The organism is Hydrocarboniphaga daqingensis (assembly GCF_900129825.1).
In the GTDB taxonomy this organism is placed as follows: Bacteria; Pseudomonadota; Gammaproteobacteria; order Nevskiales; family Nevskiaceae; genus Hydrocarboniphaga; species Hydrocarboniphaga daqingensis.
Genome location: NZ_FQWZ01000003.1, coordinates 454,355 through 512,025, shown reverse-complemented (window position 1 = coordinate 512,025; position 57,671 = coordinate 454,355). Strand labels below are relative to the sequence as shown.

General features: G+C 63.7%; 53 protein-coding genes (2 of these 53 running past the window's edge). 17 read left to right on the top strand and 36 right to left on the bottom strand.

Translation table 11 applies throughout. The features are described from left to right. Positions 1-151 carry the start of a PGPGW domain-containing protein gene (locus BUB09_RS08275; protein ID WP_139250195.1) on the bottom strand. Its footprint begins 179 nt before the window's first position, so the window shows 151 of its 330 coding nt (coding positions 1-151); the start codon lies at positions 149-151; the stop codon falls past the left edge of the window. Positions 152-487: 336 nt separating this feature from the next. Between BUB09_RS08275 and exaC the strand changes: the two genes are divergently transcribed. Beyond that, positions 488-2,008 carry an acetaldehyde dehydrogenase ExaC gene (gene exaC / locus BUB09_RS08270; protein WP_072896497.1) on the top strand — a complete coding sequence of 507 codons (1,521 nt, stop codon included), beginning with the start codon at positions 488-490 and terminating at the stop codon, positions 2,006-2,008. Positions 2,009-2,110: 102 nt separating this feature from the next. On the opposite strand, the gene pyk is transcribed toward exaC, so the two are convergent. Both pyk and pgl read right to left on the bottom strand, forming a co-directional pair. Then, positions 2,111-3,538, bottom strand: coding sequence for a pyruvate kinase (gene pyk, locus BUB09_RS08265; protein ID WP_072896495.1), 1,428 nt, complete (start codon positions 3,536-3,538; stop codon positions 2,111-2,113). 44 nt (positions 3,539-3,582) lie between these two features. Continuing rightward, positions 3,583-4,308, bottom strand: coding sequence for a 6-phosphogluconolactonase (gene pgl / locus BUB09_RS08260; RefSeq protein WP_072896697.1), 726 nt, complete (start codon positions 4,306-4,308; stop codon positions 3,583-3,585). A 108-nt stretch (positions 4,309-4,416) separates the two neighbouring features. On the opposite strand from pgl, the gene BUB09_RS08255 reads away from it, so the two are divergent. Next, the gene (locus BUB09_RS08255) at positions 4,417-5,325 is read left to right on the top strand and encodes an isoaspartyl peptidase/L-asparaginase family protein (protein WP_072896493.1); all 909 of its coding nucleotides are present in this window, start codon (positions 4,417-4,419) and stop codon (positions 5,323-5,325) included. A gap of 161 nt (positions 5,326-5,486) precedes the next feature. After that, positions 5,487-6,374, top strand: coding sequence for an RNA polymerase sigma factor RpoH (rpoH, locus tag BUB09_RS08250; protein WP_072896491.1), 888 nt, complete (start codon positions 5,487-5,489; stop codon positions 6,372-6,374). A 111-nt stretch (positions 6,375-6,485) separates the two neighbouring features. On the opposite strand, the gene malQ is transcribed toward rpoH, so the two are convergent. The 6 genes from malQ to BUB09_RS08220 all read right to left on the bottom strand — a co-directional run bounded on the left by malQ (position 6,486) and on the right by BUB09_RS08220 (position 13,046). Further along, positions 6,486-7,961 (bottom strand): 4-alpha-glucanotransferase, encoded by a 1,476-nt coding sequence (gene malQ / locus BUB09_RS08245; RefSeq protein ID WP_072896489.1) that lies wholly within the window; start codon positions 7,959-7,961, stop codon positions 6,486-6,488. Then, positions 7,958-9,637: a glycoside hydrolase family 57 protein gene (locus BUB09_RS08240; protein WP_072896488.1), complete on the bottom strand. Its 1,680-nt coding sequence runs from the start codon at positions 9,635-9,637 to the stop codon at positions 7,958-7,960. Before BUB09_RS08240 ends, malQ begins: the two co-directional genes overlap by 4 nt. 61 nt (positions 9,638-9,698) lie before the next feature. Beyond that, entirely contained in the window at positions 9,699-10,592 is an 894-nt protein-coding gene (gene cyoE, locus BUB09_RS08235; protein WP_072896486.1) for a heme o synthase, read from the bottom strand. Between the two features lie 21 nt (positions 10,593-10,613). Beyond that, positions 10,614-11,600 carry a COX15/CtaA family protein gene (locus BUB09_RS08230; protein WP_072896484.1) on the bottom strand — a complete coding sequence of 329 codons (987 nt, stop codon included), beginning with the start codon at positions 11,598-11,600 and terminating at the stop codon, positions 10,614-10,616. A 109-nt stretch (positions 11,601-11,709) separates the two neighbouring features. Further along, positions 11,710-12,324 carry a redox-active disulfide-containing membrane protein gene (locus BUB09_RS08225; RefSeq protein WP_072896483.1) on the bottom strand — a complete coding sequence of 205 codons (615 nt, stop codon included), beginning with the start codon at positions 12,322-12,324 and terminating at the stop codon, positions 11,710-11,712. Then, on the bottom strand, positions 12,321-13,046 hold the full coding sequence (locus BUB09_RS08220; RefSeq protein WP_072896481.1) for an SURF1 family protein: 726 nt from the start codon (positions 13,044-13,046) through the stop codon (positions 12,321-12,323). Before BUB09_RS08220 ends, BUB09_RS08225 begins: the two co-directional genes overlap by 4 nt. A gap of 48 nt (positions 13,047-13,094) precedes the next feature. Here BUB09_RS08220 and BUB09_RS08215 point away from each other — a divergent pair, with 48 nt between their 5' ends. After that, positions 13,095-13,328 (top strand): twin transmembrane helix small protein, encoded by a 234-nt coding sequence (locus BUB09_RS08215; RefSeq protein WP_245793191.1) that lies wholly within the window; start codon positions 13,095-13,097, stop codon positions 13,326-13,328. A gap of 125 nt (positions 13,329-13,453) precedes the next feature. On the opposite strand, the gene BUB09_RS08210 is transcribed toward BUB09_RS08215, so the two are convergent. The 8 genes from BUB09_RS08210 to bioB all read right to left on the bottom strand — a co-directional run bounded on the left by BUB09_RS08210 (position 13,454) and on the right by bioB (position 21,707). Continuing rightward, complete coding sequence (locus BUB09_RS08210) at positions 13,454-14,356, bottom strand: cytochrome c oxidase subunit 3 (RefSeq protein WP_072896479.1); 903 nt, start codon at positions 14,354-14,356, stop codon at positions 13,454-13,456. Positions 14,357-14,386: 30 nt separating this feature from the next. After that, positions 14,387-14,965 (bottom strand): cytochrome c oxidase assembly protein, encoded by a 579-nt coding sequence (locus tag BUB09_RS08205; RefSeq protein WP_072896477.1) that lies wholly within the window; start codon positions 14,963-14,965, stop codon positions 14,387-14,389. A gap of 129 nt (positions 14,966-15,094) precedes the next feature. Continuing rightward, positions 15,095-16,729, bottom strand: a complete 1,635-nt coding sequence (gene ctaD, locus BUB09_RS08200) for a cytochrome c oxidase subunit I (RefSeq protein WP_072896476.1) — start codon at positions 16,727-16,729, stop codon at positions 15,095-15,097. A gap of 71 nt (positions 16,730-16,800) precedes the next feature. After that, a complete protein-coding gene (gene coxB, locus BUB09_RS08195) occupies positions 16,801-18,009 on the bottom strand; it encodes a cytochrome c oxidase subunit II (RefSeq protein ID WP_245793190.1) in 1,209 nt (402 codons plus the stop codon). A gap of 43 nt (positions 18,010-18,052) precedes the next feature. Then, positions 18,053-18,589 carry a DUF2244 domain-containing protein gene (locus BUB09_RS08190; protein WP_072896473.1) on the bottom strand — a complete coding sequence of 179 codons (537 nt, stop codon included), beginning with the start codon at positions 18,587-18,589 and terminating at the stop codon, positions 18,053-18,055. A gap of 111 nt (positions 18,590-18,700) precedes the next feature. Then, complete coding sequence (gene bioD, locus BUB09_RS08185) at positions 18,701-19,405, bottom strand: dethiobiotin synthase (RefSeq protein WP_084083258.1); 705 nt, start codon at positions 19,403-19,405, stop codon at positions 18,701-18,703. A gap of 15 nt (positions 19,406-19,420) precedes the next feature. Beyond that, a complete protein-coding gene (gene bioF, locus BUB09_RS08180) occupies positions 19,421-20,608 on the bottom strand; it encodes an 8-amino-7-oxononanoate synthase (RefSeq protein ID WP_072896470.1) in 1,188 nt (395 codons plus the stop codon). 40 nt (positions 20,609-20,648) lie between these two features. Continuing rightward, positions 20,649-21,707 (bottom strand): biotin synthase BioB, encoded by a 1,059-nt coding sequence (gene bioB / locus BUB09_RS08175; protein WP_072896468.1) that lies wholly within the window; start codon positions 21,705-21,707, stop codon positions 20,649-20,651. 33 nt (positions 21,708-21,740) lie between these two features. Here bioB and BUB09_RS08170 point away from each other — a divergent pair, with 33 nt between their 5' ends. Further along, complete coding sequence (locus BUB09_RS08170) at positions 21,741-22,499, top strand: ComF family protein (RefSeq protein WP_139250193.1); 759 nt, start codon at positions 21,741-21,743, stop codon at positions 22,497-22,499. A gap of 9 nt (positions 22,500-22,508) precedes the next feature. Here the strand turns inward: BUB09_RS08170 and BUB09_RS08165 are convergent, their stop codons facing one another. From BUB09_RS08165 to BUB09_RS08145, 5 genes are all read right to left on the bottom strand, one after another. Then, a complete protein-coding gene (locus BUB09_RS08165) occupies positions 22,509-23,372 on the bottom strand; it encodes an alpha/beta hydrolase (protein ID WP_084083257.1) in 864 nt (287 codons plus the stop codon). A 67-nt stretch (positions 23,373-23,439) separates the two neighbouring features. Beyond that, entirely contained in the window at positions 23,440-24,321 is an 882-nt protein-coding gene (gene ubiA / locus BUB09_RS08160; protein WP_072896465.1) for a 4-hydroxybenzoate octaprenyltransferase, read from the bottom strand. A gap of 39 nt (positions 24,322-24,360) precedes the next feature. Further along, entirely contained in the window at positions 24,361-26,475 is a 2,115-nt protein-coding gene (gene recG, locus BUB09_RS08155; RefSeq protein WP_072896463.1) for an ATP-dependent DNA helicase RecG, read from the bottom strand. Positions 26,476-26,502: 27 nt separating this feature from the next. Continuing rightward, complete coding sequence (locus BUB09_RS08150; RefSeq protein WP_072896462.1) at positions 26,503-26,886, bottom strand: RidA family protein; 384 nt, start codon at positions 26,884-26,886, stop codon at positions 26,503-26,505. Next, positions 26,883-27,629 (bottom strand): TerC family protein, encoded by a 747-nt coding sequence (locus BUB09_RS08145; RefSeq protein ID WP_072896460.1) that lies wholly within the window; start codon positions 27,627-27,629, stop codon positions 26,883-26,885. Before BUB09_RS08145 ends, BUB09_RS08150 begins: the two co-directional genes overlap by 4 nt. 143 nt (positions 27,630-27,772) lie before the next feature. Here BUB09_RS08145 and BUB09_RS08140 point away from each other — a divergent pair, with 143 nt between their 5' ends. Beyond that, positions 27,773-28,906 (top strand): glycosyltransferase family protein, encoded by a 1,134-nt coding sequence (locus BUB09_RS08140; RefSeq protein WP_072896458.1) that lies wholly within the window; start codon positions 27,773-27,775, stop codon positions 28,904-28,906. Positions 28,907-28,955: 49 nt separating this feature from the next. Here BUB09_RS08140 and BUB09_RS08135 read toward each other — a convergent pair whose 3' ends face one another. Further along, positions 28,956-29,657 (bottom strand): type 1 glutamine amidotransferase, encoded by a 702-nt coding sequence (locus BUB09_RS08135; protein ID WP_072896457.1) that lies wholly within the window; start codon positions 29,655-29,657, stop codon positions 28,956-28,958. Then, the gene (msrB, locus tag BUB09_RS08130) at positions 29,657-30,064 is read right to left on the bottom strand and encodes a peptide-methionine (R)-S-oxide reductase MsrB (protein WP_072896455.1); all 408 of its coding nucleotides are present in this window, start codon (positions 30,062-30,064) and stop codon (positions 29,657-29,659) included. The genes BUB09_RS08135 and msrB overlap by 1 nt, the downstream gene beginning before the upstream one ends. 199 nt (positions 30,065-30,263) lie before the next feature. On the opposite strand from msrB, the gene BUB09_RS08125 reads away from it, so the two are divergent. Then, positions 30,264-30,848: a lysoplasmalogenase gene (locus BUB09_RS08125; RefSeq protein ID WP_175550139.1), complete on the top strand. Its 585-nt coding sequence runs from the start codon at positions 30,264-30,266 to the stop codon at positions 30,846-30,848. A gap of 102 nt (positions 30,849-30,950) precedes the next feature. Further along, complete coding sequence (locus BUB09_RS08120; RefSeq protein ID WP_072896452.1) at positions 30,951-33,017, top strand: M13 family metallopeptidase; 2,067 nt, start codon at positions 30,951-30,953, stop codon at positions 33,015-33,017. A gap of 74 nt (positions 33,018-33,091) precedes the next feature. Here the strand turns inward: BUB09_RS08120 and BUB09_RS08115 are convergent, their stop codons facing one another. The 3 genes from BUB09_RS08115 to BUB09_RS08105 form a co-directional block, all read right to left on the bottom strand. Next, positions 33,092-33,454 (bottom strand): MGMT family protein, encoded by a 363-nt coding sequence (locus BUB09_RS08115; protein ID WP_072896451.1) that lies wholly within the window; start codon positions 33,452-33,454, stop codon positions 33,092-33,094. A gap of 447 nt (positions 33,455-33,901) precedes the next feature. Continuing rightward, positions 33,902-34,375, bottom strand: a complete 474-nt coding sequence (locus tag BUB09_RS08110; protein WP_072896449.1) for a hypothetical protein — start codon at positions 34,373-34,375, stop codon at positions 33,902-33,904. Positions 34,376-34,395: 20 nt separating this feature from the next. Next, entirely contained in the window at positions 34,396-35,340 is a 945-nt protein-coding gene (locus BUB09_RS08105; protein ID WP_245793188.1) for a PhzF family phenazine biosynthesis protein, read from the bottom strand. 228 nt (positions 35,341-35,568) lie between these two features. Between BUB09_RS08105 and BUB09_RS08100 the strand changes: the two genes are divergently transcribed. Beyond that, positions 35,569-36,468, top strand: a complete 900-nt coding sequence (locus BUB09_RS08100; RefSeq protein WP_139250192.1) for a hypothetical protein — start codon at positions 35,569-35,571, stop codon at positions 36,466-36,468. A 52-nt stretch (positions 36,469-36,520) separates the two neighbouring features. Further along, a complete protein-coding gene (locus BUB09_RS08095; protein ID WP_139250191.1) occupies positions 36,521-38,395 on the top strand; it encodes a YjbH domain-containing protein in 1,875 nt (624 codons plus the stop codon). A 96-nt stretch (positions 38,396-38,491) separates the two neighbouring features. Here the strand turns inward: BUB09_RS08095 and BUB09_RS17190 are convergent, their stop codons facing one another. From BUB09_RS17190 to BUB09_RS08060, 8 genes are all read right to left on the bottom strand, one after another. Continuing rightward, complete coding sequence (locus BUB09_RS17190; RefSeq protein WP_175550138.1) at positions 38,492-38,668, bottom strand: hypothetical protein; 177 nt, start codon at positions 38,666-38,668, stop codon at positions 38,492-38,494. Positions 38,669-38,685: 17 nt separating this feature from the next. Then, entirely contained in the window at positions 38,686-39,567 is an 882-nt protein-coding gene (locus BUB09_RS08090; protein WP_072896442.1) for a crotonase/enoyl-CoA hydratase family protein, read from the bottom strand. A gap of 13 nt (positions 39,568-39,580) precedes the next feature. Beyond that, the gene (locus BUB09_RS08085) at positions 39,581-40,831 is read right to left on the bottom strand and encodes a lipoprotein N-acyltransferase Lnb domain-containing protein (RefSeq protein ID WP_072896440.1); all 1,251 of its coding nucleotides are present in this window, start codon (positions 40,829-40,831) and stop codon (positions 39,581-39,583) included. After that, a complete protein-coding gene (locus BUB09_RS08080) occupies positions 40,828-41,682 on the bottom strand; it encodes a CorC family transporter (protein WP_072896438.1) in 855 nt (284 codons plus the stop codon). The genes BUB09_RS08085 and BUB09_RS08080 overlap by 4 nt, the downstream gene beginning before the upstream one ends. A gap of 27 nt (positions 41,683-41,709) precedes the next feature. Further along, a complete protein-coding gene (gene ybeY / locus BUB09_RS08075) occupies positions 41,710-42,168 on the bottom strand; it encodes an rRNA maturation RNase YbeY (RefSeq protein ID WP_072896437.1) in 459 nt (152 codons plus the stop codon). A gap of 63 nt (positions 42,169-42,231) precedes the next feature. Then, on the bottom strand, positions 42,232-43,233 hold the full coding sequence (locus BUB09_RS08070) for a PhoH family protein (protein ID WP_072896435.1): 1,002 nt from the start codon (positions 43,231-43,233) through the stop codon (positions 42,232-42,234). Then, on the bottom strand, positions 43,233-44,561 hold the full coding sequence (gene miaB / locus BUB09_RS08065) for a tRNA (N6-isopentenyl adenosine(37)-C2)-methylthiotransferase MiaB (RefSeq protein WP_072896433.1): 1,329 nt from the start codon (positions 44,559-44,561) through the stop codon (positions 43,233-43,235). Before miaB ends, BUB09_RS08070 begins: the two co-directional genes overlap by 1 nt. Before the next feature lie 69 nt (positions 44,562-44,630). Further along, positions 44,631-45,530 carry a glycosyltransferase gene (locus BUB09_RS08060; protein ID WP_175550137.1) on the bottom strand — a complete coding sequence of 300 codons (900 nt, stop codon included), beginning with the start codon at positions 45,528-45,530 and terminating at the stop codon, positions 44,631-44,633. A 261-nt stretch (positions 45,531-45,791) separates the two neighbouring features. Here BUB09_RS08060 and BUB09_RS08055 point away from each other — a divergent pair, with 261 nt between their 5' ends. The 6 genes from BUB09_RS08055 to BUB09_RS08030 are packed head-to-tail and all read left to right on the top strand — an operon-like array spanning position 45,792 to position 53,908. Beyond that, positions 45,792-47,594, top strand: a complete 1,803-nt coding sequence (locus tag BUB09_RS08055) for a glycosyltransferase family 2 protein (RefSeq protein ID WP_084083255.1) — start codon at positions 45,792-45,794, stop codon at positions 47,592-47,594. Positions 47,595-47,602: 8 nt separating this feature from the next. Next, the gene (locus BUB09_RS08050) at positions 47,603-48,850 is read left to right on the top strand and encodes a glycosyltransferase family 4 protein (RefSeq protein ID WP_175550136.1); all 1,248 of its coding nucleotides are present in this window, start codon (positions 47,603-47,605) and stop codon (positions 48,848-48,850) included. Between the two features lie 44 nt (positions 48,851-48,894). Then, positions 48,895-50,886 carry a glycosyltransferase family 2 protein gene (locus BUB09_RS08045; protein ID WP_084083254.1) on the top strand — a complete coding sequence of 664 codons (1,992 nt, stop codon included), beginning with the start codon at positions 48,895-48,897 and terminating at the stop codon, positions 50,884-50,886. Further along, positions 50,883-52,169: a glycosyltransferase family 4 protein gene (locus tag BUB09_RS08040; RefSeq protein ID WP_072896424.1), complete on the top strand. Its 1,287-nt coding sequence runs from the start codon at positions 50,883-50,885 to the stop codon at positions 52,167-52,169. The genes BUB09_RS08045 and BUB09_RS08040 overlap by 4 nt, the downstream gene beginning before the upstream one ends. Before the next feature lie 9 nt (positions 52,170-52,178). Further along, positions 52,179-52,982 (top strand): sulfotransferase family protein, encoded by an 804-nt coding sequence (locus BUB09_RS08035; RefSeq protein WP_072896422.1) that lies wholly within the window; start codon positions 52,179-52,181, stop codon positions 52,980-52,982. A gap of 44 nt (positions 52,983-53,026) precedes the next feature. Further along, positions 53,027-53,908 carry a sulfotransferase family 2 domain-containing protein gene (locus BUB09_RS08030; RefSeq protein ID WP_139250189.1) on the top strand — a complete coding sequence of 294 codons (882 nt, stop codon included), beginning with the start codon at positions 53,027-53,029 and terminating at the stop codon, positions 53,906-53,908. Between the two features lie 158 nt (positions 53,909-54,066). Here the strand turns inward: BUB09_RS08030 and BUB09_RS16955 are convergent, their stop codons facing one another. Continuing rightward, on the bottom strand, positions 54,067-54,867 hold the full coding sequence (locus BUB09_RS16955) for a sulfotransferase family protein (protein ID WP_175550135.1): 801 nt from the start codon (positions 54,865-54,867) through the stop codon (positions 54,067-54,069). Positions 54,868-55,700: 833 nt separating this feature from the next. On the opposite strand from BUB09_RS16955, the gene BUB09_RS08020 reads away from it, so the two are divergent. Continuing rightward, positions 55,701-57,671, top strand: partial view of a glycoside hydrolase family 99-like domain-containing protein gene (locus BUB09_RS08020; protein ID WP_175550134.1) — the 5' portion only. 972 nt of this gene lie beyond the right edge of the window; 1,971 of the gene's 2,943 nt are visible here — the first part of the coding sequence; the start codon lies at positions 55,701-55,703; its stop codon lies off the right edge, out of view.

The window sequence follows — 57,671 nt, the reverse complement described above, 5'->3', positions numbered from 1 at the left end:
TCAGCGTGATCGCCGTCGCCAGCACGGCACGCACCCCTCGCGCGAACGGCGTGCGCCGTGCGCGGCGTCCCTGGCGGTGCTGAGCCTGGAAGCGAGTGCCGGGGCGGTGAGCGGCGAACTGTCGCCAGTGATGTCGGAGCTTGTCGAGCATGCCGCCCAATACTACCGAGTTGCCGCGGGCGCCTGCGTATCGTCGCTGTGACGTGACACAGACTGTGTCATTCCTGGTGTCGATGCCGATGCCGGCAGCAGCATCCAGCGTGACAACGCCGGCGCCCGCGACGATCAGGGAAACGGCGCGGCCACTCAGTGTTCAATCAAATCAATCGCTTGTCTTTTGGCGCCAACACGGCGCGGAACGCCGGCCGCAATGGCACGTCCGATGCTCTACGGCGCCCGATCGCGGGCGGAGCCGAGGCCCATGCCGAACTGGCGTGACCGTTTGCCGCAGCTGTCATAAACAGACCAAGAGAGAGGAGTTGAGACCATGAAATACGCGCATCCGGGTACGCCCGGCGCCATCGTCACGTTCAAGGCCAAGTACGGCAATTACATCAACGGCGAATTCGTCGCGCCCGTCGATGGGCAGTACTTCACCAATCCGTCGCCGGTCACCGGCAAGCCGATCGCCGAGTTCCCGCGCTCGAATGCGGCCGACATCGAAAAGGCGCTGGACGCCGCTCACGCCGCCGCCGAAGCCTGGGGCGATACCTCGGTCACGCAGCGATCCAACATCCTGTTGAAGATTGCCGATCGCATCGAGCAGAACCTCGAACTGCTGGCGATCACCGAAACCTGGGACAACGGCAAAGCCGTGCGCGAAACGCTGAATGCCGACGTGCCGCTGGCCGCTGATCACTTCCGCTACTTCGCCGGCTGCATCCGCGCCCAGGAAGGCACGCTCGGCGAGATCGACGCCAAGACCACCGCGTATCACATCCACGAACCGCTGGGCGTTGTCGGCCAGATCATCCCGTGGAACTTCCCGCTGCTGATGGCCGCCTGGAAGCTGGCACCGGCGCTGGCCGCCGGCAATGCCATCGTGCTCAAGCCCGCCGAGCAGACGCCGCTGTCGATCTCGGTGCTAATGGAGTTGATCGGTGATCTGCTGCCGCCGGGCGTGCTCAACGTCGTCCACGGCTTCGGCAAGGAAGCCGGCGAAGCGCTGGCGAGCAACACGCGCATCGCCAAGGTTGCCTTCACCGGCTCCACGCCGGTGGGTTCGCACATCATGAGCCTGGCCGCGAAGAACATCATCCCGAGCACGGTCGAACTCGGCGGCAAGAGCCCCAACATCTTCTTCGAAGACGTGATGCAGGCGGAGCCGGAGTTCATCCAGAAGTGCGCCGAAGGCCTGGTACTGGCGTTTTTCAACCAGGGCGAGGTCTGCACCTGCCCGTCGCGTGCGCTGATCCAGGAATCGATCTACGAGCCGTTGATGGCCGAGGTGATGAAGAAGATCAAGTCGATCAAGCGCGGCGACCCGCTCGACACCGACGTGATGGTCGGCGCGCAGGCGTCGGCACAGCAGTTCGACAAGATCCTGTCGTACTTCACGATCGCCAAGCAGGAAGGCGCTGAAGTGCTGACCGGTGGCGGCGTCGAAAAGCTCGAAGGCAGCCTCGGCACCGGCTATTACATCCAGCCGACCTTGCTCAAGGGACACAACAAGATGCGCGTATTCCAGGAGGAAATCTTCGGGCCGGTGGTCAGCATCACCACGTTCAAGACCGAAGAAGAAGCCATCGCGATCGCCAACGACAGCGAGTTCGGCCTCGGCGCCGGGCTATGGACGCGCGACATCAACCGCGCCTATCGCGTCGGCCGCAAGATCAAGGCCGGGCGCGTGTGGACCAACTGCTACCACCTGTATCCGGCGCACGCCGCCTTCGGTGGCTACAAGAAGTCGGGCGTCGGCCGTGAAACCCACAAGATGATGCTCAACCACTATCAGCAGACAAAGAACCTGCTGATCAGCTACGACATCAATCCGCTGGGCTTCTTCTAAGCCTCAAGCTGCAAAACAAACGCGGGTGGCGGTCTGCCGAAAACGGCAGCACCGCCACCCGCGTTTTCTTTTGGCGTGCCGATGACGGCGACGCGGCTGGGATCAGTTGTCGTGGCCGATCTGCACGACGCGCAACAGGTTGGTTGTGCCCGCTTCGCCGAACGGCAGGCCGGCGGTGATGACCACGGTTTGCCCCTTGCGCGCAAAACCTTCCTCGGCTGCCGCCCAGCAGGCGAAGTTGGTCATCTCGGTCACGCTGCCGACATCGGCCGACACGACGGCGTGAACGCCCCAGGCCAAGGTCAGCCGATGCGCGGTGCCGGCCTCCGGCGTCATGCCGATGATCGGCGCCTGCGGCCGCTCGCGCGCGACGCGCAGCGCCGATGAACCGGAGTTGGTGTAAGCGACGATCGCCGCCACTTTCAGCAAGCCCGCGACGCGGTGCACCGCAAAGCCGATCGCACCGGCGATATCCGCTTGCGGCGGCGTCTGCGAGGCTTCCATCACCTCGCTGTAGTACGGATCGGACTCGGTCTGCGTGATGATCCGGTCCATCATGCGGACGGCCTCGACCGGATACTGCCCTGCGGCCGATTCGGCCGACAGCATCACAGCGTCGGCACCGTCGTAGATCGCCGTGGCGACGTCGGAGGCTTCCGCGCGGGTCGGGACCGGCGCGCTGATCATCGACTCGAGCATCTGCGTGGCGACGATCACCGGACGGCCGGCGCGGCGGCAACTGCGAACGATGCGCTTCTGGATAGACGGCACTTGCTCGGCCGGCAATTCCACGCCCAGGTCTCCGCGCGCCACCATGATCGCGTCCGAGGCGTCGACGATCTCGTCGAGATGACTGATCGCCGCCGGCTTTTCGAGCTTGGCGACGATGCCGGCGCGGCCGCGCACGATCGCCTTGACCTCGTGGATGTCCTCGGGCCGCTGCACGAACGACAGCGCGACCCAGTCCACGCCCAGTTCGAGGCCGAAGTCGAGATCGCGTCGGTCCTTCTCGGTCAGTGCGGAGATCGGCAGCGTGACACCGGGCACGTTCACACCCTTGCGCTCCGACAGCTTGCCGCCGTTGACGACGCGGGTGTCGGCGTGGCTCGGCGTGAAGCGCTCGACCCGCAACCGGATGCGGCCGTCGTCGAGCAACAGGTCGGTGCCTTCGGTCAGCGCGGCAAAGATTTCCGGATGGGGCAGCGCCACACGATTCATATCGCCAGGAACGTCACGGTCGAGGTCGAGCCGGAACGGCTGGCCGGCTTCAAGCATCACCGGGCCATTGGCGAACGTGCCGATGCGCAGCTTCGGACCCTGCAGGTCCATCAGGATGCCGATCGGACGGCCGAGGTCCTGCTCGATCTGACGAATCGTCTCGTAGCGCGCGCGGTGATCGGCATGCGCACCATGGCTGAAATTGAGACGAAACACGTCGGCGCCGGCGCGGAACAGGTCTTCGATGACCTCGCGCGTGGCGCTGGCGGGCCCGAGTGTGGCGACGATCTTGGCGTTGCGGTTGCGGCGCATGCAGCTTCCTTCGATGAGGGGTAAAAGGCCCGGCGCGAAATGCGTCAGGGCGACCAATACAACTGGACCGGATCGCCGGTGCGCTGAAGCAGCACGGCACCGATCGGCAACGGGGGCACCTCGGCGACGGCATGTTCGACGACGTCGCGCTTGCCGGCACCGCCGATCGCGACGAACAGCGCGCGCGCGGCCATCAGCGCCGGAAACGTCAGTGTGATCCGCGCATGCGGCGCGGTCTGCGGGTGGGTTGCGGCCAGCAGCTGCGACGACTGCATCGCGGCCGGGGTTTCGGCCGCGCACGGGAACAGCGACGCGGTGTGGCCGTCGTCGCCGACGCCGAGCACCAGCACATCGAACGGCAGCGGCATCTGCGCGACGCGTTGCTCGGCTTGCGCCAGACCTTGTTCGGGCGTGGGCTCGTCGGTTTTCAGCGGAATCAGCTGGGCCGATGCCGCTTGGTGCCGCAACAAATGCTCGCGCAGCAAACGCTCGTTGCTGTCGGCGTGGCCGGGCTCGACCCAACGGTCGTCAACCAGACCGACCTGCACGCGTGCCCATTCCAGCGGCAGCTGCGACAAACACTGCAGGAACGGGATCGGGCTGCGTCCGCCAGACAACATCAGCGAGGCTTGCGGGCGCTCGGCCAGGGCGCGGCGCAGACCATCGGCGACCGCGTCGGCCAGCGCCTGCGCGGCAGCCGCCGCATCGGCATAGGCATGCACCTCGACGCTGGCGGGGAGGTGCAGCGGCGGGCGTATCCCAAGGTTCATCTGCGGGCTCATCGGTAGGCTGGGCGGCAGTTTGCCATCGCTGACCGGCGAAGACCTTGCAGGCAGCTGCGATACAGTGGGCACCCGTTTTCGACTGCTGCCTTCCCGATGATCCGACTCGCCTTGCATGGCGGCGCTGGCGACCCTGCGCCGGGCGTTACCGCCGACCAACCCGAACACCGCGCCGCGCTGCAGCGCATCGCCGAGGAAGGACGGGCGATGCTCAGCGCCGGCCGGTCGGCCGTCGATGTCGTCGAGCGCGTCGTCGAGTTGCTTGAGTTGTGTCCCCTGTTCAATGCCGGCGTCGGCGCCGTGCTCAATGCAGACGGCCACGCCGAACTCGATGCGGCGATCATGGACGGCTGCAGCCGCGCGGCCGGCGCGGTGACCGGCGTCATGCGCACGCGCTCGCCGGTGCGGCTGGCGCGTGCCGTGATGGAGCGCAGCCCGCATCTGATGTTTGCTGGCGCCGGTGCTGATGCGGTCGGCCGCGAGCTCGGGCTGCCGGTGGTCGATCCCGGCTACTTCGTGATCGACGAACGCGTGCAGCAACTCGAACAGGCCCGCAAGGCCGGCGTGATCGTGCTCGACCACGATTCGGCATTCGGCACCGTCGGCGCCGTCGCGCGCGATGCCCAAGGCCATCTCGCCGCGTCGACCAGCACCGGCGGGCTGACCAACAAGCGACCGGGCCGCGTCGGCGACACGCCGATCATCGGCGCGGGCACCTACGCCGACGACCGCAGCGTCGCGGTGTCCTGCACGGGCACCGGCGAATGCTTCATGCGCGCCGCTGCCGGCTACCAGATCCACGCCCGCCTGACCTGGGCCGGCGAAGACTTGAAAACGGCAACCCAGGCCGCATTGGCCGATGTAAAGGGGCAAAACGGACGGGGCGGCCTGATCGCCATCGACCGCGACGGCCACATCGAGCTGCCATTCAACTCGCACTTGATGTATCGCGCCTGGGTCGGCAGCGACGGACTCGTGCGGGTCGGGATCGGGCCGGAGGCCTAGGTGACCGGCGACACCGACGATTGATGCCTTTAATCGTCGGGTTTTGTTATTTCAAACACCCTTTTGGGGAACTACAGCGTAGTCTTGGCACTCTATCCGTGCGACTGCCAGCCAATCGGTCGGCAGCCGTAGAACGGGCCGCGAGGCTCAAGGGAACCTTCATGACGACCACGACCACCACTGCCCTGACCCTGCGCCAACAGGCAGCGCTGTCGCCGCTGTCCGGTAGCGTCGAGGCCTATATTCAGTCGGTGAGCCGCATCCCGCTGCTCGACCCGGCCGAAGAAACCCGTCTGGCGCGCAAGCTGCACGACGAGCAGGACCTGGCGGCCGCCCAGCAACTGGTGCTGTCCAACCTGCGCTTCGTCGTCCACATCGCCCGCGGCTACATGGGCTACGGCCTGCAGCTGGCCGACCTGATCCAGGAAGGCAACGTCGGCCTGATGAAGGCCGTCAAGCGCTTCGACCCGGACGTCGGCGTGCGCTTGATCTCGTTCGCGGTGCACTGGATCAAGGCCGAAATCCACGAATTCGTGCTGAAGAACTGGCGCATCGTGAAGATCGCCACGACCAAGGCACAGCGCAAGCTGTTCTTCAATCTGCGTTCGTCGAAGACCCGGCTGGGCTGGATGTCGCAGGCCGAAGTCGAGACGATCGCGCGCGACCTGAAGGTCAAGCCCGAAGAAGTGCTGCAGATGGAATCGCGCCTCGGCGGCCACGACATGTCGTTCAGCGCGACGCCCGAAGATGCCGGCGACGAAGGCAGCTACGTGCCCGAGGACTACCTGGCGGTCGAAGACAGCAGCTACGCCGAGATCGAAGACGCCGGCTGGCACGAGCAGCGCGAAACGACGATGCGGACGGCGCTGGCAGCGCTCGACGACCGCGCGCGGACGATTCTGGCGCGTCGCTGGCTGGCCGAAGACGGCGAGAAGGCCGGTTTGCAGGAGCTGGCCGACCAGTACGGCGTGTCGGCTGAGCGCATCCGCCAGATCGAAGCCGCGGCGATGAAAAAGCTGCGCAAGGCGATCGAGGCCATTCCGGCGTAAGGCTCGCACCCTCGCCCCGCGTCTGCTTGCCAACACCCCCGCGACGCCCGTCGCGGGGGTGTTTCATTTAAGGCCCCGCCGAACGCGGCCACCCGAGCCGCTTCCCCCGGTCTAGAGCCGGTTGTAGCGCTGCGCCAGTTCGCGCAACTCGGCACGGCGCGCCGGACGCAGCTGCGTCCAGTCGAAGCGCCAGCGCCAGTTATCGGGGCTCATCGTGCCGGGTGTGTTCATGCGGTGACCGGCGCCAAGTTCGAGCACGTCCTGCATCGGAATCACGGCGATCCGCGCGACCGAGGCGTAGACCGCCTCGATCATCGCGGCCGGCACTTCGCCACGAACGTAGCGCTGCACCAAGGCGCGCTCGTCAGCGTCGAGCGCTTCGTACCATTCACGGGTGACCGCGTTGTCGTGCGTGCCGGTATAAGCGACGAAGTCCAGCGCGTAGTTGTGCGGCAGATGCAGGTTGTCGGGGCTGCCGTCGAAGCCGAACTGCAGCACGCGCATGCCGGGCAATCCGAACTGACGGCGCAAAGCATCGACTTCCGGCGTGATCTCACCGAGGTCTTCGGCGACCAGCGGCAGGTCGGCCAACTCACGGCGTGCGGCGGCCAGCAACTCGGCACCCGGTGAGGGCGACCAGCGGCCCTCGATTGCAGTTTCGGCTCCGGCCGGGATTTCCCAGCAGGCTTCAAGGCCGCGGAAGTGGTCGATCCTGAGGATGTCGAACAGCTCGCGCTGCCGAGCCAGCCGCCGTAACCACCACGCGTAACCCTCGGCGCGATGGGCATCCCAGCAATACAAGGGATTGCCCCAGACTTGGCCGGTTTTGGAGAAGTAGTCGGGCGGCACACCGGCGACGACCGTTGGGTCACCCGCAGCGTCGAGCTGCCACAGCGCCGGCTGCGCCCAGACGTCGGCGCTCTGGTGCGCGACGAAGATCGGCAGGTCGCCGAACAGCGCCACGCCGTGGCGGCGCGCGTACGACCGCAGATCGTCCCACTGGGTCTGGAACACGAACTGCTCGAAACGCACTTGGCGCAGCGTTGCCGCTTGCTGCGCCAGCGCTTGGTCGTAGCCGGCGCCGCGGCGATCGCGATGCGCCGGCGGCCACTGGGTCCACGGCGCGCCGTCGTTCAGCGCGCTCAGCGCGACGAACGCCGCGTAGTCGTCGAGCCAAGCGGCGCTGCGCTGGCAGAACGCGTTGAAGCGCGCCATCCAAGCGGGATCGGCCTCCTCGAAGAAGCCGTCTCCGGCCTGTCGCAGACAGGCACGGCGATACGACGTCGCCTCGTCGGCCGTCACCTGCGGCTCGAGCGCGCGCAGCCAGCCGCGATCGAGCAGCCAGTCCAGGCTGATCAGCAGCGGATTGCCGGCGTTGGCAGACGGGCTGAAATACGGCGATCCGTCCGCATGCGTTGCGGTCAGCGGCAGCACCTGCCAGATCGAGAAGCCGCTGGCGGCTGCGAATTCGATAAAGCGGTACGCGTCGTGGCTGAAGTCGCCGTTGCCAAACGAGCCCGGCAGCGACGTGATGTGGGCGAGCACACCGGCGCGGCGACGCATCAGCCAATCGGCATCGGCGCTCATTCGCTGGCTGCCCGCATCGTACCGCCAGCGGCCGGATCGCCATGGCCATGACTGAGCACCGCGGCCAGCACCGGCGGCGGCGCGACGCCGAGCATCTCGAACAAGCGGCGCAGATGCAGCCGATAGAGCGATTCGAAGTCGCTGACGGCGCGGCCGGGGTTGTAGTCGCCCAGCCACCAGAACCAATCGGAGCCCTCGCAGACAGCCAGTTGTCGGTCGATCGCCGCGCGCTGGCGCTCGCTGAAATCGCCGCTGCCGATCACGCTGTCGTAGGCCTGCTTGGCCATCACCAGCAGGTCCCACCCGCGGTTCTTGTCGACCGAGCCGATCCAGGTCGAGAACGTGCCGTAGACCCAACTGCCGGCCGTCAGCCTCGGCAACGGTGCGTGGGGGACGCCTTCGGCCAGCGCATCGCGTACCGTCGTCAGCCGCAAACGCGGGTGGTGCGCCAGCCGTCGGTACAGCGTCGACAGCATCCAGTACGCATTCATCGGATAAAACTCCCAGGCGTTCTCGCCATCCAGATAAATCAGCACCACTCCGTCGGTGCCTTGCTGGTCGGCGCGCTGCTCCAGCCGCCGGACCAGATCGTCAACCGCGTCGTCGGCGTGCCAGGTCTGGTACTGAAAGCCGACCGCGTCGGACAACTCGTCGTCACGGAACCAGCAGGCCAGCGAGCGCCGGCCGAACTGGATCGGCCGACTCGCGGGTGCCTGCACGCCAGCATCGCGAGCGCTGTGCGCCAGTACATTGCCGCCCGAGGCGGTCCATGCAAAACCGAAGTCCGGCAGCAGATCGAGCGTGGCCTCGCTGATCGAGCCTTCGGAACACCAGCAACCGACGGGCCTGAAACCGAAGCAGCGCTCGAAGACGGCCAGGCCGCGCTCGAAATGCCAGCGGGCCCGCGCCTCGCCGCCCGGATAACCGGCCGCGTCCGGCAACGGTGCATCGGGCATCGCCTCCTTGGCCGACCGAAGATCCAGCAGCAGCGGCACGATCGGATGGCCGTAGGGCGTCACCGTCAGCTCAACCCGGCCAGTCTCGGCCAGCGCCCGATAACGCGGAATGATGCTGGCCGTGATCTCGCCGATCAGCGCGAGCAACTGGCGCCGCTGATCCAGGCTGAATGCACGGCCCTGGGCTTCGAGCGCCTGCACAAAGCCGTCATGGCGCCGGATCGTCTCGCCCATCCACGCGATGTGCAGCCAGGTCAGCAGATCGGCGATGTAGGCGTCGGACAGGTATTCGGCAAACGCCGGTTCGTCGCGCGTGCGCGCCGCAATTTCGGCGAGCGCCTGATAAGCCGGGTAGCGCGCGATCAGCCGCTGCGGGTGGCTGCGTAGCCCCGCGTCGATCAGCGCCAGCCGCGCCGCGGCATCTGTGGGATAACGCTCGGCGACCAGCGCTTCGAGAACCGGCTCGCATAGCGGAGCGCCGCTGGCCAGATGCGCGGCGATCGTCGCCGCGCGATCTTCGATCTGCTCGAGCAGCAGCGGCGCGAAGTTGACCACGGCGCGAGCATCCGGCTCATGCTCCAGGTGCGCCGCCATGTCGGCGTAGTCCTTGATCGCATGCAGGTAAGTCCATGGCAGCGACGACACGCCGTCGGCCGGGTCGCGATATTCGGGCTGGTGCATATGCCAGCCGACGACGACACGCAAACGCTGATCGCTCATGGGATGTCCGCTCGGTCGCAGAAAGACGAGAGCCGAGCTTACCCGTGAACGCGGCGAGTCCCTACATCAGCAGTCGGTACACGTAGTGGTCGACCAGCAGCGCCGAGAAGATGCCCATCAGGTAGACAATCGAATAACCGAAGGTCTTCATTGGCAGGCCGGGCCGCGGCGCGAACTTCATCAGCACGGCGTAGCGCAGGAACACGAAGTTCAGCACCAGCGAAGCCAGCAAGTAGACCGGGCCGCTCATGCCGATCAGATACGGCAGCGTCGTCACCAGCACCAGCAGGATCGTGTACAGCAGCACTTGGGTGCGGGTGAACTCGATGCCGTGCGTCACGGGCAGCATCGGGATGCCGGCCTTGGCGTATTCGTCGCGACGCTCGATCGCCAGCGCCCAGAAATGCGGCGGCGTCCAGATGAAAATGATCAGGAACAGGATCAGCGCATGGGCGTGCACCTCGCCCGTCGCCGCCGCCCAGCCGAGTACCGGCGGCGCGGCACCGGCAGCGCCGCCAATGACGATGTTCTGCGGGGTCGCACGCTTCAGAAACAGCGTGTAGATACCGGCATAACCGACCAACGCGAACTGGGTCAGCAGTGCGGTCAGCGGGTTGACCAGGAACCACAGCATCACAAAGCCAGCCAAGCCGATCACCGTGGCAAAAGCGATCGACTCGGTCATGCCGAGGCGGCCCGTCACCAATGGACGGCCACAGGTGCGCGCCATGTTGGCGTCGATGCCGCGGTCAATGATCTGGTTGATCGCCGCCGCGGACGCCGCCTGCAGCGTGATACCCAAGGTGCCCCAGGCCAACGCCGCGATCGGCGGCAGCAGCGGCACGGCCAGGAACATGCCGATGATCGCCGTGAACACGATCAGCATCACCACGCGCGGCTTGCACAGCTCGTAGTACTCGTTCAGCAGCGAGCCGTTGTCGACCGTCTGGGTCATGGCGTGTTGTTCCGTCCGGCTTCAGATCGTAGGCGCAGAGCGCAGCCGCTGATTCAGTGCGACCAAGCAGGCCAGGAACAAGGCGGCGCCCCCGTTATGCGCCGTCGCCACCAGCAGCGGCAGCTGGTACCAAACCGTTGCAATACCGATGACCACCTGCAAAGCCAGCACCGCGAGCACCGCGTAGCCGAAGCGACGCCACAAGCCGGGCTGACGCAGCAGCGCCACGGCCAACAGCAGCATCGTCACCGTCACCACGGCGGCGCCGATCCGGTGCGTCCAGTGGATCGTCACGCGCGCCCGGTTGTCGAGAATGCCGTACTCGTAATTGATGCCCAGGCCATGCCATAGCTTGTAGGCGGTGGCGTAATCGGTTTCGGGCACCATCACACCATGACAGGTCGGCAGATCCGGGCAGGCCAGGGCTGCGTAATTGGTGCTGGTCCAGCCGCCGAGGAAGATCTGTATCGCCAGGATCACCAGCGCGAACGTCGCAAGCCGCAGCAGCGGACGCGGCGCGTCGACGGCCGCCGGCGCGCGCGTGCTCAACCACAGCCACAGCAGCAGCGAGAACGTCGTCAGGCCGCCGAGCAGATGGCCCGTCACCACCAGCGGTTTGAGCAGCAGCGTGACGGTCCACATGCCGAGCGCGCCTTGGAACATCACCAACCCGACCAACACCCATGGAAGGACGCGCAAGGTTCGCGTCGGGCTTTTCAGCCGCGTGCTGAGAAACGCCAACACGACGATCAACAGACCCAGCGTCGATGCCAGGTAGCGGTGGATCATTTCCTTCCAGGCTTTCGGCGCCTCGACCGGGCGCTCGGGATAGGCTTGTTCGGCCGTAAGCACTTCATGCGCGGCGTCGGGTATGCCGACATGGCCGTAGCAGCCGGGCCAGTCCGGGCAGCCGAGGCCGGCGTCGGACAGGCGCACGTAGGCGCCGAACACGATCACGGTGAAGCACAGGGCCAAAGTGGCCAGATTCAGACGACGAAACCAGAGCATGGGATGGGCACTACCAACGGCGTGAGAGGAGCGCGGCCGCGCTGCTGCGGGCCGCATTTTAGCCGGGCAACGGCGGCACTGCCGGCCGCGCCCGGAACCGGTCGGGACGCTAGCCCGACTGCGATAGCTTCAGCAGTTTTTTCAGATCTTTCTGCAGGCCTTTGAAGTCCGACTGCGTGCCGCGGTCGGGATACAGCATCAAGTAGTTTCCGAGCGGGTCGATCAAGTACAGCGCGTTGGCGTCGCGGCTACCGAAGAACGCTGCATCCAGCCCTGGCGCGTCGGCGCGGAGCAGCAAATCGCCGTGGTCAGCGGCCAGGCGCTGCTGCAGCGCCGGCAGCGCTGCCGCATCGGTGACCAGCAGTACGCGCTGCACGCGTTCGCGGTCGGCGTTGAGCGCGGTGCGCAACTGACGGGTCAGCAACACGCGCTCGCCGCAGGCAGCGTCGCAGTCTGCGCCGCCCAGTTGGAGCACGGTCCATTTGCGGTTCAGTTCGCTGGTGACGGCCTTGCTGCCGTCGGGCAGCGTCCAGCTTTGCTCGGGCACCGGTTTGATCGGCGAAACCAGCTCGCCGTAGTTGGTCGTGCCTGACGGACGCAGGTCAGGGAAGTAGAAATACAGCATCCAGGCGGCGACAAACGGCGTGAAGAACAGCACGGCCAGCAGCAAGAACTGGATACGGCCGGGAACGCGCGAGCGGGTTGCGGGTGTGGCGGCATTCATCGGGGCGAACGTCTCAGGTTGAGCTTCACGAACAGAAACAGCAGCGTTGCGGCAAATGCATACCACTGCGCTGCGTAGGCGTAGTGCCGCTGCGGCGGCACCGAGGCATTGACACGCCAGTCACGAACAAATCCATCGTCCTGATCGGGATCGAGTAGCAGCAGGCCGTCGAGCGGCGGCGCGCCCAAGTCGCCATAAAGACAACGCAGATCGCTTGCCGTCGGGTATTGGACCACGCGCGGCCAACTCGTGCCTGCGCAGGCATCCGCCGCGAAACGCATGCCCGGCTGCGGCAATGGCCGCCACAGGCCACGTACTTCGCGAGTGACATCGTTTACGTCGATCGCCGGCAAGCGGTTGCGATCACCGTCCTGTGCAACCCAGCCGCGATCGACGATCAGCAGCGCACCGTCGGTCAAACGCATCGGCGTCCAAACGCGGTAGCCGGGGCGACCCTCGTTGCCCTGATTGTCGAGTAACAACTGGCGCTGGCTTTGATACACACCGCGAGCGCTCACATGTGGCGCCCGTTGCTCTTCGCCAGCGGACGTCGCGGCCGTCAGCGGCACCGGTGCTTCGCCCATCGATTGGTCCATCACCGCTTGCAGACGGGTTTTGTACCAGCCGCGCTGCATCTGCCAACTACCCAGCGCGAGCAGCAGCGCCAGCGCTGGAATCACCGCAGCAATGGACCACAACGGCGGACGAAATTGCCAGCTCATCGTGCGTTGCAAACGGTCGCACAGCGAGTCGCAGCCGGACTAACATGAGTGCCCTTTCTCGCCGTGATCAGCATGCTCGTCAATCTGCTCATCGTCGTCTTCCTGTTGGCCATACTCGGCTCGCTGTTCGCGGGCGGATACTTCGTCGTGCGCGACCCTAGCAGCAAACGTCGCGCGTTCTGGGCGCTGTCGTGGCGCGTCGGACTGCAACTGGCGCTGCTGCTGTTCCTGATCCTCGCGTTCACGATGGGCTGGATCAAACCGCACGCACTCGGCGGCTAGTGCGAGCGCGGCCGGCGCTGCCCATACGCGCCGGCCGCACTGTCCATCCTTACATCGGCCGCGAGCAGCGCCAGACAAGAAAAAGGCCCGTCAGACGGGCCTTTTTCTTGATTCGTATCGAGGCCTCAAGCCACGTAGACGAAGATGAACAGGCCGATCCATACCACGTCAACGAAGTGCCAGTACCAAGCGACGCCTTCGAAGCCGAAGTGCGAATCCGGTTTGAAGTGGCCCAGCATCAGACGCACGGCAATGATGGCCAACATCAGCGTACCCAGCGTCACGTGAAAGCCGTGGAAGCCGGTCAGCATGAAGAAGGTCGAGCCATAAACGCCGGAGTGCATCGTGAGATTCAGCTCGTGGAACGCATGGACGTATTCGGTCACCTGGAAGTACAGGAACAGGCAGCCCAGAGCGACCGTCACCCACATCCACGCAATGCAAACCTTGCGGTGGTTTTCCTTCAACGCGTGGTGCGCCGCTTCGAGCGTGAAGCCCGAGGTCAGTAGCAGTACGGTGTTGATGAAGGGCAGGCCCCAGGCGCCCACGGTCTCAAACTTGCCGCCGAGCTGGGCGGGACCGTTGGTCGGCCAGGTGTTTTCAAATCCCGGCCACAGGTTGGTGTGCGTGGACAGCTTGGCGCCTTCACCCGACAGCCACGGAATTGACATTTCGCGGGCGTACCACAGCGCGCCGAAGAACGCGGCAAAGAACATGACCTCGGAGAAAATGAACCAGGCCATGCCCATGCGGTAGGTCATACCGACCTGGGTGTTGTACAGGCCGCCTTCGCTCTCCAGGCAGACGCCACGGACCCAGCGGAAGATGATGTAGATCGCCAGCGCGGCGCCGCCGTAGGCCGGAACCGGGCCGAGGCTGTGCTCTTCCAGATAACCCCAGCCGGCGATGATGCAGATCACCAGCGCGAAGGTCAGCACAAACGGCCAGGCCGAGGGCTCAGGAACAAAGTACTTGCCACCGGCCGGAGCGTGGGCGTGATCGGTATGAACTGCGGCTGGCGTCGCCATGTAACTCCTCGAAGTCGCGCTCGTTGCTAACTAACTGTTCGGTGACGCCGCTGCGGATTGGGCCGCGGACTGGGTCACGTCAAAAAAAGTATACGACAGGGTAACGGTATCCACTTCATCGGGAATGTCGCGGTCCAACACGAAACGGACCGGCATCATCTTTTCTTCACCCGCCTTGAATGGCTGGTTGTTGAAACAAAAGCATTCAGACTTGCGCAGGTAGCGGGCGGCCTCGACCGGTGCCACGTTCGGGATCGCCTGCGCCACCAAGTCCGCACTCTCCGTGTTGCGGGCGTGGAACACCACGGTAGCGAACTCCCCCGGATGGACCATTACCGACGACTGCATCGGCTTGAACTCCCAGTTGCGCCCGCCGTTAACCGTGGTCAGAAACTGCACCTTGATCGAGCGGCTGGTGTCGACCGCCGGCACGCCGGATTCGACAACCGCCTCGGTTGAGGTCTTGCCGTTGAAGCCGGCGATTTCGCACAGCGCGCTGTACAGCGGCACCATCGCATAGCCAAAGCCGAACATGCCGAGCACAACCGCTACCAGCGTCAAGGCATTGCGCTTGGCGGAGGTAACGGCGCGCTGGCGGCTGTCCGGCATGGCGACTCAGCGATGCATCTGCGCGTAAACGAAGCCGGCGAGGATCACCACGACCAGCACGACGTGGACGATCGCCAGCGTGACGTTGCGCTTGGCGCGCTTGCGATCGTCTTCGGTCATGGCCGTCACTTAGTGAGCCTTGGCGGTGTCGTGCAGGTTCGAGGTTTCGTCGTCACCGACGTACGGCGGCACTTCGAACGTGTGATACGGGGCCGGCGACGGCACCGTCCACTCCAGACCGTGAGCGCCTTCCCAGACGCGGTCGGTCGCCGGCACACCGCTCTTCGACATGCAGCGCAGCATGTTGAAGATGAAGATGAACTGCGACACGAAGAAGCCGAACGCACCGATCGTGCTGATCTCGTTGAAGTCAGTGAACTGCACCGCGTAATCGGGCACGCGGCGCTGCATACCGGCCAGACCGAGGAAGTGCTGCGGGAAGAACGTGATGTTGATGAACACGGCCGACAGCCAGAAGTGGGTCTTGCCCCAGAACTCGCTGTACATGCGGCCGGTCCACTTCGGGATCCAGTAGTACACGCCGGCCAGGATCGAGAACACCGCGCCCGGCACCAATACGTAATGGAAGTGAGCGACGACGAAGTAGGTGTCGTGGTACTGGAAGTCCACCGGCGCCATCGCCAGCATCAAGCCCGAGAAGCCCCCGATCGTGAACAGGAACACGAAGGCCACGGCGAACAGCATCGGCGTTTCGAACGTCATCGAGCCGCGCCACATCGTCGCGACCCAGTTGAACACCTTCACGCCGGTCGGCACCGCGATCAGCATCGTGCTGAACATGAAGAACAGCTCGCCAGCCAGCGGCATGCCGACCGTGAACATGTGGTGCGCCCACACGATAAAGCTCAAGAACGCGATCGAAGCGGTGGCGTAGACCATCGAGTCGTAGCCGAACAGCGTCTTGCGGGCAAACGTCGGGATGATCGTCGAGACCACGCCGAAGGCCGGCAGGATCAGGATGTACACCTCGGGGTGACCGAAGAACCAGAACACGTGCTGGAACAGCACCGGGTCACCACCGCCGGACGCGGTGAAGAAGCTCGTGCCGAAGTAACGGTCGGTGAGCAGCATCGTCACCGCGCCAGCGAGCACCGGCATCGTCGCGATCAGCAGGTAGGCCGTGATCAGCCAGGTCCAGCAGAACAGCGGCATTTTCAGCAACGTCATGCCGGGGGCGCGCATGTTCAGGATCGTCACGGCGACGTTGATGGCGCCCGTGATCGAGCTGATGCCCATCAAGTGGACGGCGAAGATCAGGAAGGGGAAGCCCTCGCCCATCTGCAACACCAGCGGCGGATACATCGTCCAGCCGCCAGCCGGGCCGCCGGACGGCATGAACAGCGTCGACAGCAGCAGCGCGAACGCGAAGGGCAGAATCCAGAAGCCCCAGTTGTTGATGCGCGGCAGCGCCAGATCCGAGCAGCCGATCTGCATCGGCACCATCCAGTTGGCCAGGCCGGTGAACGCCGGCATGACACCGCCGAAGATCATCACCAGCGCGTGCAGCGTCGTCATCGAGTTGAAGAACTCGGGATGCACGAACTGCAGGCCCGGATGGAACAGTTCCGCACGAATCACCAGCGACATCAGGCCGCCGATGAAGAACATCGTGAATGCAAACACCAGATACAGCGTGCCGAGGTCTTTGTGATTCGTCGTTTTGATCCAGCGCATGATCCCCTTCTCGGGACCGTGATGCGCATGATCGTCATGCAGATGCGTGGTGTGATCGGTGTGAGCCATGGTGTAACTCCGTAAATCTCGAAACGACTGATGTTCGTGGTGCGTAGCGTTCGGACGTTGGGGCTGCTTGCTTATTTGCGAGCGGCAGCGACGTCGGCAGCCTGAACGATCTCACCCTTGTTGCCCCAGGAGCTGGCAACGTAGGTCAGCACGCCGGCGATGTCGTCATCGCTGAGCTGGCTGAACGGCGGCATCATGTTCTTGCCTTTCAGCACTTGGGCAATCGCACCGGCCTTCGGTCCGGTCGCGACCTTGCTACCGACCAGAGCCGGGAACGTCGGCGGCATGCCGGCACCGGTCACCTGGTGGCAGGCAGCGCAATTGCCCTTGTAGACCTTCTCACCATGAGCAACGAGGTCTTCCTTGGATTTGCCGGCAGCAGCTGCCGGAGCGGCAGCGGCCGGAGCCGGCGTGACGGCCGCAACTTCGACCGGAGCCTCTGCAGCAGGGGCTGCGTCAGTCATCGTCGCTGCAGCGGGCATCACGCTGGTGGTCGCAGCAGCGGCGACCTGCTCGCCACCGCCCTTCTTCTCGGCCAACCAGGCCTTGAACTCGTCTTCCGGCAGCGCCTTGACGACGATCGGCATAAAGCCGTGGTCACGGCCGCACAGTTCGGCGCAGACGCCGCGGAACGTGCCCGGCTCGTCGATCTTGGTCCAGACTTCGTTGATGTAGCCCGGGATCGCATCCTTCTTGACGGCGATCTGCGAAACCCACCACGCGTGGATGACGTCGTTGGACGTGATCAGGAAGCGAATCTTCTTGCCCACCGGCAGCACCAGGGGGTTGTCGACGTCGACCAGATAGTTGTCGACCGTGTTGACGTCGACGCCCGACTGCAGTTGACGGGCCTTGTTGGACGTCTTGGCCAGCGTCGAGAAGTAGGAGACGTCTTCACCGACGTACTCGTACTGCCATTTCCACTGGTAGCCGGTGACCTTGATGCTGAGGTCGGCGTTGCGCGTGTCGTCCATCTTGACCAGCGTGGCCGCGGCCGGGATCGCCATTGCGACGAGAATGAAGAACGGAATGGCGGTCCAGATGATTTCGACCGTGGTCGACTCATGGAATTTGGCCGCCACGGCGCCCTTGGATTTGCGGTGCGCGAACACTGAGTAGAACATCGCGCCGAACACGACGACGCCGATGACCACACAGATCCAGAACACCATCATGTGCAGACCATGCACTTCGTGGCTGATCTCGGTCACGCCTTCGGGCAGGTTCCATTTGGCGCCGGTATAAGCGAGCGCCGAACCGCTGGCGAGTAGAGAGCTCATCAGAGCGGCGAACCGCGCCAACCCCAGCATCTTCTGCATGCGTCTAATCTCCAAAAGGCTTGCCGACGGGCTCGACGTCCCGATCGGTGGCGAGTGGCCGGCCCCACGCCGGCTTCACTGACAACACTTGCTTGAGTCGCGCGGCGAGTGCCACGCGCTCTTCATCTGTCACACAGCGGGCGATGCGTACCCGTTGTCCCGAACAGCACACCATCAACCGGTTGGGATCGTTGCGGCGATAGCCGGCTTCGATCACCACCCGCGCCCACAAGCGCGGGAACTCGACACTGGACTTGGCGCCGCCCCGGCCTTCTGGCCCGGCCAACCCAAACTCGATCCGCACACGGTCATCGTCGATGCTGACCACTTCGCGGTAGCGGTTACGCTTCAAGCTGACCCAGACCGCCGCCGTCACCGCCATCAGCTCCGCGCCGGCGAACGGCAATACGGGCCAGAAACCGATGTAGACGCAGACCAGAGCCACCGTCAGTGCCAGCGCGCTCAGCGAGCCGAGAAACCATACCGCGCCCCGGAAATCGAGGGACGCATTGGGCCCAATAACGATGCGCGTGGTCTGCATGGCGTGACGTGTGACCTGGGGATACAGACAACACATTCGAGCCCGGCGATTGTAGTGGATGCGGCCATCGGCAGCCAAGCATTGTCGGCATCCGGGATGGGCCGCGGACGCTTATCGATCGGCACCTTCCACGGCCTGCGGCCACCGGGCCAGCAGCGCGTCGATCAGGGCGCCGCCGACGTCGTCAGCCCGCGCGCCCGCCGGGACGCGAACCAGCGGCGGCGAACCGATTAGGCGGACCAGCGTGGCCACATTGGCCTCTAGCGCGTCTTGCGCGGGAGGCAGTTCGTTGGCGACCCAGCCGAGCAGCGGCACGCCGCGCTGGCGGATCGAATCGACCGTCAGCAGCGCATGATTGATGCAGCCCAGCCGCATGCCGACGACCAGCAGCACTGGCCAGCGGTGCGCGCTGACCCAGTCGGCAAAGCTCAGGCGATCGGTCAGCGGCACCTGCCAGCCTCCAGCGCCTTCGACCAACAGCAGCCGGTGGCGGGCCTGCAAGGCGGCGGCGCCGCGATCGAGGACGGTGGGGTCGATCGGCCGCCCCGCCTGCTCGGCTGCGATATGCGGTGCCAGCGGCGGCTCATAGGCACAGGGATTGATCGCCTCGTAGGGCTCGTCGACACCGGATGCCGCCAACAGCGCCAATGCGTCCTCGTTGCACAGAGCGCCGTCGGCATCGCGGTCGCAACCACTGGCAACCGGCTTGTAGCCGCAGGCGTCGATACCGCGCGCGCGGGCCGCGGCGAGCAACAGACTGCTGACGTAGGTCTTGCCGACACCGGTATCGGTGCCGGTCACGAATAACGTGGCCATCAGCTCAACGACTCCTTACGGATTGACTTGGTCGAGGACGGTCAAACTCTGAGCCAGGGCGTCGAGCAGACCGTCGATCTGCGCCGCGTCGTGGGCGGCCGACAGCGTGATGCGTAGCCGAGCCGTGCCCCTCGGCACGGTTGGCGGGCGGATCGCCGCAACCCAGTAGCCGCGCTCCATCAGTTCGCGGGACAGACGCAGCGCGCGCGCATCCTCATGGACGATCACCGGCTGGATCGGCGTTGCCACGGCACGCTCGCTGATCGGCAGCCCGCGGTCGCGCGCCCCGCGCACGAAGCGGTCGATATTGGCGAGCAGCCGGCCGCGCAACTCGGGTTCGCTGCGGATAATGCGCAGGGCTTCGCGGGCAGCGGCTGCGATCGCCGGCGGCGGCGCCGTCGAAAAAACCCAGGTGCGGGCCCGCTGCACCAGATACTCGATCAGCGTCTCGGACCCGGCGACCAAGCCGCCCGCGCAGCCCAGCGACTTGCCCATCGTGGCCATCAGCACGTCGGGCTCGATGCCGAAATGCTCGGCGCTGCCACGGCCGGTGGCGCCGAGCACACCCAGACCGTGCGCGTCGTCGATCATCAGCGCGGCACCGGTCTGATGCGTCAGCTGGCGCAAGGCCGGCAGGTCGGCGACGTCGCCGTCCATGCTGAAAACCCCGTCGGCCACCAGCATTGCAAAACGGCCATCGAGCGCGGCTCGCTGCAGCGCAGCGCGGTAGCCATCGACATCCGCGTGGGCGACGCGCTGGTAGTCGGCGCCACTGGCGCGGGCGCCGTCGATCAACGAGGCATGGTTCAACTCGTCGGCAATGACCACGTCGCCGCGACCGAGCAAGGCCTTCAACACGCCGACGTTGGCGGCCCAGCCGCTCGAAAACAACAGCACGCGCGGCCGGCCTAGAAACGCGGCAAGTTCTTCTTCGAGCGCGCGGTGTTCGGTGTTGTAGCCGCTGATCAGCGCCGACCCGCTGCTGCCGGTTCCACTGCGGTCGAGCGCGCGCATCGCCGCAGCCGCCAGCCGGGGATCGGACGCCAGGCCCAGGTAATCGTTGCTGCAGAAGTTGATGCAGTCGCGGCCGTCGACGCGCATCTGCACGCCGTGAGCGCCGTCGACGCTGCGACGCACCCGATAGAGGGAGCGCTCGCGCAGGTCATCCAGCACCGGCGCCAGCCGGGAGTCGAGAACGCTCATCGCCAAACTCGGGGGATGGCGCCGGGAACGGCCGACCGCCTCAGGCCGCCGCCGCCTCGGCCGCTGCCGGCGCGTGGTGGTCGCAAGCGACCGGGCAGGCGTGGGCGTCGCCGATAGCGACCTCGGTCGTGACCTTGCCCTCGATCGACATGCCGAGCCGCGCGATCAACGCGCGGTCACGGACGTTCTGAGGGTTTTCGGTGGTCAGCAGCTTGTCGCCGTAGAAAATCGAGTTGGCGCCGGCCATGAAGCACAGCGCCTGAAGTTCGTCGCTCATCTCGGTGCGCCCGGCCGACAGCCGCACGGCAGCGCGCGGCATCGTGATCCGCGCCACCGCGATCGTGCGCACGAAGTCGAGCGGATCGAGCTTGTCGCCGCCGTTGAGCGGCGTGCCTTCGACCTGCACCAGATTGTTGATCGGCACGCTGTCCGGATGCGCCGGCAGCGTCGCCAGCTGGCGGATCAACTCGCTGCGGTCGTGCTGCTGCTCGCCCATGCCGACGATGCCGCCGCTGCAGACCTTCACGCCGGCGGCCCGCACGTGCTCCAGCGTCTGCAGCCGGTCTTCGTAGGTGCGCGTGGTGATGATTTTTTCGTAGTACTCGGGCGAGGTGTCGAGGTTGTGGTTGTAGTAGTCCAGACCGGCATCGGCCAGGCGCTTGGCCTGATGGTCCTTCAACATGCCCAGCGTCACGCAGGTTTCCAGACCCAGCGATTTGACCTCGCGGACCATGGCCTCGACCTTGTCCAGATCGCGATCCTTGGGACTGCGCCAGGCGGCGCCCATGCAAAAGCGCGTCGCGCCGCCGGCCTTGGCTTCGCGAGCGGCCTCGACCACGGCGCGCACCTCCATCAGCGGCTCCTTGGCCAGGCCGGTTTCGAAGCGCACCGACTGCGGGCAGTACGCACAGTCTTCGGGGCAGGCGCCGGTCTTGATCGACAGCAGCGTCGACAGCTGCACGGTGTTCGGCTGGTGGTAGCGGCGATGCATCTGCTGGGCCCGGAACATCAGATCCATGAACGGCAGGTCAAACAGGGCCTGCACCTCAGCGCGGGTCCAGTCGTGGCGGATATCGTCGGCGGCGGCAGCTTGCGTCATGGCCTGTTTCGGTCGGGTCGCGGGAAGCCGTCAGTGTCCTTAGCCGCCACCGGAGATGTCAACCTGCGAATGATCGATCCAGTTGACAACTGCCGGCAGCTGCTCGCGCTGATCGCCCCGCCCCGCTGCCTGTTCTGCGGCCTGCGACCACATGCGGCCGCCGTGAACACCGTGGAGGGCTGCTGCCCGGGCTGCCGGCGCGATCTGCCCTGGAACCTGGAAGCCTGCCCCGGTTGCGCGCTGCCCTCAGCAGGCGCCCAGCGATGCCGGCGCTGTCGCGAGCGCCCCGCCCGCTTCGACCGCGCGTGGACCGCCTTCGATCTGGCCGAGCCGGTGCACGCCAGCCTGCTCGGGCTCAAGTACCGGGCCCGGTTCGCCGACGGCCGCGTGTTGGCACAGCTGATGGCGCAAGCGCTGCGCGACGACGGCCGGGCCTTGCCGGACTGCCTGTTGCCCGTGCCGCTGCACTGGAGCCGGCTGATGCGCCGGGGCTATAACCAGGCTCAGCGGATCACCCGCGTGCTGTCGGCGGAACTCGGCGTGCCGATGGACGAGTCCTTGCTACGGCGCCGGCGGCGCGGCCGAGACCAGATCGGTCAGAGCGCCGCCGCGCGACGCGCCAATCTTCGCGGCGTGTTCGAGGCTCGCGGCAGCCTGCAGGGACGGCGGATTGCGCTGGTCGACGATGTGATGACCACCGGCGCGACGTTCGACGAGCTGGCGCGGGTCTGCCGCCGCGCCGGAGCGGTGGACATCGAAGTCTGGGCGGTGGCGCGGACCCGGCTCGCCTGAGCCGGGACCTCAGCGCAGATGGCGGTCGAGGAACGTCAGCGCCGCATCGACCGCAGGGCCGTCGGTCAGAAACGCCAGGATATGACCGCGTCCGCGCAGCACGAACAGTTCGTTGGGCACGTCGGCCGCAGCGAGCAGCTTCTGATAGTCCTCGGCATGGTCAATCGGCACCAGCGCATCGGCGCCGCCGTGGTACAGAAACACCGGCGGATCACCCGCGTTGACGTAGCTGACCGGCGACGCGGCGCGATATTCGGCCGGCTTCTGGCTGCGGTTGCCGCCGATGAACTGCGGCACCAGCTTGCCGGCTGGCCATTTGCTCAGATCGGTCGGCGTTCCGCCGGCAACGACCGCCTTGATCGCGGCTCCAGGCTGGCCCAAGGGCCCGGCTTCGCCGATGCCGCCAAGCAGCGCCGCCAAATGGGCACCGGCCGAATAGCCGAATGCACCGATGCGGGTCGGATCGATCCGGTAGGTCGCGGCCTGCGCGCGCATCCACAACACGGCCTGCTGCACGTCCTGCAGCTGCGCCGGAAAGATCGCGCCCGGCGCCAGTCGATAGGTCGTGTTCACCGCGACATAGCCACGGCGCGCGATGCGCTCGGCCAAGCCTTTGACCTGAGCCCGGTCACCGCTTTCCCAGCCACCGCCGTGAATCACCAGTACGGCCGGGAACGGGCCCTCGCCTTCGGGAACATAGACATCGGCCAGCAGCGCCGCGGGCCAGCCCGGCGGCGTGAACACCTGGTCGCGGCGAATCTGGTAGCTGCTGTCGATCCGCAGCGGAGCCGGGCCGTCGGGGCGTCCTTGGTGGATCGTGCAACCCGTGGCGCCGAAGGCGGCGGTCAGCAACAGGCTTAGCAAACGGTACAAGGCAAGCTCCAGCGTCGGGAATGCACCCTTGTACGGCCGGCCCGCCGGGGCGGACGCAGCGGCCCCACTAGCGCAGCGCCAGCAGCAGGCCGACGAACACCAGCGCGCCAAAGCGGTTGTTGCTCAAAAATGCCTGGAAACAGACCGCCGGAATCCGGTCGCGTGTAATCCAGGCTTGATGCAGCACGGTGACCAGTGCAGCGGCAAGGCCCGCCGCGTAAGGCCAAGCCAAGTCGCGCAACAGACCGACGGTCAGCAGCAATCCCAGAGCAAGCAATTGCAGCGCGATCACCGCTGCGCGGTCGTAGCGTCCGAAGAAAATGGCGCTGGATTTGACGCCAATCTTCAGATCGTCATCGCGATCGGCCATCGCGTAATACGTGTCGTATGCCACCACCCAACAGAAGTTCGCCGCCATCAACAGCCCGGCTTCAAGCAGCGGCACCCGTTGCTGCACGGCTTGGTACGCCATCGGAATGCCCCAGGAAAACGCCAGGCCCAGCACCGCTTGCGGCACGCTGATGTAGCGCTTCATGAACGGGTAGATCGTGGCGATCGCCACCGCCGGCACCGACCAGTACAGCACCGGCACGTTATGTAGCGACGCGGTCAGGCCGAAGGCGATCAGCGCCAGCACCACGGCGAGGCGTATCGCCTGCTGCGGCGCCACCAAGCCTGCGGCGATCGGCCGGCTCGCGGTGCGCGCCACGTGCGGATCGAAATCACGATCGGCCAGATCGTTGACGACGCAGCCCGCCGCGCGCATCAGCACCGTGCCGAGCACAAACACCAGCAGCACCGGCAACGGCGGCAGTCCGCCAGCTGCCAGCCACAAGGCCCACAGCGTCGGCCACAGCAACAGGTAGATGCCGATCGGGCGGTCGAAACGCATCAGGCGCCAATACAGCGCGAGCTGTTCGGCCACCGACGGAGCAGGAGACGGGTTCATCGGCATCGTGTGTGATCGGCCCTTGGGCGGAGACGGGCGCTAGACCTGCCCGTACTTTTCGACATCGCCGACCCAGCGCGCAATCAAGCGCTGGGCATCAAGCGGGTAACGCTCCAGCCAGTCGTCGGCCAGTTGTTGCAACGGCGGAATCAGCGCCTGGTCACGAACCGGGTCGGCGATGCGCAAGCCGATCACGCCGGTTTGGCGACGGCCGAGAATTTCGCCGGGACCGCGCAGCTCCAAGTCGGCTTGGGCAATCCGGAATCCATCCGTCGTCGAGCGCATCGTCTCGAGGCGGCTCTTGGCGGTATTCGACAGCGGCAGCTGATACAGCAGCACGCACTGGCTGGCCGTGGCACCGCGCCCGACGCGGCCGCGCAACTGGTGCAACTGCGCCAAGCCGAGCCGCTCGGCATTTTCGATGACCATGATGCTGGCATTGGGCACGTCGACACCGACTTCGATCACCGTGGTCGCCACCAGCAGCTGCGTGTCGCCGTTCTTGAAGTCGCGCATCTGCGCGTCTTTTTCATCGGACTTGAGACGGCCGTGGACCAGGCCGACGCGGATGTCGCTGAGCTCGGCCTTGAGCCGCTCGGCCGTCGCTTCGGCCGCTTGCGCGTCGAGCTCCTCGGATTCTTCGATCAGCGTGCACACCCAATACACCTGGCGGCCGGCGCGGCAGGCGTCGGCGATCCGCGTCAGCACCTCGTCGCGCTTGACGTTGTTGACGACCACGGTCGTCACCGGCGTGCGGCCGGGCGGCAATTCGTCGATCACCGACACGTCCAGATCGGCGTACACCGTCTGCGCCAGCGTGCGCGGGATCGGCGTCGCCGACATGATCAGCTGATGCGGCGAGCTGCCCTGCGGCCCCTTGTCGCGCAAGGACAAGCGCTGCTGCACACCGAAGCGGTGTTGCTCGTCGACCACGACCAGCGCGAGCCGGTCAAAGGCCACGCTTTGCTGAAACACCGCGTGCGTGCCGACGACGATCGGCGCTGCGCCGCTCGACACGCGTGCCAGACGCTGCTCGCGCTCGCTCTTCTTCATCTTGCCGGCCAGATATTCGACGTCGATGCCCAGCGGCGTGAACCAGCGCGACAAATTGGCGTAGTGCTGCTCGGCCAGCAGTTCGGTTGGCGCCATCAGTGCGCTCTGGTAGCCGGCACGCGCCGCGGCCAGCATCGCGGCTGCCGCGACCACCGTCTTGCCGCTGCCGACATCGCCCTGAACCAACCGCAGCATCGGCCGGCGCGCTTCGAGGTCGCGGGCGACGTCGCCGATGACGCGTCGCTGTGCGCCGGTGAAGCGGAACGGCAGCACCGCTTCGAGCGCATCGGCGCTGGCCGGCAGATCGCCCAGCGACGGCGCCGGCCGCGTCCGCACCTGGCGCCGCAGCAGCCGCATGCACAGCTGGTGCGCCAACAGCTCTTCGCGGATCAGCCGCTGCTGCGCCGGGTGCGTGCCTTCGATCAACAGCGTCGCATCGGCGGCACCGGCCGGCGCGTGCAAGCTGCGCAGCGCCGGCAGCGAATCCGGCGCCGGAAGGCCAGGCAGCTGGGCGGCGAGATGCACGTCGGTCGTCGCCAGCCGCAGCGCGGCTTCGATCAGTCGCCGCAATCGAGGCTGGGTGATGCCGGCCGTCAGCGGATAAACCGGCGTCAGCGCGTCGGACGTCTGGAACGCATGCTCGTCGTCGGCAACGCGGTATTCGGGATGGACCATTTCCGGCCCGCTGCTGCCGAAGCGCACGCTGCCGTAGGCCTGCACCCAGCGCCCGGCCGCAAACGCCGCGCGCTGGCCTTCGTTGAAATGAAAGAAGCGCAGCAACAAGCCGCGACCTTCGTCGGACAGCACGACGCGCAGTTGCCGGCGGCCGGCATAGCGCACATCGGTGATTTCGACCCGCGCACGCACCAGCGCGTCCTGGCCGTCGACCAGGCTGGCGATCGGCGTCAGCCGGCTGCGGTCCTGATAACGCTGCGGCAGGTGAAACAGCAGATCGCCGATGGTTTCCAGGCCGAGGTTGCGCAGCGAACCGGCGATCTGCGGTCCGGCCGCGGGCCAGTCGGCCAGCCGCGTCCGTAGGTCGATGCGCGGCGGCTGCGCGGCGACCGGCTTGGCACGGGCCTTGGCGGCGCGGGTGCCCAGATCAAAACCCGATGCGACGGCCCCGGATCAGCCGAGGACCATCACCGCTTCGGCCTCGACTTGCGCGCCCTTGGGCAGCGCCGCGACGCCGACCGCAGCCCGGGCCGGGTACGGCGGGCTGAAGTAGCCAGCCATGATCTCGTTGACCTTCGGGAAATGCGTCAGATCGGTCAGGTAGACGTTGAGCTTGGCGATGTCCGCCAGCGAGCCGCCTGCGGCCTTGCAGACGGCCGACAGGTTCTTGAACACCTGATGGATCTCGTCATCGATGGTGGCGTTGACCAGCGTCATCGTCTTCGGGTCCAGCGGGATCTGGCCCGACAGATAGACCGTGTTGCCGCAGGCCACGGCCTGCGAATAAGTGCCGATCGCGGCAGGCGCGTCGTCGGTGTGGATGATGCGGCGGCTCATGGGCGTTCGGGGTGTTGGGCAGACGCGCCAAGCTTGTGCCGCAGCCGCAGATTCAGCAACTCGACGGCCACTGAAAAGCCCATCGCGACGTAGACATACCCCTTGGACACGTGGTGATGCAGGCCTTCGACCACCAGCACCAAGCCCACCAAAATCAAAAACGCCAGCGCCAGCATCTTGACCGTCGGGTGACGATCGACGAACGCCGCGAGCGGGCCGGCGAAAAACATCATCGTGATGATCGCGATCGTGATCGCGGCGACCATGACCGGCAGGTTGTTGGTCATCCCGACCGCAGTGATCACCGAATCCAGCGAAAACACGATGTCGAGAATCATGATCTGGACGATCGCCGCCACGAACGATGGCGGCGCGCGGCGCGATTCGGGGCTGCCGGCAGCATGAGCGTCGCCGAGCATCTCGCCGATTTCCTTGCCGGCCTTGTACAGCAGGAACAAGCCGCCGAAGAACAGCACCATGTCACGGCCCGACACCTCGAAGCTGCCGATCGACAACATCGGCCGCACCAGACTGGCCAGCCACGACAGCGAAAACAGCAGTGCCACTCGGGTCAGCAGTGCGCCGGCCAAGCCGAGCGTGCGGGCACGGGCCTGCTGTTCCGCCGGTAATTTGCTGGCGATGATCGACAGAAAGATCACGTTGTCGATGCCGAGCACGATCTCGAGCGCGGTCAGGGTCAGCAGCGCGGCCCAGATTTCGGGACTGGCCAAGGCATTGAGCATGGGGGAATCGGTCGGGCGTCTACGGGGCGGCAGATGATAAACCCTGGCATCGGCCTGTAACGAAAAGTTCTCGCAACGATCATCAGGCCGGCAAGCAGCATTGCCACACTGCCGCCTCGAACCGATCGGTCAGGAGCGCTGACATGCGGATTGCCTACGGCGTAATGGGTTATGGGCGCGGCCATGCGATGCGCAGCCTCAGCGTGCTGCCGCAGCTGATGCAGGAACACGAAGTCACCGTGTTTACCGCCGGTGACGCCTACGACGTGCTGGCCCCGCTGTTCCCGACGGTGCGGATTCCGATGATCGGCTACCGCTATAACGAGCGCGGCCAGCATTCGCTGCCGCGCACGGTGGGCGAAAACGCCGGCCCGCTGGCTGATTTGCTGCTGGGCGGTCCCGGCATCGAACAAGTGCAGCGCGAGTTCCGCGACCGCGGCATCCAACTGGTGATCTCCGACAGCGAGGCCTGGTGCCATCGCGCGGCCGAGAAGCTCAAGCTGCCGCGCATCAGCTTCGATCACGTCGGCATCATTGCCTGGTGCAAGCCACACTTCCCTGCCGACCTGTGGCTGACCGGCATGCGCGATGCGATCGGCTATCGGGCATTGATGGGCCAACCCGACCGGACGCTGATTTCGAGCTTCTATCCAGCTGAGCCGCGTCATCCCGGCACCCGGATCGTCGGCCCGATGCTGCGCGACGAGGTGCTGCGCGCCAGCGCTGCGGGGCGCCCGGCCAGCAAGGACTACCTGCTGGCCTACTTCAACAAGGGCGAGCACCAGTACCGGCCGCAGGTCGAGCGCGCGCTACAGCTGCTCGATCACCCGGTCGTGGTCTACGGCACGCCGCGCCGCGGCCGGCAAGGCAATATCGAATACCGCGCGCCGAGCAACGAGTGGTTCATCAACGATCTGGCTCAGTGCCGCGCCGTGATCTCGACGGCCGGCAATCAACTGATCGGCGAAGCGATCCACTTCGGCAAGCCAATCCTGGCATTGCCGGAACAAGCCTTCGAGCAGCGCTTGAACGCCTGCATGATCGAACGCATGGGCGTGGGCATGCGCGGCGATATCGCGACGTTGACGCCGAGCGACATCGATCGCTTCCTCGGCAACGAGGCTTGGTATCGGTCGCACATGCACGAGCATGCGCGCGACGGGCGCAAGGACGCGATCGAAACGCTGCATCGCTATATCGGTGAGCTGGTCCGTCAGCCGCGGCGCAGCAAGGCCAAGCCGCGCACAGGCCGCCGAGTGAGCCGCGCTCAAGCCTGAATGCCCCGCGACTCGGAGCCCGCGGTTCGGGTCGTACCCGGCGGACCGGTCAGGCCGACACCAGCCAGCGGTCAAGCAATGAATGCAGCAGCTGGTTGGCGCGGGCAAAACCGGCTTCATCGTCGCGCATGCGCTCGACCGACTGCACGAACGGACCTGGCGACGGGTGGCTGTCCGGATGCTGCAACCAGACGCGCACGCTGTCCGACGTGACTTCGGGATGGAACTGCACGGCCAATACACGGCCCTGATCGAGCACGAAAGCCTGCTGCGCGCAGGCTTGGCTGAAGGCCAAGCGCTGCGCACCGGGCGGCAGCTCGAAGGTATCGCCATGCCAATGGAACATCGGCACGCGGGCCGGCCAGTCGGCCATCGGCGCAAACGCACACCCGGCATCGGTCAGTTCGATATCCCACCAGCCGACTTCGGGCTGCGCATTGCGACCGACCCATGCGCCGCACTGCTCGGCGATCAGCTGTGCGCCCAGGCAGATGCCGAACACACGCTTGCCAGCATCGGCCAGAACATCGGCGATGAAGCGCTTTTCGTCGCGCAGCCACGGGTACTGCGCTTCCTGATCGACGTTCATCGAACCGCCCATGATCAGCAACGCATCGAAGTCGTCACGGGGCGGCAGCGGATCACCGCGAAACATCGCGGTGTGCGTCACCCGATGGCCGCGCTGCGCGAGCCAGGGCGCGATACAGCCGAGCCCGTCCTCGGCTGCGTGCTGCAGCCAGTGAACGCGCATCAGCGGGATTCGAACTTCAGCGCCGCAGAGTTGATGCAGTAGCGCAGCCGCGTCGGTGCCGGGCCGTCAGGAAACACGTGGCCCAAGTGTGCATCGCAGCGTCCGCAGGTGACTTCGATGCGGCGCATGCCGTAGCTGGTGTCGTCATGCGTGGCGATCGGCGCACCTTCGGCGGGGCGGAAAAAGCTCGGCCAGCCGGTGCCCGACTCGAATTTGGCGCGGGAATCGAACAGCCGCGTATCGCAGCAGACACAGCGGAAGAAGCCGTCGCGATGGTCGTCCCACAACTCGCCGGTAAACGCGCATTCGGTGCCGCCGCGGCGCGTCACTTGATACTGCTCGGGCGTGAGCTGGGCGCGCCATTCGGCGTCGGTCTTGACGATCTTTTCGACAATCGGAGAGCTCATCGGGTCCTCGCAAAGGGGTACTGGCTGCGCGGCGGCATTGCCGTCACGCTAGCGGGGTTGAACCACAAGCCCGACTTAGATCGAGCCATTACCTGCATTTTCAACGCCAGGACCAAGGAGCGCCATGTTGGCCACGTTGCAACCGATTCATTTTTTGTGCGCATCCGTCGTCAGCGGGCTGCTGGCGATCGGCTGCGAAGTGATCGCCGAACGCAGGGGCCGGCGGCCCGTACTGTTCTTGCTGCTCAAGCCGCTGACCAGCGCGATGATCGCCGGCTCCCTTCTGGTCGCAGCCCAGGCGCCGACGACCCTGCTGCTGGCGGCCTTCGTGTTCGCGATCGTCGGCGACATCGCGCTGATGTTCGATGGCGACAAAGCCTTTCTCGCCGGCCTAAGCAGTTTCTTCGTCGCGCATCTTGCGTTCGTCGCCGAATTTGCAGGCACGATCACGAACCCATCACGGCCGCCCGTCTGGACTCTCGCCTTCGTCGCCTATGCGGTGCTGTTTTTCCGATGGTTGTTACCCCGCACCGGCCCCTTGAAGCTGCCGACGCTGGCCTACGGCATCGTGCTGACGTTGATGGTGCTCGCCGCCGCGACCGCATATCGCACCCTGCCCGGTCCGGCCAGCGCGCTGGCGCTTGCCGGGGCTCTGGTGTTCGGTCTGTCGGACTCGGTGCTCGCCGTACGCCAGTTCGTCGGTCCCTATCGCGGCGCGCAGCCGCTGATCCTGGGCAGCTACTGGCTGGCGATCGGCCTGATCGCGATATCGCGCTGGGGCTGAGCGGCTCGAGCCGGTAAATCGACCCGCCGGCCCGCAATGCGCAACAATCGGCCGATGGGGCCCCGCACCGTCGGCGGCCCTGCCCTCATGGAGAACAGATAGATGAGACAAACCCTGATTGCGGCAGCGTGCTGCGCGCTGACCTTGGCCGCCTGCGGCAAAAAGCCCGCAGCGGTGCCCGCCGCGCCCGTCGAGGACGTGGCCGCACCGGTCGTGCTCAGCTCGGGCATCGACAAGGCCAACTTCGACACCAGCGTGCGTCCGCAGGACGACCTGTACCGCGCCGTTGATGGCAACTGGCTGAAGAACATCGAGATTCCCGCCGACCGCTCAAACTACGGCTCGTTCACCAAACTGTCGGACGACGCCGAACTGCAGCTGCGCGCGATCATTGAAGAACTGGCCGCCAAGCCGGACAAGGCGCCCGGCAGCATCGAGCAGAAAGTCGGTGACTACTACGCCAGCTTTATGGACGAAGCCGCGATCGAGGCGGCCGGACTCAAGCCGGTGGAGCCCGAGCTGGCACGCATCGATGCGCTGAAGGACAAGGCCGGCATTGCCGTGCTGATGGCGGAGTTGGCCCGCACCGGCGTGTCGGTGCCGCTGTACCCGTACGTGCACCAGGACGCCAAGGACTCGACCCAGTACGCCGGCGACCTGTATCAGGCGGGCCTGGGTTTGCCCGATCGTGACTACTACCTGATCCAGGACGAGAAATTCACCGGCATCCGCAAGGCCTACGTGGCGCACATCCAGAAGCTGTTCGAGCTGGCCGGGATTGCCGACGCCGGCAAGTCGGCGGACGCCGTGCTGGCGCTGGAAACGGCGATCGCCAAGGGCCATTGGGACAAGGTCGAGAACCGCGATCCGGTCAAGACCTACAACCCGTACGAACCGGCCAAGCTCGCCACGCTGACCAGCGAACTCGACTGGTCGGCGTACTTGCCGGCGGTGGGCTACGGCTCGCTCAAGCAGGTGCTGGTGTCACAGCCCACTTACGTCACCGCACTGGGGCAGGTGATCAAGACGACGCCGGTCGAGGCCTGGCGCGCGTACTTCAAGTGGCAGGTGCTGCACACGCGCGCGCCGCTGCTGGGCAAGGCCTTCGTCGATGAGGACTTTGCGTTCAACTCGCAGACGCTCAACGGCGTCAAGGAAAACCGGCCGCGCTGGAAGCGGGGCGTGGACGGCATCGAAACCGCGATGGGCGAAGCTGTCGGCCAGGTCTACGTCGAGCGCCACTTCCCGGCCGCCAGCAAGGCGCGGATGGAAGCGCTGGTCAAAAACCTGCTGAAGGCCTATGAAGGCGCGATCGGTGAACTGGTCTGGATGAGCGACGAGACCAAGAAAGCCGCACGCGTGAAGCTGTCCAAGTTCACCTACAAGATCGGCTATCCGAACCAGTGGCGGGACTACGGCAAGCTGCAAATCACAGCCGGTGACGTCGTCGGCAACAGCGTCCGCGCCGCCGCGTTCGAGTACGACCGCAATATCGCCAAGCTGGGCAAGCCGATCGATCGCAACGAGTGGGGCATGACGCCGCAGACGGTCAATGCCTACTACAACCCGGAAATGAACGAGATCGTGTTCCCGGCCGCGATCCTGCAGCCGCCGTTCTTCGACCCGAACGCGGACGACGCGGTCAACTACGGCGGCATCGGTGCCGTGATCGGCCACGAGATCAGCCATGGCTTCGATGACCAGGGTGCGCAGTACGACGGTGACGGCAACCTGAAGAACTGGTGGTCGGACGAGGACAACAAGAAGTTCCAGGCGCTAGGGGCCGCGCTCGCCGCGCAATACGACACCTACGAGCCAATCAAGGGCTACTTCGTCAACGGCAAGTTCACGCTCGGTGAGAACATCGCCGACCTCGGTGGCCTGACGATCGCCTACCGCGCCTATCAGCTGTCACTCGACGGAAAGGAAGGCCCGGCGATGGACGGCATCACGGCCGATCAGCGCTTCTTCATGGGCTGGGCGCAGGTCTGGCGGCGCAAGTACCGCGACGAAAACCTGCTGACGCGACTCAAGACCGACCCGCACTCGCCCAGCGAATACCGCTGCAACGGCGTGGTCGTGAACATGCCGGCGTTCGCCGATGCGTTCATGGTCAAAGAGGGCGACAAGCTCTACAAGGCGCCCGAGCAACGCATCAAGATCTGGTAAGCACCGGCTGACGCCGGACCAAGCCCCGCCTTCGTGCGGGGCTTTTTTTGGCCGGAAGGCCCGTGACCGGGCCGCTAATCCAGCACCGGCGCCAGCACTCCCCGCTGCCAGCGATGGCGCGCCAGATCGACCCGCCCGCTCCCCGTCAGCGTCACGCCCTCCGCCATTAGCCGGCGCAGCTGCGTGGTACGGCTGGCACTGCCGTCCTGCAACGCAATACGGCCCCCTGCCGCGATCACTCGGTGCCAGGGCAAGGCGTCGACACCGTCGACCGCGCCGAGATAGCGCCCGACCATACGCGCGCGACCCGGCAGCCCGGCCGCTGCCGCGACGTCGCCGTAGGTTGCAACACAACCGAGCGGGATGCGGCGGACCACCGCCGCAATCCGATCCTGGGCAGCGTCGGCGTCAAACGGGGATGGTCGGCGACTTGACATGGGTGGCGTCCAGATGGCCTGGGCGATCGGTCGAAACGTGAGATTGATCGTAAGTGATGGCCCGACTCCGCACTCCATTCCGGGTTTTGACCTCGCGGCAGCCGGGTGTCATGGCATCTGCAGTCCAGCACATCAGCCACGCGACGCGAAGCGCCGCCGCTTCCTACGCAGCACCGCCTGGAGGCCGCCCCCGACAGACGCCTCAACCCAGGGCGATGACGCACCGTTCAGGTGCGTAACGGGTGGGCAATATCCGGTCCACTCGCCCGGCTACTGCCTCGATCGCTGCCGCCCGTCGTCCGCAGCGCGTCGCGACGCTTCCACGGGAGGACACTCAAATCACGCGAAACGGTTCGCACCCCTAACTCCCCCTGCTGTTCCCTTCAGCAGAACTTCGGCGGCACTCGAAAGAGCTTGCCGCTTTTTTTTGCCTGCGATTTGCCCCGATCAGTTCGGTGACAGCACTCGGCACTGACCGGCCGACAACTTGAACCGCTCGCGACCCAACTCTTCGTTGCCGCGCCGAACCTGCAGGTTCAGCACGCCATTGAGCGCCGCCGTATCAACCACGTAGCGCACACCGAGCTCTGCAAACAAGGCCTGCGGCTCTTCCGCCAGATCGGGGAACTGCAGCGTACCGTTGGCGCCGGCCTGCAAGCGCAATTCAAGCCGCGCCGGCGTCTCGAGGCCCGGCACAGGACGGATCTGCAAGGTGTACCGCGGGCGGCGGATCACATAGTCGACCGGTACTTGCCGACGAAGCAGACAGCTATCCAGTTCGCCGTAGCGAATCTGAACGGCCTCCTCGTCGCCGACCTCGAGCGCCACGGTCGTGCGCTGATAAAAACGCGGCGTGCAAGCGACGTTGGCCATGCCGATCAGAGCGGCCAATAACAAGGTACCAGCGGGAAATCTGGACATGAGTAGCGCTCGATCGATCTTCAAATCATCAACTGCCCGCGCGCCACGATCACCGCGTAACCACCGACGCGGATGGCGGTAATACGGCCATCCAGCTTATCGGCCTCGATGTCGAGGGTGCTGGGGCGCCCCATCTCGACGCCCTGGATAATGCGCCAGCGGAATGTACCGGAACGCTCTGCAAGCCGGTCCGCCAAGTGCCCGCATAAAGCCGCCGCTGCCGAACCGGTCGCCGGGTCTTCGGCCACGCCCAAGTCGAACGACAGCATACGCGCACGCAGCAGCGCCGTACCGTCGGCGGCCGCAGGCAGCGGGTGATACAAATAGAACGACTGTGGTGCGCCTGCATCCTCACCGGATGCGTCCGGCGTCCGGCCAAGATGCGCCCTTGCGAGGGCGTCCAGCGACGTGAGTTCGACCAGGTTGTAAGGCACGCCGCAGTCGGCACTGCGAAGGACGTCGCCACCCGCGTTTATGTCGTCAACCGTCAGTCCCAGCAGCGCGGCGACCCGCGACGCTGAGCCGATGGCGGGAGCGAATCGAGGCAGCACCGCGGTCGTCAGTTGTGCGTACGGCAGTCCGTTCGACTCAACGAACACCCGCACTGGCACGATGCCCACGGCTTCCTCAATGCGCGTCGCGCGGCCACGCGCCGATCGCAACCGCCCGGTTTGCTCAAGCCAGCAAGCGGCTCCGATCGTAGGGTGTCCGGCAAAGGGCAACTCCTGGGTCGGCGTAAAGATTCGCAGCCGGACATCACCGCCGCGCTCGGGAGCCAGCACGAACACGGTCTCGCTCAAGTTGAATTCGCGTGCAATCGCCTGCATTCGCGGCGAATCCAGCGCGTCAGCCCCCTCGACCACGGCCAGCGGATTGCCGCACAAGGCGCGATCAGTGAATACATCAAGTACTGCGTAGTTCATGAGCCACCTACGTGAGTTGTCGCACAAGGTGAGGTTCAGCACTGCGGTTATGCTCCCGTGCCGGCCCCTTCGAGTTCGCAAAAAGATGCAATACCGGTACGATTGTCACCGTCGAGTCACCTACAGGCCTGAAACTTGCTGTGCAGAAACCGCAGCAACAACGCAGGCAGGCCGCATATAGATCCTTTAGCGGTAACATTTGTCTGGTGCATTTTCTTACGCTATATGTAAGCATCAGGTTGGGGAATCGATCAGAGGCACAGCGCCGGCTTGGCGGCTGGTCAATCTATTGGCAGCCTTCTACATCTGCCACTTTTGAATTTTTACGCCGAGAGGCTTTGGGAGACCGTTATGTCGCAGTTCCGTATTCGTAGTCTGATTCTTGCCGGTGCCGCTGCTATGGTGCTGGCCGCTTGCAACGGTGGCCGCGGTAGCGCCGCTCCGGAAACCCCGTTCACTTCCAAGGCTGCCAAGGGCGCCATCTTTGGTGCGGCTTGCACGGTCACCTCTTTCAACGGTCAGGTCAGCTACGGCACGGCAAGCTCAAATGCCGAAGGCCTGATCAGCTTCACGCTGGTCGGCGAACTGCCTGAAGACGAGGCGCTGCTGGTCACTTGCGCTCCGGCGGCCGGCGCGACGTACTTCAATGAAGCCACCGGCACCACGCTACCACTGCCGGCTCCGATTTCGGCCGTCATCTCGTCGCTGGCCGTTGCCGCCGGCAATGGCTCGATCGCGGTGACGCCGCTGACTAACCTCGCCGCCCTGCAGCTGCGTGCTGCTTCCAACGCGGCAGGTGGTGCGATTCCGAACGCAGCTGCCGCCAGCAACGCCAACACCGTTCTGGCCCAAGCCTTTGGCCTGAGCAGCATCACGGCGCTGCCGCCGACGGTCAACGCGACGTCTACCGGTATTTCCGATCCGTACTCGCTGCTGCTTGCAGCGATTGCCCAGGCGGCCGCCACCAGTGGTGTCGATCCGTTTGCGTTCGTCTCGTCGTTGGTCGGCGCTTCACCGTCTACGATCGACGGCATCCAGGCGCAGCTTGTGACGGCACTTGACCGTATTGCCCAGACCTACACGGTTCCGGCCGCTACGCTGGCCTCGGTTAAGACCGCTGTGCAGAACGCACCGACGACGATCGTGGTTCCGGTTACCTCGGGCAGCTAAGTTTTCGAAGCGGTAGCGCACTCGGAACGAGTCGAGTACGCGACACAAACAGGTGGCCAGCTTTGCTGGCCACCTTTTTTTTGGGTGGGGCATTATGAAATTGCGTTATTGGGCGGCGCTGGCCGCCGCCTGTTTTGGTACTGCAGCACGAGCAGACGACAACATTGCGTTTGGTTACTCGGGTCTGCTGACGGTTCCCACGGCCAATGTGATGGAGTCCGGCTGGGCTGAACTGCAGTACAACGAGCACACCTACAACGATTACAAAGTCGACGACGCCACTAACTTCAATGCCGTGTTCGGCTTGGCGCCTCGGGTGGAACTCGGCGCCGCGCTGGCGTACGAGTCAGGTGGCACAGGACCGTTTGGTTTCCGCAAAAACGACCTGCTCGCCAGCTTCAAGGTGAAGCTGCTGGATGACGTTCAGTGGCAGGGCTTCAAATGGTCGACAGCAGCCGGCTGGTCCGACTTCGGTGGCGATTCTGCCGCAGCGAACTTTACGAGTGCACGCTATCTGACCAACACCGTCAGCCGCGGCCCGTTCGCGGTAACCGCCGGAATCGGCAACGGGCCCGATCGCCTTGACGGCGCTTTTGGCGGCATCGCGTGGACGCCGATACCCGCCGCAACCATCATGGCGGACTACGACGGCGACTTCGCGTCCATCGGCGTCAAGCTGAGCCTGAATGTTGCCGACTACGCGCGGCTTTACGCATTGGGCCTGCATGCAACCGACAAGGAAGACGCCGACGGCTATGGATTCGGCGGGCGCTTCAATCTCCGATTCGACCGTCAGAGCGATTGGTTCAAGCCGAGTTCGTCGCGGGGACTGCGCGCCATTCATGTCGCCGACGGTCTCGGGACCAAGATCGTGACGGCCGAGAACGCCGCGTATCTGCAGCGTCAGCAGGACAGCGCCGCGGGCGCTTGCAGCTTGGCTGGCGAGGGCGCCAAGCGAATTGTTTATCAGCAGTACCGCTATGGTATTCCGCTGATTTCGGCAGACGTCGACTGCATTACCGGCAACCACACCAACGCCCGATGGATCACGCAGGTTTCGGAACCGGCACCAATGCTCAAACAGCCGATCCAGAATGCATTTGGTGTCGAAGCGCGGTTCGGCATCGAAGAGCGTAGCTTTGTCGGAACTGAATTCGGGCGGCTTCAGTATTCGGTGGCACTGCAGTCGTCGCTGCGACTCCAAGGCCCCTTTGGCTTGGGCGCTTACATCACCCGCAACACGCGCGCCGCAGAAGACGACTCGTTCAACCAGACCGGTCCATTCAACTTCTACAGGGTTCGCGACGGCGTCCGCGAAGTTGCCGCGCAGTGGGCCACGCATCCGATTGACGGCCTGGTCGCAGTGGGCAGCATCGGTCGGACCTATGTCAACGCACTCGAATACGAGTTCAGCCACCTAGACGCTGCGTACTTTTGGGGAGCCGGAAGCAACAGAACCCGCATCGCAATAGCCTCCTACGCGATTGCTGACGATCTGCCCTTTGCTACCCGTGAAACAAGAGTGATCAGCCATCGATACTGGTATGCGCCGTGGAGCACCTCGGTCGAGGTCGGCGGTGGTGACTATTTCTATGGTGATCGCGGCGGCTATGCCAACGTCACCCGGTACTTTGGCGACGTCACGTTGTCGATTGTCGTGCGCAGCGACGAGGACAATCGCCGTGATGCGGGTATCGCCATCGGTTTCCCGCTAACACCGCGTATGGGCTTCCAGCGTGGCCCGCTGTCTGTCGTCGGTGCGCCGCGCTACACCCACACGCGCCGGACCACGTTCGACAATCCAGGCGGAGCCAACGTGATCCGACCAACGTTGATGGTCGAACCACGGCCGGTTTACAACCTGCTAACCGACTGGATGGATTCCGACCGGATGTATCCGGCTTATCAGAACGAGTCGCGGGAGTAGCGAGGGAGAGCGATCACTGCGCTGCGGGCATCGCCTCAGCGCAGTGGTCCCGAGCGGCAGAGCGGGTGGATGAAACCAGCCGCGGGCCGCTCTGGCTCAGTGAACCTTGCGCGACTTGCCGGCGAGGCGCTCGGCGTCTTTGTTGGCTTTGGCGTTGCCCATGTCGGGGCGCAGCTTCTGTTTGCCGTTCTGGGTGCCGGCTTTTTTGGCGGCCAGCGCCTCTTTCAGCAGCGCCGCGGCGGACTTTTTCGGGTTGGGATCAGCGTCACTCATACCGCAATGGTACGGGTTTAGCCCCACCACGGATAGAACGGCGGCATCTCGGATGCCTTGCCCGCGTATGCCGGCTCACGCTTTTCCAGAAACGAACGCACGCCTTCTTTACCGTCGCCAATGCTGGTGTAGAACATTGCCAGTGTATCGACACGGTGGGCTTCCACCGGATGCGGCTGAGCGCTGTTGCGCCACATCATCTGCCGTGCAAGCGCGACGCCGACCGGCGATCGGTGCCGCGTGAACTTGCGGGCCAGGTCGCGCGCGGTGTCGAGCAGCGCTTCCGGCGCATGGACCGACCGCAAAAGCCCGCCGCGCAGCGCTTCGGCCGGGTCGAGGATGTCGGCGGAATAAACCCATTCCAATGCCTGCTGCATGCCGACCAGACGCGGCAGAAACCAGCTCGAACAGGCTTCGGGCACGATGCCGATCTTGCCGAACACGAAGCCGATGCGCGCCTTTTCGGACGCGATGCGGACGTCCATCGCCAGCGTCATCGTCGCGCCGATACCGACCGCTGCGCCATTGATGGCGGCGATGACCGGCTTCTTGCAGTCGTAGATGGCGAGCGTGACGCGACCGCCGGTGTCGCGGACGCCGTCGCGGATCGCCGGATCATCGATCCGCGTGTGCAGATCGCCCAAAGTCGGCGCCTGGGTTTCGTCCAGACCGAAGACGTTGCCGGGCACGCTCAGGTCCATACCGGCGCAGAACGCACGGCCGGCGCCAGTGACGATCACCGCGCGCACCGCGTCATCCTCGCTGGCGCGATGGAAGGCGTCGACCAGCTCGTTGGCCATCTCGACGGTGAAGGCATTCATCTGGTCCGGCCGGTTCAGGGTCAGAACCAAGATTCCGTCGGCATCGACGTCCCAGGCCAGTGTGTTGTAGCTCGTCATGTCTTGCTCCTCATCAACGGCTCCAGATCGGCGGCGAGCGATGTGCTGCGCGCAGCGTCCATGTCATCGCCATCTGCAGCGGCAGCATCAGCGCAATCCACGGCAGGTTGTGCTGTTGCATGCCGGGGACCGATTTGATCGCGACCGCCGCCACGGCGATCAGCAGGGCCAGCTGCGCGACCCGCACCGCCCAAGCGGCCGGATACCAGCCGCCACGGACGGCGCCGGCCCACACCGGTATCAGCGCCAGCAGCAAGGGATTGAACAACAGCAGATTCTGGTTCGCCCACATGCCCCAGTGCTCGGTCAGCGCCCAAGCGGCAAGCATGACCAGCCCGGTCACACCGGCGACCGCACTGATCGCCATGGTCAACATCGCGTACGTCCAGCGCATGAGGCCGAAACGGCGTAGTGCCCGAGTCAACAACAGGAGCACCGCCAATCCAGCACCCAGCAGCGACAGCGGCAGCAGCCCAGTCAGCCCAGCGGGCTCGGCCTCCTCGGACGCTTGAGGACGATAGATCCAGCCCTCGGACTCAACAAGAGCGCGCTCTGCGCCGCTGGCATCGGTGAGCCGCACGTCGCGCACCGCCTGCATCAGCGTCAGCGGTAAGAAGCTGTGCTGCCATAGGTTGATCGGCCGGTCGGCGCTCGGGCCGAGCCCCAGGTCCATGCCAACCGCCAGCGGCTTGTCAGGCGACATCAGCCGAACGACTTCCTCGCGATACGTCACCGGCGTGGGCAGAGGCTCGATCTGCGCTTTCAGCGCGCCATGCAACACCTGGTCGAGCGCGTCGCGGACGCGCGTCGAGCAGTTGTCGGCGAAGTAGTCGTAGCGATACTCGACGTTCTCCGGCTTCAGGTTTGCCGCCAGGAACGCCGCCAAGTCACGGCGCTGTTCGTCATCCAGCGCCAGGCGCTGCTCGAAGATCCAGCGCCCTTCAGCAGCGTACATCCGCAGCGTCCGGTCGAAGGAATCGACGTCGAGCCGGTAGCGCATCTGCCCGCGCGCAAAGTTTAGAAAGAAGCTCTTTTGTTGGAAGTCGAACGTGCCGTAGTTGAACACCGCCGCGCGACCATCAGCGGCGCGCAGCAGCAGTGCATTGTGACCAAAGCGCTGCCAGTAAATGTCCCCCGGTCCGAATGTCAGCAGGCTGACTTGTGGCGGCACATCCAACGTCAGCTGCGCGTGGGCCGGCGCCAGCAGCAGCGCGGCGCCGAGCACCATCAGCCAACGTAAGGCACGCGACGCCAGGCGGCTCATTCGGATGACAGCGTGACTTGCAGTTGCTGTACGCGACGGCTGTCGGCGCGCTGCACGTTGAAGTTGAAGCGATCGATGCGGACGCTCTCGCCGCGCTTGGGCATGTGGCCGAAGCGATGCATCACCAAGCCGCCAACAGTGTCGAAGTCTTCGGTCGGCAGCGTGGTGCCGAAATACTGGTTGAACTCTTCAACCGTCGCCAAACCATTGACCAAGTAGCGGCGGTCATCCTGCTTCAAAATCGGCGCCGCCTCGGCATCGTCGTACTCATCGTCGATCTCGCCAACGATTTGCTCCAGCACGTCTTCGATCGTCACCAAGCCCGCCACGCCGCCGTATTCGTCGACGACGATCGCCATGTGGCTGCGACCGCGCTTGAAGTCCTTCAGCAAGATATTGACGCGCTTGGATTCGGGCACGAACGACGCCGGGCGCAGGTCGCGCATCAAGTCGAACGCGCTGGCATCGAAGCCCGGAATGCTCGGTGAAAACCGCAGCAGATCCTTGGCCAGCAGAATGCCGAGCACCTCGTCACGGCTATCACCAATCACTGGGAATCGCGAATGGCCCGACTCGACGACGACCGGCAGCAACTGGTCCAGCGTCCAGTCGCGCTCGACAACCACCATCTGCGAGCGCGGCACCATGATGTCGCGCACTTGCAGCTCGTCGGTGCCCAGCACGCCGAGGAACATCGCCAGCGCATCGGCGTCCATGATCTCGGACTCCCGCGCCTCCTTCAGGAAGTCCAGCAGATCTTCGCGGCTGCGCGGTCCGCCGGCGAGGCGGTGCGCGGCACGGCGCCACCAACGGCTGAAATGGGTGTCGGTACTGTCGCCTTCTTCGCTCATTTTTCGATTGGTCTGCGGCGGCGCGCCTTAGGCGGCGTCACCGTGGTCGACCTCATAAGGATCGGGGAAACCGAGGCCGGCCAGGATCGAGCGCTCATGGCGCTCCATAACCTCGGCCTCGGCATCGGTTTGGTGATCGTACCCTAAGAGATGCAGGCAGCCATGGACGACCATGTGCGCCCAATGCGCCCTCAGGGGCTTGCCCTGCTCTCGAGCTTCGGCCTCGACAACGGCCGCGCAGATCACGATGTCGCCCCACATCGGCACGCCGAAGGTCTCACCGTCATAGGGGAACGACAAAACGTTGGTCGGCTTGTTCTTGTGCCGGTAACGAAAGTTGAGGTCCTGACTTTCAACGGCGTCGACGATGCGGATCGCCAATTCGCCGGTCTTGTCGCCAAGCGCCGCCGTGGCCCACGTACGCAGCGTCGTTGCCGACGGAATACCCGCAGGCGGCACGCAGCGCTGTATCAGGATGTCATTCATGCAGTGGGTGGATGCGGGTAGAACCAGGCTAGGGGCACGGCCGCAGCCGACGGCCCCAAGCGGTCAGCCTTCGCTTGCAGGCTGGGCCGCATCGAAGGTTTCGTAGGCGGCGACAATGGCCTGCACCAGCGGGTGGCGCACGACGTCTTCCTTGCGAAAGTGCGTAAAGCTGATCTTGGGTACGCCGTCGAGCACGCGCATCGCGTGCTTGAGCCCACTCTTGTCAGCGCGCGGCAAGTCGATCTGCGTCACGTCGCCAGTAACGACCGCGCAGGACCCGAAGCCAATGCGCGTCAGGAACATCTTCATCTGCTCGACCGTGGTGTTCTGCGCCTCGTCGAGAATGATGAAGCTCTCGTTGAGCGTGCGGCCTCGCATGAACGCCAGCGGCGCGACTTCGATCACCGACCGCTCGATCAGCTTGGCGACACGGTCGAAGCCCAGCATCTCGTACAGCGCGTCGTATAGCGGCCGCAGGTACGGGTCGACCTTCTGCGTCATGTCGCCAGGGAGGAAGCCGAGCTTCTCGCCCGCCTCCACCGCCGGCCGGGTCAGGATGATGCGCCGCACCCGATCTCGCTCCAGCGCATGCACGGCGCTGGCCACGGCCAGATAGGTCTTGCCGGTGCCGGCCGGCCCGATGCCGAAGCTCAGGTCATGCGAGGCGATCGCTTGCAGATACTGTTTCTGATGCAGGCCGCGACCGCGAACGACGCCGCGCTTGGTGCGGACCGCGACCTCGTCCTGAGCCAGCGGCGAATCGTCGCGGTCGACACCGCCACGGTGATCGGCGCCCTCTTCGAGCAGCGCCAGATGGACCTGCTCGGTCGTCACCAAGCCGTCTTCGGTCTGACGGAACAAGTTGTGCAGCACCGCCTCGGCGCGCTCGGTTTCGTCGCGACGCCCCACCAGCCGGAAGTGGTTGCCGCGATTGCGTACTTCGATACCCAGCCGTAATTCGATCTGGCGCAGATGCGCGTCGAACGGCCCGCTCAAATTGGCGATGCGGTTGCCCTCGTCGGGCTCCAAAACCAGATCGATCACATGCTGCGCTGGCGCGGCCATCAGACCCGCACCCCGCGCAGCGAGTTGGTCGTCATTTCCGTGATCGACACGTCGACGAATTGCCCGGCCAAGCCCGGCGGTGCGTCGAAATTGACGCTGCGGTTGGACGAGGTCTTGCCGGTCATCTGGCCACCACCACGACGCGACGGGCGTTCGACCAGCACCGACTGCACCGTACCGACCAGGCGCTGCTTGAACGCATCATCGTGGACGCGGATGCGCGCCTGCAGCTGCTGCAGACGTTGCTGCTTGAGTTCTGGTGGCACCAAGTCGCGGAGATTCGCGGCCGGCGTTCCAGGGCGCGCGCTGTAGACGAACGAATACGCCGAGTCGAACTCGCATTCGTCGATCAGATCGAGTGTCCGCGCAAAATCGTCCTCGCTTTCGGACGGGAAGCCGACGATGAAGTCGGTCGACAGCGACAAGCCGGGCCGCGCCGCCTTGACGCGGCGGATCTTGTCGACGAACTGAGCCCGCGTATAGCCGCGCTTCATCATGCCCAGAATGCGGTCGCTGCCCGACTGCACTGGCAAATGCAGATAGCTGGCGAGCTTGGGCTCGTCACCGAACGCGTCGATCAGCGCGTCGGTGAACTCGGCCGGATGTGAGGTGGTGTAGCGGATACGCTCGATGCCCGGTATCCGAGCGACGTAGCCGATCAGCAGCGCCAGGTCGCAGAACTCGCCGCTGTTATTGCCCATCGGGCCTCGATAGGCATTGACGTTCTGGCCCAGCAGCGTGACTTCGCGAACGCCCTGCTCGGCCAGCTGCGCGATCTCGACCAGCACCCCGTCAAGCGGGCGACTGACTTCCGGGCCGCGCGTGTACGGCACGATGCAGAACGTGCAGTACTTTGAGCAGCCCTCCATGATCGACACAAACGCAGTCGGCCCTTCGGCGCGCGGTTCCGGCAAACGGTCGAACTTCTCGATCTCGGGGAAGCTGATATCGACTGCCGGCCGCGCGGTGCGCCGGTTCTGATCCAGCAACTCGGGCAGGCGGTGCAAGGTTTGCGGGCCGAACACGAGATCGACGTGCGGTGCGCGCGCCGAAATCTGCTCGCCCTCTTGGCTGGCGACACAACCGCCGACGCCAATCACCCGCCCCGGCCGTGCCTGCTTCCACTCGCGCCAGCGGCCCAGCTCCGAAAACACTTTCTCCTGCGCCTTTTCGCGCACCGAGCAGGTGTTGATCAGCAGCACATCGGCCTCTTCAGGCACCAACGTGCGCTCAAAGCCGTGGGATTTCCCCAGAACGTCGGCCATCTTGGACGAGTCGTACTCGTTCATCTGGCAGCCGTAGGTCAGCAGGTACAGCTTGGGGTTCATCGAAGGCAACAATAGGGCGCGGGGACGTGAGTATAGCGAGCCTCCCAGCCCAAACCGGAGTACGGACGGCTATCGGGTCGACTTGTAACGCGACAGGTAGCGCCAGAAAGTCCGAGAAGACCACAGACGGAGGATGCTCTGGCAATGCCAGATGAAGTGGCGCAACTCGATCAGCGTGCGCCGGCGCGCATTGTGGACGACGCCCTCTAGCGGCAGCGACCACACCTCACCGCCCGCGATCCAGTAGCGCAGACAGAGTTCGGTGTCTTCGCAATACAGGTGAAACGATTCATCAAAACCCTGGTGGCGCTCGAAGTAGTCCCGGGACGTGGCCATAAACAACCCCGCTATCCAGTCGACTCGGGCACTGGCAGCCACCTGTCCGTAGTCGGCTTTTCGCTTCCGGAGTCCGTAACGCCGCCAGAGAGCGGCAGGCGTCAGCAGTCGCCGCATGTTGTCCTGAGCGTTGCCATCGCTGTCCAAGACGTGGGGGGCGGCTAAGGAGTGAGGCCTGGACTGAAGGAACTCGGTCAGCGACGGGAACGGGTTCTGGTTCAGCCGCAGATCGGGGTCCAGAACGGCGACGAATCGGCCTCGTGCGTTCGACAAGGCAACGTTGTGATTGCGCGCGAAACCTTGGGGCCGCTCGTTGCGCACGATTTCGATCGCACCGGGCCACAGCGTTGGATCGACCGCCACCGGTTCGGGGCAATTGATAGTGATGATCAACTCGAACTTGGACGGGTCTAGTATCGAGCGCAGATCACCGAGCAAGCGATTTACGCTCGCGCCGTGACCATGGCTGATGACCGACAGCGTCCAATCGACGCTGCGCAGCCTTAACTGCTCCAAGAACACACTGTTATTCTTATTGAATGCCCGCGAAGACTCGCCAGTAGCAGCCTCAATAACGGGCCGAGCCTGGCGAGAATCAACAAAACCCTTCGAGCCGCCGTACTGGCCTTGCATCTGACAGCACCGCGGCAGGTTGGTCCCGACCATGCCACACCTTAGCTTGGTGTCCGTGCGGCGGCAACCTGCGCGCTTAGCTAAATGCCTGTATAGCAGGCACATTGGTTGCTTTGATCTACAAACTTTGACACTGTATTCAAGGATCGGGCGCCGCAATCGCGCCAGCGTGTTTTGCCGAAAGGGTCGGTCCCCAGGCGTGTGGACACCACAGTGCGCTAACAGCAAGACACATCGCCGAACGACGACGGGCAGCCGAGCTTGAAACTGAACTGGAACCGCAAATCAGGCGCCTTGGCGGCGCTGATGCCTAGCGCGGGCGTCGCCCCGTGCTGTATCGATGCGGCGGTTTCCTTGGCGGACGGCTTGTGGATCGTCGGTTGGGTCCTTGCCGCCGACATCAAGTCGACCACGGTGACGGCGGGCACGACTCGCGGTGATGCCGACCTGATCGTCCGCTATTGGCGACAGGACGTCGCGGACCACTTTGGGATCGAACGCGGTAATCGACCGTTGCTCGGTTTTGTTGTCCGTGTGCCGGTCCACGGGCTACCGCCAAAGAGCGCGATCGAACTTCAGTTTCAAACATCTGAATCGCCGGCGACTGCAAAGGCGGAATTGGCGGACCCGGCCCAAACCGACTTTGCAAACGGGCTTCGAGCGCAATGGCCTTTGATCGGACCGGCGCTGATCCGGGCACACGATCCGGTTGGCCTGATGCCACTGCTGAGACTGATGGCGACGCCGATCGGCGACCGCTTCGGTAAGTTTCAGTTCTTCGTCGAGCCCGCGATCAGCACTGGCAACGAGGGATTGCTGGTCAACGGCTGGGCGGTCGACCCCGACCGCGAACTGCGCCACTTGTATCTAAGCTGCAGCCGCACCGGGCGGGTGTTGGGCGACCTGGCCACCCATTGGGCTCGAACGCCGCGGGCCGATGTCAGCGAGCGCCATGTCGGAACCCTGACGGTCGGCCAAGACCCGGGCTTCATTGCGTGGCTGCCCTGCAGCGGCACCTCGGATACCGGTGTGACGGATCATCTCTATGCCCTGGCTGTACTGAAAGATGGACGCATCGCCAGGCAGGACATCAAACCGTCGCCAGCGTTGGGGCCGATGGCCTCCGTGCAGCATGTGCTGCGTCTGTTCACCGAAAGCCAGCCCAGGCTTGGTGACATCCTAGAAAGCCATGTGGGCCCGGCGATTGACGCCATCTGGCGCCACCGCACGCGGTCAGAACCCCGTCTAGCCCGTCAGGATTTTGGTTCGGCGCCAGCGGCACCCGATATCAGTGTCATCGTACCGTTGTACGGCCGCTACGATTTCATGCGCCATCAGTTGGCCGTTTTTGCCGATGATCCGGCAATGGAGCGAGTCGAACTGATCTATGTGATCGACGACCCCAACATCACCACTCCGGCACTGCAGTTGGCAGAAGAACTTTCCGGTCTTTTCCGGCTGCCGTTTTCGGTGATCAGCTACAACGAGAACCTTGGATTTGCTGGCGCCAACAATGTCGCAGCGCGAATCGCGCGCGGCAGAGTGCTGATCCTGCTCAATTCGGATGTGATGCCGGTGAAACCCGGCTGGGCTCCTGCGCTGGCGGAACAACTGGCGAGCCTACCGGAGGCCGGCATTGTCGGCACGACACTGCTCTATGAAGATGGGTCGCTGCAGCACGCCGGACTTCAGCTGCGACGCTTGGCCCGTTGGGCAGGCCTGCCCGTCAACATCCACCCTGGCAAAGGACTCAGCTACGTCAGTACGGGCCAGTCCCGGCAGGTATCGGGGGTCACCGCCGCTTGCATGACGATCCATCGCAAGCTTTACCAGGAACTCGGCGGCCTTGATGAAGGATTCATCCTGGGCGATTTCGAAGACAGCGATATGTGCTTCCGGGCCAGCGCCAAGGGCCACAAGATCTACTGCGCGGACGTGCCGATGTATCACTTGGAACGCCAGTCACAATCGTTAGCCGGAGACAGCTGGAAGCACAAAGTGACGCTATACAACTGTTGGCGACACTCCAAACGGCTTCCCGCCAACGCCGTGACATCAAAATGAAGCGCAAAGTGCTGGTGGTTGCGCACGGCCACCCCGATTTTTCCAAGGGCGGGGCCGAAATCGCGGCCTACACGCTGTTTCAAGAACTGAATCGTCGCGACGACTGCGAAGCATGGCTTCTGGCTGCCAACGGAATTGCCGGCCTGCAGCACACCGGCACGCCGTTCTCGGCACGACCGCGCGAGCGCGAGATGCTATTTGCCGGCGGCACCGATTACTTTCTCTTCTCGGCCAACAATCTGTCGCATCTGACGCAGGACTTCGCCGAGCTGTTGCGGCATATCCAACCAGACGTCGTCCACTTTCACCACTACGCCGTGGTCGGCATCGAAATGCTGCGTGTGGTGCGCAACACCCTGCCCAACGCGGTGATCGTGCTGACGCTGCACGAGTTCCTTGCGATCTGCAATCGCAACGGCCAGATGCTCAAGAGCAACGGCAGCCTGTGCCGCAACGCCGAGGCAGACCCGGCTGAATGCCATGCCTGCATGCCCGGTCGATCACCGCAGGATTACTTCCTGCGGCGGCAATACATTCGATCGTTCTTTGCACTCGTTGATCAGTTCGTAGCGCCGAGCCAGTTCCTGAAGGAGCGCTACGTCACCTGGGGCTTGCCCAGCGACCGGATCAGCGTGATCGAGAACGGTCAGCCATCACAGCCAATGCCCCACGCATCCGGCACCAGAGCGTCGACGGCAACGGCCCACAGGTTCGCATTCTTCGGCCAGATCACGCCGTACAAGGGACTCGAGGTTCTGCTGCAGGCGTTTAGCCAACTGCCCAAGGCAGACCAGAAACTCGCCCGCCTCGACATCTTCGGCGGTGGCCAGGAGATGTTCGAAAAAGAGTTTCAAAGCCGTATCGAGCAACACCTGGAATCGGCGCACCGCAACGTCCAATACCGTGGCCGCTACGCGCCCGAAGATTTTGGCCGTCTGGTCGCAACCGTCGACTGGGTGATCGTGCCGTCCATCTGGTGGGAAAACTCGCCGCTGGTCATCCAAGAGGCTCGACTGCACAGCAAGCCGGTGATCTGCGGTGACATCGGCGGCATGGCGGAAAAGGTTCGTCACGGACACGATGGCCTTCACTTCCAGACAGGCAGCGCGGCGGCGCTTGCCGAGACGTTGCAGCGCTGCCTGCATGAGCCCGATCTCTGGGGCCGCCTGCAAAGCGGCATTCAGGCGCCGCCGTCGATCGAAATGACGGCCGACGACCTCAATCGGTTGTATGCGCGCCGGCATCAGCGCGCATAACCTAGCCGCACGCGACCAATCGTCACGTTACGAGAACGATAAGAATGAGTGGAAACAAGGGCGTCATGGGTCAGTTTTTGAAGTCGCTGCTTCCAAAGTCGGATGATCTTGCGGCGGTGCCGTCGGTCGCGCATGTCGCCGCGGTTGAATCCGACAGCCGGATGCCGGCCGAGGTTGAGCCCAGTTCCATTGAGCCCCTTGCGTCCGGCTCCGACGCGGGCATCGGCCAAGAATTGCCGGTTGCCGTGGGTCCAGTCGCCGCGCCGTCGCAGTTGCAGTGCTACGCCGATTCGCTGGTCGCCATCCGCAAGCCGGCTGGCCTGCTGATCAGCGGCTGGATCGCCGACGGCAGCGGCGACGCCACGGACGCTGCGCTGAAATCCGAAGGGCGCTTGGTTGCCAGCAGTGCGTGGGTTTTCCGGTATCCAAGGCCCGATGTCGCTACGTATCTGGACGCCGCGAACGACGCCCCGAACGCCTACGGTTTTGCCTGCTTCCTGCCCGCGACCGACGTCCCCGACGATGCCGATGCCGCGCTGCATCTGCGGTGCGGGGAAGCGGAGTTTTCGATCCAGGTTGCCATCGGTAGCGGCAATCGCGACGCCTACGCAATTGGCGCGCTGCAAGGCGTGTGGTACGCCGCTAGCGAACAGCTATTGACCCACTTTGGAAGCCTGCCCGCCGAGATCATGACGGCCGTCGTGGGCCCGATGCCGACCAGCCTCAGACTGCACGTCGACAACTGCATTCCGGCCGGCGATCACTCCGTCGTCATCAATGGCTGGTGCGCGGCACTGAACAAGGCGCCGCTCGAAGTTTATTTCGTCGACGAGCTCACGCTGGAGGCGACCCGCGTCGACCAGACCTGGGAGCGCACCTTGCGCGCCGACGTGGCCGAAGCGCTCAAGGACCAGGGGCCGATCAACCGGCACTGCGGGTTTGTTTGCGTGGCGCCTGTCGGCAGCGCCGAAAGCCTGGGCAACCTGGCGCTGTACTTCGTGTCGGGCAGCAGCATCGGCCGATGGCCACTGCTGCCGCCAGCGCCGCTCAAGCCGCGCCCCAACACCGAACTGCTGCTGGGCATGTTCGGCAAAACACAGATGCACATGGACAGCATGATGCGCCAGCTCGGCCCGGCTATTGAGACAGCATTGCCGCTCAGGCCGATTGCGCGCGATGTGCAAGGCGACCTTCGTTGGTTCGGCACCGCGCCGAAGAACCCCAAGGCAACGATCATCATCCCGGTGTGGCGCAAAGCCGATCTGCTGCGATACCAGCTGGCGGCACTGTCCACCATAAGTGCCGAAAAGCGTCCGGAAATCATCATCGCCATCGATGACCCCGCACTGGAAGAGAGCATCGTCGGCAGCGGCGATGACTGGCTGGCCCGTTTCGGGATGCCGTTCGCCATCTACAGCTGCGGCTACAACCTTGGCTTCGTGGAACAGCTCAAGAGCGCGGCGAGCGTGGCGCGTGGCGACGTGCTGGTACTGATGCATTCCGACGTGCTGCCCGACCAGGCCGATTGGCTTGAGCAGCTGCTGGCCGTGTTTGATCGGCAGCCACGCTGCGGCGTCGTCGGGCCCAAGCTGCTCTATGAAGATGGCTCGATCCACAGCGAGGGACTGCTCCGTGTGCGGGTCGCGCCGTGGCCGCAGATGGTCGACCTAGAGCGCGTCAACAACGGGCATCCGAATGCAGCGCGCCCAACGGCCCTGCGCCGCGTGGACGCGGTGCCATCCGCCTGCTTGCTGGTCAAGCGTCGCCTGTTCGAGGTGCTCGGCGGATTCGACAACCGTTATCTGTTGGAAGACGAGTTCGCCGTGGCCGATTTTTGTGCGCGTGCCGAGCAGATTGGTTACGTCACGCTACTGCAGCCGTCGGTGGCGATGCGCCACCTCGAAGGCCATAGCTGGGATGCCTATGTGGCCGAGGAGCCGTTCTTGGCCGACATCAATTGGAGACACAAGGTGCATTTGTACAACTGCTGGCGTCACGCTCAACGCTTGGCCCAAGCCGGCGGGCGCGCGGCATGAGCAAGCGCGTATTGGTGGTGAGCCACGCGCACCCGGACTTTTCCAAGGGCGGCGCCGAAGTGGCGGCTTACAACTTATTCAAGGCCGTGCCCGACATCAAGGGCTGGGACGCGCACTTCCTGGCGCGCCACGGCATCCCGGCACTGCAGCGCGGCAATGCGATCTCGATATCGCATAACGGCGGCAACGAAACACTGTTCGCGAACGAAACCGATCACTTCTACTTCAACCTCACGCAGCCGGAACGCACGATGCCGTGGTTCCGCAGCTTCCTCAAAGGCGTGAAGCCTGACGTGGTGCATTTCCACCACTACTGGCAGGTCGGCCTGGAGCTGCTGGGCGAGGTGAAACGCCATTCGCCGAAGACAGCAGTGGTGGTCACGCTGCATGAGTTTCTCGCCGTGTGCTCGCAGCATGGGCAGATGCTGAAGACCAACGGCCAGCTGTGCCGCAAGTCGAGCGATGCCGAATGCCACGCCTGCTTGCCTGGACGACCACCGCGCGATTACTTCTTACGCAAGCGCTATCTGCAGACGTTCTTCCATTACGTGGATCACTTCGTGTCGCCAAGTGAATTCCTGCGTGAGCGCTACATCGAGTGGGGCATCCCGGCTGAAAAGATATCGGTGATTGAAAATGGCTTGCCGATGCACGGCGCGGTGACCGACGTCGCGACACCGGCTGCAACGGCTTCCGAAGAAGAGTCCCGCGTAATGCGGTTTGGCTATTTCGGCCAAGTCAACCCGTTCAAGGGCATTGATCTGCTGCTGTCGGCCGCCGCGCTGCTGCCGAAAGCGATCCAGAAAAAGGTCAGTATCGAAGTACACGGGGGCGGCCTCGAGCACCAGCCCGAGGAATTCCGCTACAAGGTCGAAAAGCTGCTCGCTGACGCACCCAAGTGCGTGCGCTACTACGGGCCGTACTCGCAAGACGATTTGCCCAGCATCATGGGCAATGTCGATTGGGTCGTGATGCCGTCGATCTGGTGGGAAAACTCACCCGTGGTGATCCAGGAATCGTACAAGTTCAAGCGCCCGCTGATCGTCGGCGACATCGGCGGCATGGCCGAGAAAGTGAAGCACGAAGAAACCGGCCTGCACTTCCGCGCGCGCAACGCATTTGACCTGGCGCGTGTGATCCAGCGTGCCGTCACCGAGCCAGGCTTGTGGGACCGGCTGCACGCCGGCATCAAGCCGCCGCTATCCAGCACCGACTGCGCCGACATCCACACGACGCTGTACAACCAGATTCTCGACCGCCTGCAATCGCAGGCCGCAGCCTGAGCCCGAACCATGTCGCTGACCCCGCTGTTTGAAGGCCGTATTGACGACTACATCGCTGAAAACAGCGATGTGGCCAATGCCCTGTGGTACTTCATCCACATTCCCAAGACCGCTGGCAGCTCGTTCCGTCAGGAGTTGGCCACGCGGCTCAAGCCCGAGGCGAACATTGTGGTGGACCGTACCGCGTCGGACCTACCGCATCGCGAGCGGCTGCTCGCCGCCGTGAAGGGCTTCCTCGCCGACCCGCAGTACAAAAACGCCCGGTTTGCATCCGGGCATGTGCCGCATGTGGTAGCGCGCCCGATCTTCACGCAGCGCAAGCCGCTGCGCCTGGTCACGATGCTGCGCGACCCGGTCGAGCGCGTGATATCGGACTTCCGCTACCAGCGCACTGAAGCCCACACCGGCCGCGAAGAGTCGCTGCGCCGCTTCCCGACGTTTGAATCGTACGTGCGCGAAGTGGGCACGCAGAACAAGATGTACAAATTTCTGCGCGAGTCTCCGCAGCAGGACGTAGCCGGGACGATTGCCTGGCTGGAGCAGAACTTTGCGTTCGTCGGCGTCACCGAAGACTACAACTGGTCGTTGTCGCTTCTGTTCCGCCTGCTTGCGATCAAGGAAAAGCCGTCGGTCTATACCCGCAAGACGGTCGATAACGCCGACAACCAGATTGAGGACCTCGAAAAGATACGGCCTCTGATCATGGAGAGCAACAAGCTCGACATGCAGATCTACCGCCACTTTCGGCAGAGACTCAATGGCGCCAAGCGCGCCATGCGCGGCGCAAGCCCCGCACCCAAAGTTGCCGGCTGAGCCGACGACACCAACACCGCGCCAATACGGCGGAGTATCAATACGTGAGCATGCGCAAACTGTTCGATGGCGACATCGAAGGCTACTTCAACGACAACGCCGACTTCGACAAGGCGTTCTGGTTCTTTGTCCACATTCCCAAAACGGCCGGATCGAGCTTCCGCAGCGAGCTGGCAGCGGCGCTGCGCCCGAACGCGAACATCACGCTGAACTACGCGCTCGACGGTGAAAGCTTCGAGAGTTGGCGCAAAAACGCCGTCAAGCGCTTCCTGGCCGAACACGAAACCAAGCAGCACCGCTTCGCGTCAGGGCACATCATGAACGGCCTGCTCGGCGACCTGCGCGCCGTAGAACCCAACACGCGCATGGTGACGATGCTGCGCCACCCGGCCGACCGCCTGATCTCGGACTTCCGCTACGCGCGCACGCCGATGCACCCGCCGTATCAGGAGTTCATCAAGCGCTACCCGACCATTCAGGACTACATCGCCGCGCCTGAGTCAGCCGACAAGATGGCCGTGTTCCTCGAGTCCACGCCCAACCAGCCGGCAAAGGATCTGATCGCCGAGCTCGAGCAAACCTTCAGCTTTGTCGGCCTGACCGAAATGTACCCGCTAACGCGGCGCACGCTGTTCAGCCTGCTGAACATCAACGCCGGCCCGGTCGAACACAAGCGCAAGACCGAAGATACCGCCGACAACCGCGTCGAAGTCACCGCAGAGCTGCGTGAGCAGATCATCAAAGCGAACCCCCGCGACATGGCGTTGTACCGTCACTTCCGCGCCGGTTGGGTCGCTCAGCGCGAGAAGCTAGTTGAGCACTTGAAGCAGCGCGCCATCGTGACCGCTAAGGCCGAAACCAAGGCCCGCAAGCACGAAGCACTGGCCGCTTACAACGCCGCCAAAGACAGCGGCAACAAGGCCTAACGCTGCAACCGCGGGAGCGGGACGGGTAGTCGCGGCTGCTGGGGCCGACACCGCACTACCCCACCCGCGCAACCGGCGCATTGCCGGCGGCCGGACCCTCAGCGGCCGCCCTGACCCGACGCCCAGGGCAGCTCCTCAACGCGGCGCAACTCGCCTCGCTACGGCCGCTGATCGTCCCGCGGCAAGAACGGCGGCAGGTCCGCTTCAATCGCCTGCCGCAGCGATTCCAACCGATCTGAAAAGTGACGGTAAATCTTTACGTCCAACGCGTTAGCCGCTTCGATCTCCTCACGCAGCACCGCCGTACCGTCCACTTGATTATCTGTGTTGTCTTCCGTTTTGCGCGCATAGATGGTCGGCGCCTCCATGCGCCCGAGCAGCGCAAACAACGCTCGGCACGAGAATTCGTACGCTTCTTGCGTACCGACAAACGTGAACTCACGTTCGACTTCGTCGATCACCTCGTCAACCGGCTGACCTGGATATCGGCTGAGGTAGTGATGCATTTTGTTTTGTTCCGGCTTGCAAGCGAGGTAGCTAGCAAGGTCGGGAAATGCTTCAATAAATTGCCTGAACGGAGGATGCGCCGGCGTCCGCTGATAGCGATAGTCGGAGATAAGTCGTGCCACCGGGTCGCGCAGCATCGTAATCAGTTTTACATCGGGGCGAGCGTGCCGTAGGCGCTCAACGTGGGATCGATACAGATGACCAGAAGCAAATCGAGGCCAGGCACCATTGGCCGGATCAAGGAACTTGAGCATGGCTCGATCAAGAAGTGAGTCATGCGTCACAGTGGGATCATCGTAGGTGATGAAAATATTGACGTCGGGTTGAAGCCGACTCGCCAGCTCTCCACGGAAGGAAGAGCCAGCTGTTTTAGGGATATGAAGGAAGAACCATATGTCGCCCTCTCGGTCGGCTGTCGCTGAAAGTAAGTCGAGCAGCACAGGAGTCGCCACAGCACCCTCTGTCATCGTAACGCGCCCATGTTCACAGTGGTCCATAATAGTAGGCAATTTGGTCGCCTTATGTGCGCCTGTGAAAGATCTTTTGGGCACAGCAATAGATTGAATTGACCGAGCCACGTCAGCACGACTGGTACTAGGCTCGCGCCCAGCTAACCTTGCTGAGCATCTTCTAACCGACTGACAGGTGTTCGATTTACGTAGCTCAGTAGCAGTTGGATGCAACCCAATAAAACCGTCAGTTACACATCGGGCGCAATTGATTCATGGACCGTGAGCGGAAGTATTTTCTGCTTATCCGATGAGTATAGAAGATACCTAACGCCGCCTTCCGCCCCCTATAAATGGCGACTATTGGGCTGGCTTGAAACAGCCACCCGCACTGACATCGCTACTTATAAATCTAGACCTCCACAAAGCAGCACTACCATCAACAAAAAGAGCTACGCACCGTGTATTTCAAAAGTAAGAAGACTGAATGCCCAACGTCTATAGCTCCAATCGGAAAAGGGGAACGCTACCGGGGCGCAATCGATCGACTTGATAATAGAGTCGTCAGCGGCTGGTGTATCGACGCATACAACCCATCGAACGAGGTACCTCTCGAGATTTACTGCAATGGAGTACTGATTTGTGGCTTAGCTCCGAAGTATCAACGCGAATCGCTTAAAAATCGACTTGGCACACACGGAATTCACGAGTTTCGATTCGAATGGAAAAAGCTCGATCGGAAGCTAAAAGACCGATTAATAGCTGAACTAGCCGTACTGACCCCAGACACCGAATCGCTCATATCCATTGAGGTTCTTATAAAAGGAACTACAAATGTGCTGTCAGCGCATAAAGCCTATGAAAAAGGAGCGCAACCTCTCCGGGCTATTGATATCGTGACTTCATTAAAGCGGCCCGGTGCCGCCGACCCATTATCGCCCAGCGCTACCGAACATCATATAGAAGCGATATCGTTGCCCAACTTAAAAACGAAACTAATTGCATTCTACTTGCCCCAGTACCATCCAATTCCTGAAAACGATTTGTGGTGGGGAAAAGGATTTACCGAATGGACCAATGTAGCCAAAGCCCAACCTCTATTCAGCAATCACCATCAGCCTCGACAGCCTGCCGACCTTGGCTACTATGACCTCCGACTAGAAGAAGCGCGAGTCCAGCAGGCGGAACTCGCAAAGCAGTACGGCGTCTATGGCTTTTGTTATTACTATTACTGGTTCGCTGGCCGACGACTACTTGAGCGGCCACTAGATGATCTTCTGAAAAGCGGAAAGCCAGACTTTCCTTTCTGTCTTTGTTGGGCAAACGAGACTTGGAGCCGGCGCTGGGACGGGTCTGAAAAAGATGTGCTGATGCAACAGGTACACAGTCCAGCATTGGACTTCGAGTTCGCTCGGAGCGTGATTCCGTACATGCGAGACCGGCGCTATATTCGAGTAAACGATAAGCCAATCTTAGTTATCTATCGAGCCAACATCATCCCCGACCTCGCGAACACTGTAAGCAGGTGGCGTGAGCTATTCCGTGAACAAGGAATAGGCGAAATCCATCTTATATCCGCTTTAACATTTGGATTCGAGAGCGGCATCCCGTTTGGATTCGACGCTGATGTTGAGTTTCCGCCCCATGCATTGGGTGTAAAAATACGAAACAAAGAGTATGGTGCACCAGAAAGCTTCAGCGGTAAGCTTTTTAAATATGGCGACGTCGTCGAAACACAAGTTGCGCAACCATCCAACGGGCGCTTACGTTACTTCACGCCAATGCTAGGCTGGGACAACACGCCAAGAAAGGGCTTGAAAGCTCACGTGTTCCATGACTTTTCGCTTGAGGAATACGAAACATGGCTCGCTGCCAGCGTACTGAAGACCGAGGAGCTCTACGACGAAGCGAATCAACTCGTCTTCATTAACGCATGGAATGAGTGGGCTGAAGGTACATACCTAGAGCCAGACAGCCGTCACGGTCACGAATACCTACGCAGTACGCTTAAAGCACTATCGGGTCTAGAGCATCTAAACGCAAAGCAGATCTCTTACGTATTGAGTAACAGTCCTGTCGAAAACGCTAACCAAGGCCGTAAAAGGCTCACCAAAGCAGTGAGCGTAATCTCTAATGGTCATATACCGCCGTTCAGTTTAAAGGGGCTGTTGTCCGATAGCAAGTGGACGGTAACAGATGTAAGTTACAACGGGTGCGCTAAATCACTAATGTGGATCGAATCCATCCACCCAGGCCTACAATTGAAACGAAGGTCGCTGTCACTGTCTGGCTGGGTCATTTCTGAATGCGGGACATTTAATACTGTTGAAGTCAGCACCTCCACAAAACTTCTCTACGAAGCCACTATCGATGGCCTTCGCGATGATGTTTACAGCTACCACGAGCGCTATTCAAACAATAGGAAACACAATTCGTTTTCGATAGATGTTCCGCTGGACTCATTATTTGTTCGTGGCGAGCACGAAGTAACACTAAAACTTAGCGCGTTCTCTGCGAGTGACGAGCTTTCCCGCTGCGCCGTTATTAGCCTCCGAACCGACAGTATCTCTGTTGTCGAGAATAACAGCGACCCAAGGAGTGCGTTAGACGCAATCCCGGGCTCCTCCGACGCAAAGGCGCTATACCTAAAATCGTGTCCGGTGCTTTATGTGCTTCATGATCCCTACCCAGCCGGAGCTCAGTTGTTCTTGTTGAGATATTTAGAGCATCTAGCGGCGACGGGTCGCGCCCATCCAGCCGATATACTTATTTGCATCGAACAGAAGGACGTTCTGCGTTACGGAACA

Bases quoted from the DNA above. Each gene is read 5' to 3' on its own strand.
- msrB (WP_072896455.1), bottom strand. From the start codon at position 30,064: ATGAGCTCTCCGATTGTCGAAAAGATCGTCAAGACCGACGCCGAATGG.
- BUB09_RS08090 (WP_072896442.1), bottom strand. From the start codon at position 39,567: ATGACGAGCTACAACACACTGGCCTGGGACGTCGATGCCGACGGAATC.
- BUB09_RS08060 (WP_175550137.1), bottom strand. From the start codon at position 45,530: ATGCAAGGCCAGTACGGCGGCTCGAAGGGTTTTGTTGATTCTCGCCAG.
- ubiA (WP_072896465.1), bottom strand. From the start codon at position 24,321: ATGAACCCGTCTCCTGCTCCGTCGGTGGCCGAACAGCTCGCGCTGTAT.
- BUB09_RS08145 (WP_072896460.1), bottom strand. From the start codon at position 27,629: ATGCTCAATGCCTTGGCCAGTCCCGAAATCTGGGCCGCGCTGCTGACC.
- BUB09_RS08035 (WP_072896422.1), top strand. From the start codon at position 52,179: ATGTCGCTGACCCCGCTGTTTGAAGGCCGTATTGACGACTACATCGCT.
- BUB09_RS08140 (WP_072896458.1), top strand. From the start codon at position 27,773: ATGCGGATTGCCTACGGCGTAATGGGTTATGGGCGCGGCCATGCGATG.
- ybeY (WP_072896437.1), bottom strand. From the start codon at position 42,168: ATGAATGACATCCTGATACAGCGCTGCGTGCCGCCTGCGGGTATTCCG.
- pgl (WP_072896697.1), bottom strand. From the start codon at position 4,308: ATGAACCTTGGGATACGCCCGCCGCTGCACCTCCCCGCCAGCGTCGAG.
- BUB09_RS08115 (WP_072896451.1), bottom strand. From the start codon at position 33,454: ATGTCAAGTCGCCGACCATCCCCGTTTGACGCCGACGCTGCCCAGGAT.
- BUB09_RS08120 (WP_072896452.1), top strand. From the start codon at position 30,951: ATGAGACAAACCCTGATTGCGGCAGCGTGCTGCGCGCTGACCTTGGCC.
- miaB (WP_072896433.1), bottom strand. From the start codon at position 44,561: ATGAACCCCAAGCTGTACCTGCTGACCTACGGCTGCCAGATGAACGAG.
- BUB09_RS08085 (WP_072896440.1), bottom strand. From the start codon at position 40,831: ATGAGCCGCCTGGCGTCGCGTGCCTTACGTTGGCTGATGGTGCTCGGC.
- exaC (WP_072896497.1), top strand. From the start codon at position 488: ATGAAATACGCGCATCCGGGTACGCCCGGCGCCATCGTCACGTTCAAG.
- bioB (WP_072896468.1), bottom strand. From the start codon at position 21,707: ATGACGCAAGCTGCCGCCGCCGACGATATCCGCCACGACTGGACCCGC.
- BUB09_RS08210 (WP_072896479.1), bottom strand. From the start codon at position 14,356: ATGGCGACGCCAGCCGCAGTTCATACCGATCACGCCCACGCTCCGGCC.
- BUB09_RS08240 (WP_072896488.1), bottom strand. From the start codon at position 9,637: ATGAGCGATCAGCGTTTGCGTGTCGTCGTCGGCTGGCATATGCACCAG.
- coxB (WP_245793190.1), bottom strand. From the start codon at position 18,009: ATGAGCTCTCTACTCGCCAGCGGTTCGGCGCTCGCTTATACCGGCGCC.
- BUB09_RS08080 (WP_072896438.1), bottom strand. From the start codon at position 41,682: ATGAGCGAAGAAGGCGACAGTACCGACACCCATTTCAGCCGTTGGTGG.
- rpoH (WP_072896491.1), top strand. From the start codon at position 5,487: ATGACGACCACGACCACCACTGCCCTGACCCTGCGCCAACAGGCAGCG.
- BUB09_RS08230 (WP_072896484.1), bottom strand. From the start codon at position 11,600: ATGCTCTGGTTTCGTCGTCTGAATCTGGCCACTTTGGCCCTGTGCTTC.
- BUB09_RS08205 (WP_072896477.1), bottom strand. From the start codon at position 14,965: ATGCCGGACAGCCGCCAGCGCGCCGTTACCTCCGCCAAGCGCAATGCC.
- malQ (WP_072896489.1), bottom strand. From the start codon at position 7,961: ATGAGCGCCGATGCCGATTGGCTGATGCGTCGCCGCGCCGGTGTGCTC.
- cyoE (WP_072896486.1), bottom strand. From the start codon at position 10,592: ATGACCCAGACGGTCGACAACGGCTCGCTGCTGAACGAGTACTACGAG.
- BUB09_RS08040 (WP_072896424.1), top strand. From the start codon at position 50,883: ATGAGCAAGCGCGTATTGGTGGTGAGCCACGCGCACCCGGACTTTTCC.
- BUB09_RS08070 (WP_072896435.1), bottom strand. From the start codon at position 43,233: ATGGCCGCGCCAGCGCAGCATGTGATCGATCTGGTTTTGGAGCCCGAC.
- bioF (WP_072896470.1), bottom strand. From the start codon at position 20,608: ATGAGCGTTCTCGACTCCCGGCTGGCGCCGGTGCTGGATGACCTGCGC.
- ctaD (WP_072896476.1), bottom strand. From the start codon at position 16,729: ATGGCTCACACCGATCACACCACGCATCTGCATGACGATCATGCGCAT.
- BUB09_RS08255 (WP_072896493.1), top strand. From the start codon at position 4,417: ATGATCCGACTCGCCTTGCATGGCGGCGCTGGCGACCCTGCGCCGGGC.
- BUB09_RS08110 (WP_072896449.1), bottom strand. From the start codon at position 34,375: ATGTCCAGATTTCCCGCTGGTACCTTGTTATTGGCCGCTCTGATCGGC.
- BUB09_RS08135 (WP_072896457.1), bottom strand. From the start codon at position 29,657: ATGCGCGTTCACTGGCTGCAGCACGCAGCCGAGGACGGGCTCGGCTGT.
- bioD (WP_084083258.1), bottom strand. From the start codon at position 19,405: ATGGCCACGTTATTCGTGACCGGCACCGATACCGGTGTCGGCAAGACC.
- BUB09_RS08225 (WP_072896483.1), bottom strand. From the start codon at position 12,324: ATGAATGCCGCCACACCCGCAACCCGCTCGCGCGTTCCCGGCCGTATC.
- BUB09_RS08045 (WP_084083254.1), top strand. From the start codon at position 48,895: ATGAGTGGAAACAAGGGCGTCATGGGTCAGTTTTTGAAGTCGCTGCTT.
- BUB09_RS08150 (WP_072896462.1), bottom strand. From the start codon at position 26,886: ATGAGCCGCCGCATCATCCACACCGACGACGCGCCTGCCGCGATCGGC.
- BUB09_RS08190 (WP_072896473.1), bottom strand. From the start codon at position 18,589: ATGCAGACCACGCGCATCGTTATTGGGCCCAATGCGTCCCTCGATTTC.
- pyk (WP_072896495.1), bottom strand. From the start codon at position 3,538: ATGCGCCGCAACCGCAACGCCAAGATCGTCGCCACACTCGGGCCCGCC.
- BUB09_RS17190 (WP_175550138.1), bottom strand. From the start codon at position 38,668: ATGAGTGACGCTGATCCCAACCCGAAAAAGTCCGCCGCGGCGCTGCTG.
- BUB09_RS08220 (WP_072896481.1), bottom strand. From the start codon at position 13,046: ATGAGCTGGCAATTTCGTCCGCCGTTGTGGTCCATTGCTGCGGTGATT.